Below are 55,909 nucleotides of genomic sequence, written 5' to 3'. Positions count from 1 at the left end.
TGGTATTGCCGTACAGAAGAACCAGCCAAAGCTTATGGCGGAGATCAACGGGGCGCTTGACCAGCTCAAGGCCAACGGTACTTATGCCGCCCTGGTGCAAAAATGGTTCCCTACCGCTGCCAAGTAAGCATGGCGCGATGAGGCATTGGCATCCTGTCTTCGGCTGTTACGCTTTGATGTAACTCTTTGTATCCGAGGCACAATCGACGGAAATACTATGACCCTAGACCTGAACTTTTCACCCGTCTTTGCCGGGGCCGGACTGTTGCTACAAGGCACGATAGTGACCGTTGAAATCACGCTTTGCGCATTGCTGTTGAGTTGTACGCTTGGATTGCTGTTAGGCATCGGCCGTCTCAATCCCGAACGGCGCGTTATCTATGCCCTGTGCAGCGCCTACGTCGCGTTGATCAGGGGCACGCCGCTTCTGGTGCAGCTGTTTATTTGGTATTACGGCCTTCCCCGGCTTGGCCTGGTGCTGCCGTCGTTTTTCTGCGGTGTTATCGGCTTGGGATTGTATTCGAGCGCCTACGTGGCGGAAGTGGTGCGCGGCGCGATCCAGTCCATCGAAAAAGGGCAGAATGAAGCGGCGCGATCGTTGGGTATGTCCGGCGGCCAGGCAATGTACAAGATTATCCTGCCGCAGGCGGTTATCCGGATGATACCGCCGCTCGGCAATGAGTTTATCGCGTTAATCAAGAATTCGGCGCTGGTGTCGCTTATCACCATCCAGGATGTGATGCAGGCGGGCTCGACGATTATCAGTAACTCTTACCGGGATCTGGAAACCTATCTGGTGATTGCCGCCGTGTATTTTTTCCTGACCGGAATCTCAGTGCTGGCGTTGCGTTATTGTGAACAACGGCTCAAATCGAAGGGGGCGCTGCAATGACAGAATCACGCGCTATGGGCAATCCCATTATCAGGATCCGCCGTCTCGGCAAACGCTTTGGCGCCAACCGGGTGCTTAACGGTATCGATTTTGAGGTCTTCCCCGGCCAGGTGGTCGTGATTATCGGGCCCAGCGGGTCGGGCAAAAGCACTTTCCTGCGCTGCTGCAACGGGCTTGAGCAAGCGGAAGAAGGCGACATTGAGATTTGCGGCAGCACCCTGATAAAACAGGGGAAAATGTTGCCTGACGTTGAGCTTAACGAACTGCGCAAAAACGTCGGCATGGTTTTCCAGTCGTTTAATTTATTTCCTCATCTGAGCGTACTGGACAATATTTGCGTCGCTCCCCAGATGCTGCGTAACCTTAAAAAAACCGACGCCCGGGCGCAGGCGGTTAAACTGTTGGGCAAAGTCGGTTTGGCAGCCAAAGCGGATGCCATGCCCAACAGCCTGTCCGGCGGTCAAAAACAGCGGGTCGCCATTGCCCGCGCGCTGGCGATGGAGCCGCTGGTGATGCTGTTCGACGAGCCGACGTCCGCGTTGGATCCCGAACTGGTGGGCGAGGTGCTGCGGGTCATGAAAATGTTAGCCCAGGACGGCATGACCATGATTGTGGTGACGCATGAAATGGCCTTCGCCCAGGAAGTGGCCGATGTGGTGGTGGTCATGGACGGCGGGGTGATAATCGAGGCGGGCCCGCCCGCCGCTATTTTCGGCGCGCCGAGGGAAGCGCGGACCAGGACCTTCCTGCAAAGCGTACTGTCCCGCGCATGACAGCCCCGGCGCCGCTGCGCCATCGGCCGGCGGTCTGCCATGAGCGCTCCCGACCTGATGTGCCGCCGTCTGCTTCCGCGCTGCGCAAGGGCGTATTCAGCACGTCAGCACTATTTTTCCGAACGGGCCGCGATCGAGATGATCCAAGGCATCGGGCAGTTGATCGAATCCGTATTGCCGGTCGATCACCGGCTTCAGGCCGATAGCATCCACGGCGCGCACCAGATCTTCCAGCGCGCGTCGGTGGCCGACGCCAATGCCCTGGATGACCGGCGATTTCAGCAGCAATGGGCCGCCGGGGCCGTTGATGTCAAATCCCTCAAACACGCCGATCGCTGAAATAGTACCGTGGACGGCCACGGCGCGAATCGAATTCGCCAGGTTGGGGCCGCCCACGGTATCGATAATATGGTCGATGCCCCGGTCCTGCGTCAGGCTATAAACCGATTCCACCCAATCGCCGTTCAGGCGGTTGATGCCGTAATCGGCGCCCAGGGCCTTGGCGCGGGCCAGCTTTTCATCGCTGCCGGAGGTGACGTACACCGTTGCGCCGTGCGCTTTGGCAATCTGCAGGGCCAGCAGCGCCACGCCGCCGGTGCCCTGCACCAGCACCGAGTCCCCGGCGCGCAGGCGGCCGCGTTCCACCAGGGCGAACCAGGCGGTCAGACCGGCGCAAGGCAGGGTACTGGCCTGCGCGTCGTCAAGCGTGGCGGGGGAGGCGGATACCCAGTCTTCATGCAAAATCACATATTCCGCCAGTACGCCTTGCAGGGCGCCGCCCAGGGTAATATAGGGCGGCGTGCGGGCATTACCCCCTGGCTTCCCGTCGATCCAGCCGGGCGTAAAATTCGATATCACCCGATCGCCGGCCTTGAACCGGGTGGTGCCCGCGCCGGTGGCATCAATCACGCCGGCCATATCCGACGCCGGGGTAAACGGCAGCGGCAGATCCAGCCCCATGCCGGTTTCGATAGCCAGCTTATCGCGGTAATTGAGGGAAACGGCGTTCACTTTTACCCGGATTTCACGGGGTCCCGGCTGCGGGACGGCGATCTCGGTCAGCTTAAGATTTCCACGCCCAATAGCGTCCATCGTCCAGCGTTGCATGGTGTCGGCCATGATGTCCTCCTGATAATAAAATGTGTTACGTCAGGATAGCGTTGATATCACGTCGCCAGTGGCGATAATATTTCCAATTATTGTTTCCAAAAAGGCGACAACCTATGACGGATCGGCTGAAAGGTATTTCGGTGTTTGTCACCTCGGTCGAAGCGGGCAGTTTTGCCCTGGCGGCCAGCCGGCTGCATCTCTCCCGTTCGGCGGTGGGCAAGACCATAGCCCGGCTTGAGCAGCGCCTCGGCGTACGTTTGTTCCAGCGCACCACCCGCAGCCAAAGCCTGACCGCTGACGGCGCGTTATTTTACGAACGCTGCCAGCGGGCGCTGGAGGAGATCCACACCGCCGAAACCTTGCTGGAAACCGGTAAACAGCAGGTCAGCGGTCGCTTACGGGTATCAATGCCGGTGCTGTTCGGCCGTCTGTGCGCCGCGCCGCTGTTGATCGAGCTGACACGGGAGCATCCCGGGCTGGAGCTGGAGCTTTCGTTCAGCGATCGTATCGTGGATTTGATCGAGGACGGCTACGATTTGGCTATCCGCAACGGGCCTTTACCCGACAGCGCCCGGCTGGTGGCGCGCCGTATCGGCGATCACCGCATGACCTTCTGCGCCTCGCCCGGTTACCTGGCACGGGCCGGCACGCCGCATACCCTTGCGTCACTGGCCCGCCTTGAGACGGTGGCTTATTTGCGCGCGGGAATGTTACAGCATTGGCAGGTTAGTCTGCCCGACGGCACGGTGGAAGAAGTGGTGCCAAAAACGCGTCTGTTAATGGATGATTTACAGGCGATCGCGGATACCGCCGCCGCCGGCTTCGGTATTGCCTGGCTGCCCTGCTGGCTGGTACGGCAACGATTGCAGCAAGGTGAATTGGTCCAGGTACTGGCGGAATACGCGGGCGTTTTTTTTCAGTCCTATGCCGTATGGCCCAAGACCACTCACCTGCCGCTGAAGGTCCGGCTGGCGGTGGACCGTCTGGCGGAGAGATTGGCGACCAGTATGAGTTTGTCGCCTGATCTCTCGGCCGCGGCTGAATAGAAACAGCGTCCAATGCTTGCCGGACAATGGCTTGCCCGCACTGAACGACCGCCAATGGAGGCCAGGATCAACGCGCCGGCCAAAGATGTCTTGCGTGACGCCGGGTTTCCGTCGTGTGGACAAAGCGTTATTTAACGGGCCGGTATCTCGTTGTCAACGTACCTTTTCTGCGGGGTATAAAACGTCATCAGCACGGAGAGAACGGCAAACATCGTAAGGGCGAAGGCGGCTCCCGTTTCGGTATAGAGCATACCAAAGACCACCGACCCCGCGACCTGCCCCGCCGCCAGCATGAAAAACACCGATCCTGCGCCTGAGGCCGGGGCGTCTTGCGCCGCTGAGGTCCCGCAGACCAGTAGTACGCCGGTCAGCGTGACATAGCCGGCGCCGCACAGCGCAACCGCCGGAAAGAACCACCACGAGAACCCGTGGCTGAACGCCAGCAGCAGAAGCGGCGCCGCCATAAACAGCTGTGAAATACGGTAAACCTGATTAAGACCGGCATACGCGGCCATGGGGCCGGTCATTGCGCCGAGTATGCCCGCGCCGCCGCTGACCAGCCAGAGCATACTCGCGGTATTTTCATCCACGCCGGAATGATGGCGCAGCACGTCCGGCCCAAAGCTCCACCAGGCCGCGCTGGCCATTCCGCTGGCGAAGGCGATGATGACCAGCCGCGCTACCGGACGCCGCAGAAGCGTTTCGCGCCGGTTTTTTTCCCCCAGACGGATATTGAGGCGACCGCCGGGCAGGCAACATATCACCGGCGCCAGGCTGGCCAGCGCCACGATGCCGAATACCGTGCAGGCTGCGCGCCATCCGCCCGGCAGATAGAGCAACACCGGCACGGACAGGATAATGCCCGCCCCGGAACCGGCGTTGATGACGGTATTCACCAGCGGCTGTTGTGTGACGGAAATAACCTGGCTGACCGCGGCGGCAAGGGACGGCGAGGCCAGGCCTGAACCCAGGCCGGCAATAAAAAGCCCGGCCGCGAGCATAACAGGAGAAAAAGCGAGGGCAAGCAGCATCAGGCCGGCGGCGGCGCAACAGGCCGCCGCCGCCGCCGGCAAGCGCGGGCCAAAACGTGCGGCCAGTACCGATGCGCATAGGGTGGACAGACAATAAGCCGCAAAGCTGCAGGCGGAAATGACGCCGGCCACCCGGGGGCTGAAGGGAATATCGCTCATGATGGCGGGCAGCATCAGTCCCCATGAGAACCTGGCCATGCCGTAGGTGACGGCGATCAGCGAGAAACCGGTGATTCCGAGCGCCACGGACGCTTTCATCGCCGTTCCCCGCCGGCGATAAGCAGCGCGGCGGCTTCCCCCGCGCGGGTCGCGGCTTCGGGACCGATAATCAGCGCCGACGTGATGGCGCCTTCAAACAGCATCCATATGGCGTCGGAAAAGGCGGCGCCGGCCGCGCAGGGCGAATTCCCGCTACAGGCCGCGATGTAGTCCCGCATCGCATAGCGATAGTCAAGAGCCTGCGCCGCCAGCCTGATATCCTGCTGCGCATATTCGCCCCAGGCCTTCAGGAAGAAACATCCCGATGTACCGTAGTCCCGCATCCACTGCCCGAGCACCGCGAAAAGCCTGCTGACCGCCTCCGGGTGCCGCGCAGGATACAGCGCCGAAAAAAACCGGTTTTTACGATCGTGCATCACCGCCGCCGTCAACGCCTCGCGTGAAGGAAAATAACGATACAGGGTGCGCGTTGATACGCCCGCCTCGCTGCAGATCCGGTCCGTACTGGTGGCGTGGAAACCGTTGGTATAAAACAGCCGCTCCGCGGCCTGGATGATGTCTTGTTTTTTGTGCATAACCGCAAAAGTAAACCGATCGTTTTACTTTTGCAATGATTACCGCAAACATTTACCGCGTTGGGCGATAAGCGGGTGTTTTCGGGATTGACTATAACCCTCCGGGCTGGCCAATCGTCTCCGCTATCGCCTCCACACGCCTGATGGCCGCGTACAGATCCGCCGCCGTAACCTTCCCCGGCATATTTGCCATATCCGGCGCGTGTACCGACGCCCGCACAATGCTGTCCAGCTCTTCAGCGGTCAATTCCGCTATCTCGTTTAACCGCAGCGGCACCGCGCAGGCTTGCGCCAGCGTGATGGCCGCGCGCAGTTCGTCGTCGCAACGGTTTTCCAACGCCAGCAGGCAAAGATTGCCGAACCCCACCAGCAGGCCGTGGCCGAAATCACGGGTTTTATGGCAGACGGTAAAGCCTTCGTAAATGGCGTGGGCGGCGGCGGCATGGGCGCCGTTGCTCATCAGCGACGTCAGGCCCGCGAACATAAAAATGGCGTCCAGCACCTGATCCAGCTCCGTATTGGCCCGGCCGTCACGCACCGCCTGGCAAGCCGCCGGCCCGTAGGCGGCAATCAGGTCGTAACAAATTAAACTATTGGCCTGGGACGAGCGCTGGATCCCTATCAACCGGGTCTGTTGCGCGCTGATGGCGCGGAATTCGTACCATTTCGCCAGCGTATCGCCAAGGCCGGCCGCCAGCCAGCGCATCGGCGCGCGTGCCAGCAAATCACTGTCGATAATCACCGCCGCCGGCGCCTGCGGCAGCGGATAAAGATCCTGGAACCGGCCGTCATCAAAATAGCGTATCGACAGCGGTGTAACCGCCGCGCAGGTGGCGGCGATAGTGGGGACGGCGACCACCGGCACGGCGGCGGCCACGCCCACCGCTTTACAGGTATCCAGCGCCTTGCCGCCGCCGGCGCCGATGATCAAATCGATACCCAGCTCAGTCACCCTTTGCGTTAACCGGTGGATGTGCGTTGCGCTGCATTCGCCGCCGAACCATGCGCTGTCGACCAGCGTCACCGGGCCGGCGGCCAGCTGTGTTTTAACGGCCGCGTCCACCGCCGCCAGCGCCTGGTGGCCACCTATGAGCAGCGCGCGCCGCCCGAGTTTGCCGCACACCTCACCCAGCCGGGACAGGGTGCCGGGACCGCGCAGGATCTGCGCCGGGAAAATAATGGATTGTGCCTGCATATGTCCTATCTCCGATGACATGTTGTTCTCAATAAAGGCTAATAAGTTAACCGGCATGTCATGCATAAGCCGGGTCGTCCGGCTGCTTGCGCCTGCGGCCGGCCCTGTGCGCGTCCGGGGTGATGCGCGTGATCCTGATATTCCCACGCTCTGCCCGGGGGTTCTTGGCGGCGCTCAGATAAAATCATGACTGGGGATCAGCAGTCTGGCCAGCGCGCCGATATCCGTTTCATGCTCCAGATCCATTCCCCTGGCCCACAACGTCTGCGCCTGGGTGGCCGGCAACGCATGAGCCGCCAGGGATAAAAATTTATCCCGCAGCTGCCGGTCGCTGACGGGATTGGCCGGATTGCCGAGCGCGATGTCCACCCGCAGCGTCAGGCGATCGCCCTCGCGGGTATGCAGGGTAATTTCCGGTTCGCCGTCCGCGCTTAGCGCCGGATCCACCCGTAATTCAATGCGGGCCATCATGGCCAGCAGCCGGGGGTCCCGACGCTGCTGTTCCCCATAGGCGTCCAGGCCCGCGTGACCCAATACCAGCCGCGCCGCCACCGCATAGGGCAGGCTCATCTGCGCGGCCGCCAGCGTCTGCAGATGCATATTGCCGCACATATCGTTAAGAAACGGGCAGAGACGGACCTCGATTTTTTCAATTTCCTGATAGCCGGCATTAAGCCTGCCGAGCAACAGACCGGCGGCGTCAATCGCCGCATGGGTGCCGCGACAGGAGGCATAGGGTTTTATCGAGCAGCGCTCCAGCTTCCATATCCGCGCCAGCTCATGTGTTAGCGCCCCGGGAGCGGCGCTGGCGGCAGCGAAGGTGGACAGGAAACCGCCCCAGCGATCGTCAAACAGCGCCCCGGGACCGGTGATACCCCGGCGCGCGCTGAGCGCCGCCAGTACGCCGCCTTCGGCGGCGCGGCCGGCATGCAGTTTTTTACTTTGCGAGCCGTCGTGAATAAATCCCCACAGTCCGCCGCTGAAGCTGCCGGCAATACCCAGCGCGGAGCTGGCCTGCGCGGCGTCCAGTCGCAGCAGGCTGGCCGCCGCCGCCGCCGCGCCGAACACGCCGCAGGTGGCGGTGGAATGCCACCCGGCGCCGTTATGGGCGGCATAACCGCCGCAGGCTTCCAGTACCCGGCGGGCAATGTCATAGCCTATGACGGTCGCCAGAATCAAGGCCTTGCCGCTGACCGGCTGCGGGCACAGCGGCAACACCGCCAGCAGGGCGGGGATCACCACCGCGCCGGAATGGTCGCAGCCGCCGGTATCGTCAAGCTCCAGCGCATGGGCGGCCACGCCGTTGAGCAACGCCGCGTTGCGGGCCGAGGTTGCCAGTGAGGTGCCCCAGACTACCGCCTGCGGCGCGGCGCCTTCCTCCGCCAGCAGCCGGGTCATCTCCTGCGCCACCTGGCTGCCCGCGCCCGCCAGGCCCGCCCCCAGGGTATCAAGAATATGCCGTTTACAGCGCGCCACCAGCGCCGGCGGCAGCCGATCGAAGGAGGTATTAGCGATAAAATCCACCAGCGCCTGCTGGGGATTGGCCGCGACGGGCGCGCCGGTGTTCTGCAGTGGTGCGTCAGTCATGGGGCATCCTCTTCGGTAACTCCCCTGTGGGGAAGGGGCCGGCAGGGTTTTCCCGCCCGCGATGGCGCCGCCAGACTTCGGCCGGATGCGCGGGATCGTTATCCGGCTGGCTGCGCCGCCACCAGTCGGCAACGTCGCCGGCGGTGGCGACCCAGACGTCGGAATGCGCGGCAATATAATCAAGCAGTTCGCCCAGTACGCCGATGCGGCCGGCGGTGCCGATCACCTCGGGATGCAAACGCAGGACATAGCACAGGCCGAAGCGGTAAAATCCGTCGAAATCCATCTTCATATTGCCCAGGGTCTGGCTATAGGACGCGATGCGCGACTGCGCCGGCGGCACCGCCGGGCTGAGGTTAAAGGCAAAATAGGGTTCGTCTTCCAGCTCATAGTGCAGCGGCAGTTCCACCAGCCGGGGCGCGGGTACCGCATCCGCAGGCGAGTGTAAGGGAATAAAAAAAGGCAGATCGTCGCCGCGCCAGCCCGAGGTCCAGCATAGGCCTTCAGCCACCAGGGCATCGGGCAGGCCGTCGGCCCAATTGCCCGCCGGCAGGCGAAAACCCCGCGGCGCGGCGCCGGTTATATTGGCGATGGCGGCATTACCGCGGCGCACGCTTTTTATCTGCTCCGCCAGCGTCAGGGCGTCAAACGATTCAAACCGATAGCCGCGGCCGGCAAGCTCATGGCCGCCCTGCCGGATTTGCCTTATCCGGTCGGGATGTTCTTCCGCCACCACGCCCGGCACGCACCAACTGGCGGGGACGTTTTTTGCCGCCAGCAGCGCCAGTAACCGATCGATGCCGCGCAGGGTGCCGTAGCGCCATACCGACAGCGTTTTTTCCCGGCCGGCCACCGCCGGCACCTGGCTCAGGATGCCGTGGATATCATTAAAATCAACCGTCACCGCCACGGCGCAGCGTTTGCCGCCGGGCCAGCGGCCCGGGGATAAACCCGCGTCATTATTCATTGCCATGCTCCTGTAGCCACCAGCGCGCCACATCGCGGCAGCGGGCGAACCACACGTCGTCGCGCCGGCGCAAATGGTCAAAAAACCGGTCGAGCAGCATAATGCGGCCCGGTTTACCGGAAATCTTCGGATGGAATAATGTGGTCAGGCTCAGGCCTTCGTCCATCGCGCCGTCAAATTCGCGGCACCAGTTATCCAGCGTCAGCGCATAACCGGCGGTGCGATCCAGGCCCGAGGGAAAGTTCGGCTCGCGGGTATAGGCCAGGGAGGCATAATCGTCCATCTCCCAGCGTCCGGGGATTTCCACCAGCGGCCGCGGCTGTCCCGGCACCCGTATCAGATAAGGCCGGTCATCACCGCGCATGCTGCTGGAATAGGTTACGCCCGCGTTGAGCAGCATCGCCGGGGTTTCCTGGTGCCAGTCGCCGGACGGCGTACGAAAGCCCTCGGCGCGAACGCCCAATACCTGCTGGAAAATATCCCGGGATGTGTCCATCACCCAACGCTGCTGTTCAGGACTCAGGGCATAGAACGACTCATGCCGGTAGCCGTGGTAGGCCACCTCGTGACCCTGCTCCACAATGGCCCGGCACTGTGCCGGCCAGTTTTCCACGACCCAGGCCGGCACAAAAAACGTGGCGGGCAGCTGGTGCGCCTTGAGCAGATCGAGGATGCGCCCCAGCGCGCGGAAAGGACCGTAGCCGCCGAAGGTAAAATAATCCGCTTTGCGCCAAATGCTGCCGTTCAGCATGGCATCGCCGGTAGGGCCGTCGACATCGAACGCCAGCGCCATACAGCCCGTTTTACCCCCGGGCCAGCGGGTGGAAGTAGAAGACATGATTACGCGCTTTCTCCGCTAACAGGCCGCGCGGCCGCAAACCGTCCACGCGGTAAAACCACGACCGGTTATTTGCCGCCGTTGATGGTGACCTCGGTTACCGCGCCGTCCTGCATGCCCCATTTCGTCAGTATTTTCATGTAGGTGCCGTCGGCAATCATCGCGGTCAGGGCCGATTTCACGCCGTCGATAAGGGCGCTGTCGTCCTTGGCGATGCCCATGCCGGTGACCTGGTAGGCAAACGCCTTGCCCAGCGGTTTATAGGTATTTTTCTCCAGGTTCATGATATACAGCAGGGTTTCGCTGCCCTGCACCACGCCGTCGATGCGGCCCTGGCGCAGCTGGGTACGGGCATCGGCGGTGCCTTCCGCGCCCACCACCACGATGGCCGGTTTACCGGCGGCCTCGCAGTTGGCCTGGCTCCAGGCGGCAATTTCCGCCGGGAAGGTGGTGCGCCGGCTGGTGCCGACCTTCTTGCCGCACAGATCCAGCATCTGGTTTATTTCACTGTGGGCGACGGTGGTGTAGAACTGCGGCCCGCTGTGGTAATAATCCACGAAGGTCGCTATGGGCTGGCGGGCTTTGGTATCGGTCATGCCGGAGAGGATCATATCGATGCGCTTGGTCGCCACCGCATTGACCATTTGTTCAAAGCCGATTTCCTGCCAGTTGATTTTGCGGTTCAGGCGTTTGCCGATCTCCATGCCCAGATCGTAATCCATGCCGGTCAGCTCGCCGGTGGCGGGATCCTTGAATTCCAGCGGCGGATAGTTAGGCATCATGGCCACTTTGATTTCGTCTTTTTGCGTCAGTTCCGCGGCACCGGCAGTCGTGATGCCGGCCGCCGTATTGAGCAACACGCCGGCGGTTAACAAGGACAACAGCGTTTTTTTCATGATCAGGTTCTCATTATGTAATGATGTTTAAATCAGGACGGCAGAGATAAAATTCTGGGTCCGCGGATTCTGGGGATGGAGCAAAACATCTTCCGGATTACCACTCTCAATGATCCCGCCTTCATCCATAAAGACCACGCGGTTGGCGACTTCCCGGGCAAAACCCAACTCATGGGTGACCACGATCATCGTCATTCCCTCGGCGGCGAGGCCGCGCATCACCGCCAGCACCTCGCCCACCATCTCCGGATCCAGCGCGGAGGTGGGTTCGTCAAACAGCATCAGCTTGGGTTTCATGGCCAGCGCGCGGGCAATCGCCACCCGCTGCTGCTGTCCGCCGGACAGTTCCAGCGGATAGGCGTCGCGCTTGTGGGCCAGCCCCACCCTGTCCAGCAGCGCCATGGCTTCCTCGGTGGCTTCTTTTGCCGGCCGCAGCAGCACCTGCGTCGGCCCCTCGATAATATTTTCCAGGGCGGTTTTATCGGGAAACAGGTTAAAGCGCTGGAATACCATGCCGGTCTTCAGGCGCTGGCGGGCCACCTGACGGTCATTGAGCGGATAGAGCTTTTTACCCACGATGCGGTAGCCCACCAGTTCGTCATCCATCCATATGCCGCCGCTGTCGATGCGCTCCAGCTGGTTGATACAGCGTAAAAACGTGCTTTTCCCCGAGCCGGAAGGGCCGATAACGCACATGACCTCGCCGTGGTCTACAGACAGGTTAATGTTCTTAAGCGCCTGAAATTGATCGAAATACTTGTTCACATTGACGGCGTTGATGATGTTTTTCATCGGTCCTCCCGTTAGCGATCGCGGCGCCGGGTGCCACGGCCGAAATACCGTTCCAGACGCACCTGTCCAAGCGACAGCAGAGTCACCGCCACCAGATACCAAATGCCGGCGACAAACAGCAGTTCCATTACCCGGGCGTTGGCGAAATAGATGGTCTGGGCGTTATACAGCAGCTCGGAATACTGGATCATGCTGGCCAGGCTGGTGGTCTTCACCATGCTGATAAATTCGTTGCCGATGGGGGGGATAATCACCCGCATCGCCTGGGGTAAAATAATGCGCCGCAGGGCATGCAGGCGGGTCATGCCAATGGTTTTAGCGGCTTCATACTGGCCCTGGTCCACCGACAGCAGGCCGGCGCGCACCACTTCCGAGGTATAGGCGCCCTGATTGATGCTCAGGCCGAGCAGCGCGGCCATAAACGGCGTCATGATATCGACGGTGTGAACGCTGAATAGCCCGGGAATGCCCATGACCGGGAAGATCAGCGCCAGGTTGAACCACAGCAGTAATTGCAATATCAACGGGGTACCGCGGAAAATCCAGGTGTAGCCGATAGCGACGGCGCGCAGCACCGGGTTTTGCGACATGCGCATCACCGCGATAACGACGCCGAAGATGACGCCCAGCAGCATCGCCAGGACAGACATCACGATAGTATTGCCCAGGCCGAACAGAATGGCTTTGGCGGTCAGGAACTGGCCGACGAAGCGCCACTCGATGTTGCCGTGGGCGAAGGCATTGATCAGCAACGCCAGCAGCGCCAGAATAATCACCGAGGAGAAAATCCGGCCATAATAGCGCTGCGGCACGTGCTGATATTCGCTGAGATCGATCCTGGCGGACGGGTCGCCGCCAGGATAGCGCTGTTCGTTCATAGCCACTCCCGCCGGTTATTCAACAGAGGTTAACGTCAGACCGGCATAGCTGGTCACCCAGGCGGCCTGGGCCGCCAGTTTCAGGCGTAGCCGGGCGATTTGTTCGGCTACGCGGACCGGCGCGGTTCCGCCCCAGGCGCAACGCGCGTTGATAGCCGCCTCCAGGGTCAGGCACTGGCGCACCTCGCCGGTCAGGCGGGCATCCACCCCGGCCAGCTGATCGTCGCTGAGCTGGTGCAACGCCAGTTGTTGCTGTTCGCACAGCTGTACCAGCCGGCCGGTGATTTCATGGGCTTCTTTAAACGGCACACCCCGGCGGGACAGCCAGTCCGCCACCTCGGTGGCCAGGGTAAAGCCCTCCGGCGCCTGCTGCAGAAGTCGTTCGCGGTCGACGACCAGGGTCTCGATCATGCCGGCCATGGCCGGCAGAACCAATAACAGCTGTTCAACCGTATCCATGGCATTGCGCTTGTCTTCGATCAGATCGCGGTTATAGGACAGCGGCAGGCTTTTCATGGTGGCCAGCATCGCCGTCACGTTGCCGATTAAGCGCCCGCTTTTGCCGCGGGTCAGCTCGGCGATATCGGGGTTTTTTTTCTGCGGCATAATGGAACTGCCGGTGGCGTACGCATCATGCAGCGATACCCAGCGGAACTGGCGCGAGGCCCACAGGCAGACCTCTTCGCACAGCCTGGAGAGATTGACGCCGAGCATGCCGCCGGCAAACAGAAATTCCGCCACATGATCGCGGCTGGCCACCGCGTCGATGGAATTTTCGCAGGGGCCGTCGTAACCCAGATCCCGCGCCGACAGCTCGGGGTGCATGGCAATCGCCGAACCGGCCATGGCGGCGGCGCCCAGGGGGGACAGCGCGCAACGTTTATCCCAGTCCTGCAAGCGCTCGACGTCGCGGGCAAACGATTGGGCATGGGCCAGGAGCTGATGACCGAACACGATGGGCTGGGCCTGCTGCAGGTGGGTAAAGCCGGGGGCGATGCTGTTGATATGCTGCTGCGCCTGCTGCACCAGCGCCGTTTGCAATCCCAGCAGGGCGAGGACGATTTTCCGCGCGTTATCGCGCAGGTAAAGGCGCAAATCGTTGGCGGTCTGGTCATTGCGGGACCGGCCGGCGCGCAGTTTACCGCCCAGTTCCCCCAGCCGCTCGGTCAGCATGCGCTCAATAAAGGTATGCACATCCTCATCATCAATACTGGGCTGGATACGGCCCTGGCGGTGGTCATCGGCCAATTGCCCGATGGCCGCCACCATCAGGTCGGTTTCCCGCGCGTCCAGCAGCCCGGCGCGCTGCAATTCGTAAGCATGGGCGCGGCAGCCTTCCAGGTCGTAGGCGGTGAGGGCAAAATAGGCGTCGGGGCTGCGCGACAGCGCGCTGAGCGCGGCGGCGGGGCCGCTTTTGAAGCGTGCTCCCCATAAACGTTCTACCGGTTGTGGCATGGCATGCTCCTTTCATGGCATGGATGTTGCAATCTTTGCTTTATCCGCGGTCGGTGATGAAGACCGGAAGAAAAGAGGACAAACATCCGCTGGCCATGGCGAAATGAGATAAAAGAGGCTGTTAAATTGATAATGGAGAACGAGGGCGTGGGGGTAAATAGTTATTATGGAAAGTCCACTTTCCAAATTTGGAAACACGTCGCCAGTCAAAAGTGATATTAATCAGCAGAACATTGGCGTTGCCGATTTAAAGCTTTTGCGGGTATTCAAAACGGTAGTTGAGGCCGGAGGATTTACCGCGGCCTGCAATGAATTAAATATCGGACTGGCGGCGATAAGTAAACAAATATCCGATCTTGAAATCCGTTTCGGCATGAAACTGTGCACCCGGGGACGTGAAGGATTTTATCTTACCGAGCATGGTAAAGTGGCTTATCTGGCGTGTCTTGATTTGTTCTCATCGATAAATCAGTTCCGGGATACGTTAAACCATGCCCGCCATGAAATATTCGGTGAATTAAATATCGGCATTATCGATAATACCATCACCGACGCGCAGTCACCGGTGGTGGGGGCGCTAAGCGAGATACACCGCCAGGCGCCCAAGGTCAGCGTGCGTCTCCATGCCACCCAGCTTGAGGAAATCGAGCGCGGCGTTATCGACGGCCGTTTCACCTGTGGCATAATACCCGTCTACCAGGAAAAACCCGATTTTGATTATTTCTTCCTTTATCATGAAATAGCCTATCTTTGCTGTTCAAACCGGCATGAGCTGTTTTCTTTGGCGCCTAACGCATTAACCAATGAGCGTATTGCCAGCGCCAGTTTAATCAGGCATTTCTACACCAATCATGGCCATCAAAATCCCGGGCTTCATTTTTCCTCTTCCAACGCCGTGGCGGTACAGGTCGAAGCGGTTACCATGCTTATCCTTACCGGTAATTATGTCGGATTTTTGCCCGCACATTATATCAGCCGCTATGAGCGCGAAGGAAAAATCAAAGCGCTCAAACCGGAGAGTATCTCGGTGACCACGCCGTTTAATCTGGTGGTAAAAAGAGGCGCGGCGTTAAATTCCGTGGTGAAGTTATTTCGTGATGCGCTTAAAAATGCCGCCATCGCCCCGGCGGATCATACCGGGGCAGAATAATGCACCGGCCCCGCGGCATTGCACCACCCCTGGGCAATCGCTTAAAAGATTTATCACCCACTTGGAAAATATCCCGCAGCGCCAGTCACCTTACCGATTCCGCCCGCCGAACTGACATTGGTTAAATTTATTTACATATGTAAAGCTAATGAGTAGTATTCTCATTATCTTCTTTGCGCGCCCTTCTATGCCAGACTCATCAGGCTGCGCGGGGGCGGGAAAGAATCATAAAAGTAGCGGTCAACTCATTGATTTAACAAAACAACGGTCTTGTGGAGAAAGAGAATGTCGGCAGTGCCAGGGGTAATGAAATGTAGCGCGGGGCAACGGGTAACTCATTCAGGCTGGACATGCTCTTTGTCCCTTATTGCCACGTTGATTTCATCCTTTGTCAATCCGGCATGGGCGGATGAGCCGGCCGGCGAAAAAGCGTCTTCTGATGAAACGATGGTGGTCAATGCCCAGGCAAGCGGCACAACCGATGCCGCCCGGCAGGATTACAGTGTGCCGGTCACCCGCGCCGGAACAAAAATGCTGCTGGTGCCGCGTGATATTCCTCAGTCCGTCAGCATTATCAGCAAACAGCGCATGCAGGATCAAGACCTGCAAACCGTGGGCGAGGTACTGACCAATACCACGGGCATAACCGCCAATAATATCGACTCCGATCGTTCAACGTATTATTCCCGCGGTTTTTTCATCAACAATTTTCTTTATGATGATATTCCCACCACCCTGAGCGACGTTTGGAATTTCGGCGACGCCGGTTCGGATACCGCTATTTATGATCGTATCGAAGTGGTGCGCGGCGCAACGGGGCTCCTGACCGGATCGGGCAATCCCTCCGCCGCTATCAATATGGTGCGCAAACGTGCCGATAGCCGCGAATTCCAAGGCTCTGTTTCCGGCACTTACGGCACGTGGGATAAGCAACGGATGGTAGCCGATCTTTCCGCGCCGCTGACGGAATCAGGCAACGTGCGCGGCCGCGTTATTGCCGGCTACCAGGATAACGATACCTGGCTTGATCGCTATCATAACCGCAAAAAATTCATTTATGGCGTTATTGACGCCGACCTGACGGATTCCACCACGCTATCATTGGGTTATGATTATCAGGAAAGCGATACCAGCAATCCCACCTGGGGCGGGTTGCCGACCTGGTACAGCGACGGCAGCCGCACGCATTTTGACCGCAGTTTTAATCCGGCGCCGGACTGGAGCTACTCCAGCCATGAGTCGAAAAAAGTCTTTGCCGATCTGACCCAGCGCTTTGCCAACGGCTGGCAGCTGCGCGTCAACGGCACCCATGCCGAAACCGATTTCGACTCCAAGCTGATGTATGCCGACGGTTTCCCGGATAAGGACACCGGCGAGGGCGTTTCCGCCTACGGCGGCTGGAATAAAGGCAAACGTAAGCTGGATTCCGTCGATACCTACGCCACGGGACCCTTTGAGCTGCTGGGCCGACAGCATGAGCTGGTGGCCGGCGCCAGCTACAGCAAACAAAATAATCATTTTTTTAACTCCCAGGCCACCATTACCGAGTCCGATATCGGCAATTATAACAACTGGAACGGCCATATCGCCGATGCGGACTGGAGTCCATGGGTTGATTATTCCAACGACACCATCCGGCAAAAATCGGTCTATACCGCGGCCCGTTTTTCGCTGGCCGATCCGCTGCACCTGATCGTCGGCGCGCGCTACACCGACTGGCGCGCCAATGGCTCGACCGCCACCAGCGATAAAGACGACGTCACGCCCTACGCCGGCCTGATTTATGATATCAACGACACCTGGTCCGCTTATACCAGCTATACCGCCATCTTCCAGCCGCAGACCTACCGGGACGCCAGTAAAAACTATCTGGACCCGACGACGGGTAAAAACTATGAAGCCGGCCTGAAAGGCGACTGGTACAACAACCGTCTGACCGCGTCTTTGGCGATTTTCCGTATCGAGCAGGATAATGTGGCGCAAAGCGAAGGCACCTATATTCCCGGTACGACGGAAATGGCCTATCGCGGCGTCGACGGCACCGTCAGCAAAGGCGTCGAGTTCGAACTTAACGGCGCGGTAACCGACAACTGGCAAGTCACTTTTGGCGGCGCGCGTTATGTGGCCGACGATCAGGACGGCAACGCCATCAACGCCGAACTGCCGCGCACCTCGCTGAAATTGTTTACCCGTTATCAACTGCCGATGCTGCCCGATCTGGCGGTGGGCGGTGGCGTAAACTGGCAGAACCATACCTGGCAGGATGCCGCCGGCCCGCAGGGTACGATGCGCGCCGACCAGGGCAGCTACGCGCTGGTCAGCCTGTTCAGCCGCTACCAGGTTACCCGCCAGCTTTCGGTGCAGGCCAATATCAACAACCTGTTCGACAAAGAGTACTATGACTACCTCGGTCCTTACGCGGTATATGGCGCGCCGCGCAATATGTCGGTAACGGTGGGTTACACCTTCTGATCATAGACAGGGCGGGAGATATCCCGCCTTGTCTTCTGGCATCCATACCCGTTAACCCGCGGTTTTAACTGCGGCGTCAAATCGTACCTCCTTTAAAAATCTGATAGCCTAGGTCAATAGAGTAATTGACATCTTCATGGCGGATTTTTTTCAGCACCATTTCCGCCGCGCATTTTCCCATGCCGATACGCGGGGTAATAACGCTTGCCAGGCGGGGGGTAATGGCCCGGCCGATATCCAGCCCATGGAAACCGGCGATGGCGATATCGCCGGGGACGGGGATATTTTGCCGCAGGCATTCCAGCAGCGCGCCCACGGCGATGTCGTCATTGGTGCAAAACAGGCCGTCCAGATCGGGGAAGCGTTTTAGCGCCTGGTTAAAAATATCGGCGCCGAGGGAAAACGAGGAGATTTCATTGGCGGTGAGCATCAGCGGTGTTAAATCGTAAGACTTCATCGCCTGGGCATACCCCTGGTAGCGCTGGCGGTCGCGTAAATCATCCCGCGAACCAAGATAGACAACCCGGCGTTTGCCGCTGGCCAGCATGGTCGACATCATATCGAAAGCCGCTTCCTGGTTATCATAGCCCACCTGGATATCCATAAATTCCTCACGGGTATCCATCACTTCAACAACGGGGATTTTAGCGGCCAGCAGGCTTTTTATACTGCGCAGGGTATGTTCTTTTTCCATCAAAATAATGCCGTCGATGCTGTAGGAAAGCAGATTAACAATCTGCTGCTCTTCCGTTTCCTTGCTGTAATTATAATTGGCGATTAATGTCTGGTAATTATTAACCGAGGTTACGGACTCGATACCGGCCAGCACGTCGGAAAATACCTGATTATTAAACGACGGCACCAGGATGCCGATGGAGTGGCTGATGGAATTCAGCATCATCTCCGGCGCCCTGTTTGGAATATAATTCAACTCTTCGATAATACCGGCTATTTTGGTCCCGGTCGCCTTGGCAACTTTTTCCGGCGTGCGCAGATAACGGCTGACCGTGGTTTTGGTGACGCCGGCAAAGGTGGCGATGTCTTGCATGCTGACCCGGTATTTTTTCATTCCACCCTCACTGACGATCCCGGTCCTGTTGCCATGGCCGGCAGACCGGGGATAGCCTTTCGCGCGACGCTCCAGGCGTTCTGTCGGACTGGGCGCGTCTGGTGCATATCCCCGGCCTCCCTATCAATTATTTTCAGTGCGCCAACTAATGGATAATCATATTGAGCAATAGTACACCGGCTAATCCGATAAACGAGATAAGTGTTTCCATGACCGTCCAGGTTTTTAAGGTTTCAGCCACGCTCAGGTTAAAATAACCCTTAAACAGCCAAAAACCCGGGTCGTTGACATGGGATGCGATCACGCTGCCCGCGCCGGTCGCCAGCACCATAAGCGCCGGGTCGGCATGGGTGACGGCGATAATCGGCAAAACAATGCCCGAGGTGGTGATCGCCGCCACGGTGGCCGACCCCAGCGCGATGCGCAACAACGCCGCGACGCACCAGCACATGACAAGCGGCGACAGCGACGTGCCGCGCATGATATTGGCGATAAAATCACCGACGCCGCTGTCCACCAGTACCTGTTTAAAGGCGCCGCCGCCGGCGATAATAAAGATGATCATGGCGATGGCGGCAATGGAATCGCCCAGGATATCCATCACCTGGCCGATCTGGCGCCCGCTGCGCAGGCCGAGAGTAAAAATACCCAGTACGATGGCGGCAAACAGCGCCACGGCGGGATTACCAATAAATTCCAGCAACAGACGCACGCCGTCGTCTTTCGCCATGGTCATGTCGGCGATCGCAGCCAATGCCATCAGAATGACCGGGATAATGGCCACGGTCACACTGACGGCAAAACCGGGCATTTCCTGTTCGGTAAAAATTTTCGGGTTGAATAATCCCGCCGGCGGTTCTTTTTCAAATTTTTTCAGCAGCTTGGAAAAAAGGGGGCCGGCGATAATGACGGTCGGAATAGCGATGATCAGGCCATAAATCAGCGTGGTGCCCAGGTTGGCGTTAAAAATGATGGCGATAGCGGTAGGGCCGGGATGCGGCGGCAAAAAGCAGTGGGTCACCGACAGGGCGGCAACCATCGGAATGCCCACATACAGCAAAGGCAGCCCCGAGGCGGCCACAATGGTAAATACCAACGGCAACAAGAGGACGAAACCGACTTCATAGAACATTGCCAGGCCGACCACCAGCCCGGTTATCACCAGCGCCCACTGGATGCGTTGTTTGCCAAAAAACTGTATCAGCGTCGTGGCGATGCGCTGGGCGGCGCCGGTATCGGAGATCAGGCGTCCGAGCATGGCGCCGAATCCCAGGATCATCGCCAAACCACCCAAGGTGCCGCCAATACCGTTTTGAATCGAGTGCATGACCGCCAGCGGTTTCATGCCCTCGGCGATACCCACCACCGCCGCCACAAACACCAGGGCGATAAAACCATTGACTTTAAATTTGATCATCAATATCAGGAGTAATATTACCCCCAATGCAATAATTATAATCGGCATATACAATCCCCATGCTAATGACGAAAAGTCGCCCGCGGGCGGCTCCCGTCATTTATTTATTATTCGTTATTTTTTTTACTTTCAGACTGCCGCTAACATACCGCCGTCAACAAAGATCAGGTGACCGTTGACAAAATCAGAGGCTTTCGCCGCCAGGAATACCGCGGCGCCGATAAGTTCCTGCGGGTCTCCCCAGCGGGCGGCCGGGGTGCGTTTGGTCAGCCAGGCGGTGAATTCCTGGTTATCGACCAGGGCTTTGGTCATTTCGGTATTAAAATAGCCGGGGGCGATGCCGTTAACCTGAATATTATAACGGGCCAGTTCCACACACATGCCGCGGGTCAGCATTTTAACCGCGCCCTTTGACGCCGCATAGGGGGTAATGGTGTCACGGCCGAGTTCGCTTTGCATGGAGCAAATATTGATGATTTTACCCCGGTTGCGTTTGATCATGTTACGGGCAACCGCTTGTGAAACCAAAAATACCGCCGTTTGATTTACCGCGATAATATCGTTCCAGTCTTTCTCAGGAAATTCGGTAAACGGATGGCGTCGCTGGATGCCGGCATTGTTAATCAAAATATCAATAGGGCCGATATCGGACTCAATTTGCTCAATAGCGCTATTAACGGCCTGGCTTTTCGTCACATCAAATGCGACAGAATAAGCGGTATACCCTTGGTCCCGTAACTGCTGCGCCGCTTTTTCCGCGCGGGCGGCGGTAATATCATTGATGATGATTTCCGCACCCGATTGCGCCAGTCCGTTGGCCAATAAAAAACCAATGCCTTGGGCGGAGCCGGTAATCAGCGCTTTTTTATTTTTTAATGAAAAAATATCGTTCATTTTGGATCCCTATTTTCAAAAAACCAACTGTACTTTTGACGCTAACGATTTGTCCGCCGCGAAGATCAACGCCTGTTCAAGTTCGGCCTGCGGATATTCACCGGATAACAACGGCAGCGGGTCGATGGTGCCGTTGCCCAGCCAGGCCACGGCGGTATTAAATTCGGTGGTGAAACGAAAACTCCCCACCAGCCTGATTTCCTTGGCTATGACCATCATCATGGGGAACTCCGGCGTCACGCCGCCCATGCCGACCTGGACTAAGGTACCCCTGGCCCGGGTTAATTCCAGGCAGCGCGTAATGGACTGGGGATGGCCCGAGGCTTCGAACGCGATATCGAAGTAGCCTTTTTGATCGGCATACGCGGAGAAATCACCGGCCGCCGCATGCAGGGTTTTGGTGGCGCCCATTTGGGCGGCGATATCCAGGCAACGCTGGCTCAGGTCGGCGCAGATGATTTCCCGCGCGCCCGAGGCCTTGGCGGCCGCCACCAGCAAGCTGCCGATAGGCCCGACGCCGGAGACAAAAACGGTTTTACCCTTAACGTCCCCGGCCTGATTCACGGCGTGAATGGCCACCGCCAGCGGTTCGGCAAAAGCCATGACGCGTTCATCGAGGGCATTGTCAAAGGGGATGCATTGTTCCGTATCCACGACTTTAAATTGCGTGAATCCGCCATCCACATGCGGGAAATACATGGCGCTGCCGAAAAAGCGCATATTAATACATTGATTTTCCTCACCGGACAGACAATATTTACACTGTTTACAGGGCTTGCTGGGGTTAATGGCCACGCTCTGGTTAACGGATAACCCCGGGGCATCGCTTTTTACCACATGGCCGATAACTTCGTGCCCCAGAATCATGGGCTGGCGCACTTTGAAATTTCCGACCGCACCCTCCTGGTAATAATGCAGATCGGATCCGCAAATCCCGCCGCGGGATATTTTAACCAAGGTCCCCTGGCCGGAATATTCTACGTTTTGCGCCACCACGGCAACGGCTTTTTTCCCGGTAACCACGCAAGACTGGGTATCAACGTTCATTTTTATTTCCTCAACGGTAATGTCGTTGAGGTGCAGTTAAACGGCTATGGATGTGCAAAACTGTGATGGATGTCACTTAAAAATGATGTAACGAAAATGATGTAACGCATAACGTGATTGACTTAATAAAAAGCAACCTCCGTTCAAAATGAACAAGAAATAATGTGAATAACCCGGTATGGTAAATTGGCCGCTAAATAGATGCTAATTATGTTATTAGGTATTTGCTATCCCTCATTATTACGGATCGCGAGAGTACGCCTCTGATAAACAGGCGATAGTTACCGCCGCCGCCTGTCCAGGCATTGTCGGTTGCCGGTGCTGGCTTTATGTATGCTTGGCCATTGGGTTCTATTTTTTATTTTTATGGATTTTATAGCGCGTTATATTCCGCAGGGAATCATTTATCAATTAAGCGCGTCCCAAATCATTGAGGCGCCCGCCACCATCATCATGGCGTCAATCAGGCGGTTAAAGGTTTTTTCAGCCATTTTCACCAAGAATATTTTACCGATGTACATGCCGGCAACCAGCGTACCGCCTACCATCAGGCCACTGATAACGACGGACCGCGGTAGGGCGCCGATGGCCCCGAACGCCGATGCCTTGGCAAGGTAGATAGCAAAGGAGGCGGCCGCTTCCGTCGACAGCAGCGCGCCTTTTGTCAGCCCATACCCGGCAAAAAGGGGGATGGTCAGCGGGCCCGTGGAGAAAACCACCCCGGTGAGGTAACCGACCAGTGCGCCCGCCAGCGCCAGTTGCATGGCGTTGAGCGTTATTGCCCGGGCATTGGCCCAGTGGCGCGCCGGGATCAGCAGGAAGAAAAACAGGCCGATGCAGAAGTTGGAGAGGGACGCAGGCATCAGCCACAGCGTATTGGCGCCCAGGACGGCGGCGGGGATACCCGGCAGGGAATACCACAGAAAGGCCCTGATATTGATGTCCCTGCGCCACATAAGCACACGCGAAACATTACCCATAATGGCGGCGATGGCCATGATGGGAACCGCGGCCTTGGGACCAAAGGTATACGCCAGCGCCGGCAACAGCATGATGGAAGCGCCTGTGCCCACCATGCCGCTGATGATGCCGGCCGCTATTCCAATAATGACAATGATCAGATACATCACGCCGGCACGTCCTTTTTCAGGGGGTAGTAACCATGATGATAGCGATCAGAAATGGAATGGCGCGTGATAAAATATCACGCAATAGTGATAAAAAAGGACTGGTTATGCATTCACTCCCACCCCTGGCGGCATTACGGGCATTTTTGGTTGCATGCCATGCCGGCAGCTATACCGCCGCCGCCAAAGAATTATGTATTACCCATGGGGCGGTCAGCCGCCATATGCAGGTGGTTGAAAAATGGTTCGGCGTTAATTTATTCAGCCGGGAAGGCCAGCGACGCGTGCCGACGCCTTACGCCCTGACGCTGGCCCGGGAGCTGGGGAGCGCGTTTGATAACCTGTCCGACATCGCCCTGCGCTACGGCAACGGTGGACGTAATAATGTCTTTAATGTCAGCGTGCCGACCACACTGTGCCTGAAATGGCTGCTGCCCCGCCTCGATGATTTTTATACGCGCTTTCCCCAGGCAAATTTGCAGATTTCCACGGCCAATACCGAGCAATTGCACATTATCGGGCACTATGACCTGTTGATCCGGCGTGATATTAGCGTAGCGGAGTATTCCGCGATCGCGTTTTTGCAAGATCAGCATTGCCTGATGGCCTCCCCCGCGCTGCTTAAGCGTTATCCGCTCCGCCTGCCTGAGGACGTCCTCGCCTGTCCCCGCATTGAAACCCTGACAAGGCCTGGGCAGTGGAATCTGTGGCTGGCGGCGGCCGGCCTGCGAAAAACACCCGCGAGCTTATTTCGCCGTTACGACCATTTCCACGTTTCCCTGCAGGCGATGCTGGAAGGGATCGGGGTGGGATTGGGGCCGGTCAACACGCTGTCGGCGGAGATAATGCATGGCCGTCTTGTCCCGCTGTTTCCGCAATTTACCGTTGCCCCCTGTCAATACCAGGCCTTAACGCCGGTGAGCGTGCAAAAAACCGTATTGCACCAAGCGTTTGAGCAGTGGCTGGTGGTGCAGGGGAAAGCGCTAAATGCCGATGGCGATAACGACGCAAACACAACAGTCTGAGCGAATGCCGTGCCGGATGCGGGGGTCAGGAATGCCGGCAGCAATGGAATAGTCGGGGCGCTGGCAACGTTTACTTCACCGGCGGCGTGCGGTGCGGCGGTGGTATTATTCTCCGTTGCCGGACAGAGCATCAAGAACAAACGTGGCCCGATCCGCTACGTTGGTTTTTGGTATTGCCAAAATGTCATAATCCAATGCCGGGTAGGCGGTGACCAGCAGGCCGTATTCAGCCAAAGCCGCGTCAAAAGAATGCCGCCGTTCTGGATCTTCGGCATAAATTTCGGCCCAGGGCGGCGTTAAAAAAACCTTGTGATGATAGCGCAAAGAAATGCCATAGCGCTTTAAATAAGGCTTACCCGTGATGTGCTCAAGGTTGGCCGCCGCGTCCACCACCCCGCGATCGAAAAATATCCATTCGTTTGCGGTGCCGGCCCTGGTCCAATCGGTTATGGCCAGTTGGATAACGTGGCGTAAGAACGCCGCCATATCAATCCAGGGTAATGCCTGGCCGCCTCGTTTCAACTCTTCGCTCACGACGCGCCGGCCGGGTTCTTCGACAACGGTATAGCCGCGTCGCTTCAGCTCGGCGAGTAACGTGGATTTCCCACCACCGGAACAGCCGGAAATAATGATAAGTCGATTCATGTTTTCCTGTGCCTGCTGGATATGCATGCCACGATAGAATTATGCCAGGTTTGAACGTTGAGCCACCATGGGTGAAGGCCATCCTGGCCTGTTAACGTCTTTGATGATCCCCGCTATTGATGACCGGTATGGGCTTAGAAAGAGACGCGCGCGGGGGAAGGCTTGCCCACCCGCGGTCAGAAAGCATGGCATCGCCTTAACGGCCGGGATCCCCTTGCTTAAATTATCGGCACCCAGTCAATAGATGAGGGTATTGGAGCAAAAATGGATCCGGCAAGGTGTAAAAATCGCCGGGCCCGAAAGCCCGGCCAGCAACATTAGCCTACCAATGCAACCCGCCCATAGCTCACAGAACCAAAGCTTGAATGAGACTGTATAGTGGCAGAACGAATCTTAATGGTTCCCTAACTGTTCCTAATCTTGCCAAATCAGCGTAGTGAGGCCATGGGACAACGTCTCGCCCGGCATAGCGCGTTTGTCGCCGGCGCGCCTGCAAAAGCGGATTGAGGATCATTCGCCCCAATACAACGTGCACTTCACTTCCCTCAATGCGATCTCCTCACCCACCCTTATCCAGCCGCAATTCCGGGGCGGCCGCCAGGCATCCGAATCCCGCGCAGATATTTCGGCCGCCTTTGCGGGTGGCGGAAAACGTGAATATTTTTAATGACATAAAGCTACCCAGGCTAAAATATTTATTAATTATTTTTCAGTTTCTTAATCAAATTGTCGTGAACATTATCACAAATCTTACAGGGCATTATTGCCGGGGTAAAAATCTTCGGTAAAAATGCTAACTCGAATTAGCAAGAATATCTTTACCTGAAAAAACGTGCCGGCGGCAAAGCCTGTGCTCATTTTATACAGGCAAGCATGTTAACGCATTGTTTTGAAAATGCTTAATGATGTAACGGGACGGGTGAGGTTTCGTCTTCACCCGGCGGCGATGGCGGCGGACCCGTATTGACGGCCCATGGGGCGGGTTGTGAGGCAGAGCCGCCGGTGGGCGGATAACGCACAATGCCGCGCTTGCGAGCTTAAGCATTGTTTCCCCTGTATTTTTTTGCCGCCAAAGCTAACTCGAAGCAGCCTGTTAAATGTCATTGGATACACGTCATGGCATTTGGCGCCCGGGCGCTGACGCAATATAGACGGGTCTTTATCGCCGGCGATGCGGTGAAACCTAGCAACGCGTGACCCTGTTGCCGGCCGCTGCGTCTGGCGCGGCCAACAGGAAGCGCCGGCATCAACGAAGGATGAGTAGGACAGACAGAACGGCGAAATACTCGTGTACCTCAATAAGCAAGGTAAATGGGAGTATATATGCACCAGAATATGAATATCGACAAGCTGATCCTGATGGCCAAGAAACGGCTGGATTTGCAGGAGGCTCCCGGATCCACCAAAGCAGGATGGCTGATGATCACCGCCCTGCTTATCGAGTCATGGGATATCTATTCGATGGCGTTTATTATCTACGCTCTCAAAGATATCTATCATCCGAGCAGTTGGCTGCTGGGATTCACCGCCGCCGGCACCCAGTTCGGCGCCATTATCGGCGCCATGTTGGGCGGCTGGCTAACGGACAAGGTGGGCAGGCGTAAAATCTTCCTCGGCTCAATGCTGATGTTTGCGCTGTTCGCCATACTGCAGGGGCTGGCGCCGAATATCTACTGGCTGGCGATTATCCGCTGCTTCGCCGGCATTCCGGTGGGCGCCGATGTCGCCAACGGCTTCACCTACATCATGGAGGTGATGCCGAAAGGCAAACGGGAGGTGATGGCCAACCGATGGCAGTTTATGTTCGCCCTCGGCATCCTCGCGGCGATTTCCCTGGTCACTCTGTTGGTCGCCCTTGGCGTGCATAGCGATCATGTTTGGCGCATCGTCCTGGCGGTACCCGCCATCCCCGCCTTTATACTGCTGATGCTGCGCCGTGAACTGCCCGAAACCCCCGCCTGGTTTGTGGAACGGGGCCGGTTTGTCGACGCCCGCAAGGCAGCGCGCCAGTACTATGGCGATCGCGATGGACAACTGCTGGACGATCTGCTGCCTGAACACGATGTCACTATCCAACAGCCGAGCATGGGCGAAGCGCTAAAAGATTTGTTCAGTCGCAAATTTTCGCGCCGCACCACGCTGTTCGGCTGGATTTCCTGCGCGGTCCAGTCGTTTGAAAACTACGCTTTTTCCTTTTACCTGCCCCTGATCCTGGTGACCATCGGCATTTCCGGCCAGATCCAGAACAACCTGGCGCTGCTGGCGGTGAACTGCGTGGCGGCGCTTTCGGCCTTTGTCGGACCGCTGTTGCTCAAACGGCTGGGACATCGCGGCTTAAGCCAGCTCGGCTTCCTGCTGGTGACTTTCGGCATATTGTTAGCCGCCTACGGTGTATTCAAACTGAATTATCTGATGATCACCGGCGGCGCCGCCCTGATGCTGTGGGGCCATTACTGGGATTCGGAAAGCGGCATGACCGTGGTATCGCTGGTGGCCAAACCGAAATACCGCGGCGTGGCATCCGGCATCGGCTATACCATCGTAAAAATCACCGCGTTCCTGACCACCCTGGTCTTCCCGCCGCTGTTTGACACCCTGGGCGTGCCGCTGGCCTCATCGCTTATCGCCATCGCGCCGTTCCTGGCTTTTCTGGCCGCGACATTCCTGCTGCCCGAAGTCTTCGGCCATGTCGCCGGCGACAATGAATATGAAAATGATGTGCAAGACACTTCCCACGGGATGTCGGGATTCACGCATCCGGAATTGTTGAACGGACTAAAGAAAGAGGACTGATCATGACTATCACCAAAATGCCGGTAATTGAAAATATCGAACTGATGACGGCGCGCGTACCGCTGCCGGAAGGACCCTGGGGCGACCAGATCCACCACGTCACCGATATTGAGGTGGCAATCGTCGATGTGCATGGCTCCAACGGACTGGTGGGCACCGGCTTCAGCCACACTTCCGGCTGGTGCGGCGCCACCATTTCGGCCTTGATCAAGGAAATCATCCCGGATGTTATCGGACAGCGCTTGTCGCCGCGCGCGCTCTGGGATCGCAGTTACAAATATATTCACGATGTCGGCGGCGCCGGCGTCACCACCCATGCGCTTTCCGCCCTGGATATCGCCTACTGGGATTTGCTGGGCAAAACGCTGAATGTGCCTCTCATCGACTTGCTCGGACGGGTGCGCGATCGCGTGCCGTTGTATGGCAGCGGCATCAACCTGCACATGTCGGTGGAGGAGGTGATCGAACAGGTGCGCCGCTGGAAATCGAAGGGGTACCTCGCGGCCAAGGTCAAGGTGGGTAAACCCGACCTGGAAGAGGATGTCGAGCGCTTAATCAAAATCCAGGAAGCCGTGCCGGGATTCCCTCTGGCGGTGGATGCCAATCAGGGATGGAATTTCCCCCAGGCCCTGCGGGCATTCAAGCTGTTTGAACCGTTGAACCTGCTGTGGATTGAGGAGCCGCTGCCGTCGGACAATATCGCCGGCCATAAACAGCTGCGCGAGAGGACCAGCACGCCGATTGCCCTGGGCGAGAATGTCTATAATCTCAGCCAGTTCAGCCAATATATCGACAACGGTTCCGTGGATTTTGTCCAGGCCGACCTGGGGCGCGTCGGCGGTATCACCGGATACCTGGATGTCGCGACGGTCGCCCGCGCGCATAACCTGCCGATGACGCCGCATTTCGTCCTGGAACTGAGCGCCAGCCTGCTGGCCGCGGTGCCCAATGTGTCCTATGCGGAAGTCACCGACGGCGGACGCTGGAAAGATCTGCGCATCGTATTATCCGCCGGCGAGGAGGTGGACGGGTACTACGTTCCCAGCGAGCGGGCCGGTCACGGCATCATTTTGGACAGAGACTATTTGCATGCCCACAAAATATAACGTCATCACTCGATAGCAGGAGATGCATATGGAAGATACCTTATTTTCCGTCAAAGATAAGATTATCGTCGTGACCGGCGGCCTGGGGCAACTGGGCGCCCAATATGTCAAGGAGCTGCATAAACGGCAGGCCAGGGTGGCGGTTTTCGCGCAGAACATCGCTGAAGAACGGCTGCTGAAGGTGTTCGGCGAGCAGCGGGAATCCCCGCGCCTGGCGTTTTATCAGGTTGATATCACCGACAGCGGCAGTATCAATCGTGCGCTGGATGATATCGAGCGGCAATGGGGCGTACCAGACGGGCTGGTGAATAATGCCGGCATCGATACCCAGCCCAGCGCGCCGCCGGAGGTCTCCGGCCCCTTTGAGCAGTTCCCCGTGGACGTCTTCCGTAAAGTGGTGGAAGTCAATCTGGTGGGCACATTCCTGGCGACCCAGCAGGTAGGCGCCAGGATGAAGGCGGCGGGAAAAAAGGGATCCATCATCAATGTCGGATCGATCTACGGCGTGGTATCGCCGGTGCAGGATATCTACAGCTACAAAAAAGAGGATACCGGCGTGCCCTTCATCAAGCCGGTCGCCTATTCCGCGGCCAAATCGGGACTGTACAATTTTACCCGTTATTGCGCCACCTACTGGGGCCGGGACGGTATCCGGGTCAATACGCTGACCATCTCCGGCGTGGCGCGGCCGGATCAGGATCCGCGGTTCCAGAAAAATTATATCGCCCGCATGCCCATCGGCCGCATGGCCAATGAAGATGAATATAACGGCACTATCGTGTTTCTCCTTTCCGACGCGTCAGTGTATATGACCGGCGCCAATGTGGTGGTGGACGGAGGATGGACGGCATGGTAAAGCGCGGCGGGTGGGATAAATACCGGGGGGTCATTTCAGCGCTGGTCACACCGATGCATGAGGATGAATCCGTCAATTACGATGCGCTGGCAAAGGTGGTGGAACATCAGCTCGAGCGCGGCGTGGAAGGATTTTACTGCTGCGGATCTTCCGGGGAGGGCCCGCTCCTGGGCATGGAGGAACGGGCACAGCTGCTGCGCGTTCTGGCGGCGCAGGTGAAAGGCCGGGTGCCGGTGATCTCCCATGTCGGTACGGTGAGGACCGCTGACGCGGTCTCTCTGGCCCGGCAGGCGGAGCAGGATGGCGCCGACGCGGTATCGCTGGTGCCCCCTTATTATTACAAATTCTCCAAAAAAGAGATCATCGCGTATTACCGGCGGGTGCTTGCGGCCATATCGCTGCCGGTGATTGTCTATAATATCCCGCAATTCACTTCGGTTGAACTTGACGAGGAAACCGCCGACGCGTTATTAACCGATGAACAGGTGCTGGGGGTGAAGCATACCTCGCACAACCTCTATTCCCTGGAGCGCATGGCGGCAAAATATCCCGGCAAGGTTTTTTTCAACGGCTTTGATGAGATCTACCTGTCGGCGCTATCGGCCGGCGCGACCGCCACCATCGGCACCACGGTCAATCTGCAGCCCGAGCGATTTTTGGCCATTCGCGACTTATTCCGGCGGGGCGAGCTCAACCGGGCGCGGGAAATCCAGCTGCAGATTAACAATGCCGTCGAATTTATGGTGGCGCGGGGGATCTTTCAGTCGGCGAAGTATATGACGGGCCTTGGCCTGGAGGACCTCGGGCCGGTGCGGGAGCCGTTCGTTCCCTTGACGGACCGGCAAAAACACGAGCTGGGCGTGCTCAATGACACTATCCGGGAGGGTATCGCGCATGGCCAATGAACCTGCCGGCCTTGCCGCGCGTTATATCCTGCAGGATAAGGTGGCTATCGGTAAAGTCGCCGAAATCATCGCCTCGGCTTCGCTGGATCCCGCCACCACTGGGCTGGCGGTGGCCGTGGTGGGCGTTCACGGCGAATTGGCGGCCTTTGGCGCCCATCACTCCTGTCCGCCTTTGCCGCGGCTGTTGGCGCAACGTAAAGCCTATACTGCGCTGATGCTCAGGCGCAGTACCCGTCTGGTGTCGGAGGAGGTGAAAAACGGTTCCCTGGATATGCGCATGCTCAATGACGCCGCCTTATTGCCAATGCCCGGCGGCGTGCCGATCGTGATAAACGGCGCCCTGGTGGGCGCAATCGGCATAAGCGGCTTGCCGGCGGAAAAAGATATCGCGCTGGCGGACCACTGGGCGCGGCAGTTCGGTTGATACGGCGCGGATGTCAAGACGGCACGCAAGGCTATGTACCTGACCCAGCAAGACATCGCGCTCAAAACCGGGATAATAAAGCAGCACGTTTCCACCAGCGTTACGGTTTCGCCGTTTCACCTGCACGGGAGCAGCAGTTGCCGTTATTGCGCAAAGATGCGCGTTAGTTGCTGCTGGTTGAGTATTCCAGCGGCAGATAAATCGCATAGCGGCTTGCATGGCTCCCGGCATGAGACCAGCAAGACTTGTTTAATGGGAATGGATTACAGCACATACTGCCGTTGAATGTGTGGTGGACGATGAGCGACACTTGCTGATATACTGGCTATAATTACAGTATTGGAGGCGGTTATGGCTATTGAAACAAAATATGTGGTCGTCAGAAAGGGTGAAGAGAAAATGACATTTGCCAGTAAGAAAGAAGCGGAGGCCTACGACAAGATGCTCGATATGGCTGAAGCATTCAGCGACTGGTTGTTGACCAGCGGGATGCCGTTGGATGAACCGCAGGCTGAAAAGCTGGGTCTTTATTTGGCCGAGCATAAAGATGACGTCCAGCATATACTGCGCACCAGCAAATTGCCGGAAGCCATCGGCGCTCAGGCTCCCGCAGATGAATCGGAAAGCATGGAAACCGATGATAATGCTGATGCCGGCACAAAAAAAATCAGAGCGGTAAAAGCAGCCTGATCCCCTGCGGGAAGTACCCCAATACAGAACAGCGCCGTGAGTGATAACGCCTTGCGGTGTAGCGGGATTTTTTCATCGGCCTCACCTCCGTCAACGGCATGGATTTATCATGCCGGATTTCCAGTTCTGGGTGGAGCAGAATATTGGGGTAGGGCCATGCCCGGTGCCGCTCCGGTTAAAGATGCATTTTATAACGTTGCTTTACTGGTTAAGCTGCTGCAGGGATAATTTTGGCTGATTAATTAATAATCTGCCTGATCCCTAACAGTATGATCAACCCGCCGCAAAGCCTATCAATGACTTTTTTGGCCTGCTGATAGGCGGAAGAAATGCGTGGTTGAGAAAGGGTGATGGCAACCGCTCCGTACCAGAGTGATGCAATGATGCCGACAACGCTGAGCATGGCGATAAAGGTGCCCGCAGAAACATGCGCCGGAGCGGCAGTAGAGAATATGGCGGCGTAAAAAGCCATGGATTTCGGATTACCGATATTAGTCATCACGCCCTGAATAAAGGATTGGCGGAAATGACCTGGCAATAGGGCATTTTCGTTCGCAACGGGTTGGCTTCCCGCATTGAGGATAAGGCGTAAGCCAAACCACAGCAGATATCCTGCCCCTAATATTTTCACAATCAGCGCAACCCAAGGGAATGCGGCAAATAGCAAACCGATTCCGCCGATAGCGCAACTTGCCCATAATAGGTTGACCACCACAATGCCAGCAACCAGCGCAAGGGCGGCCGAGCGCGTGGAAGCGACCGCTTTATGCACCACGGCGACAAAGTTTGGCCCGGGTATCACCACGCCAGCGAGATAAATCAGCAACACGGTAAGAACTGCATGTGTATCGATCATGTATTTTCCTTATAACTCGCTGACGTTAAATCAGTTTAAACTCACCAATAAATCATTGGCTTCCCATTATGCCGGGAGCAGGCCAGCAGTTCGATAACTTTGTATTAATCCATCAAACAAGCTGAGATCGGGCCGACTCCTGGCTATTTTCACCGCTTCGGGTAGCTCATTGTCTTCAGCGGCCATCCATATAGCTGCCCAGACACATGCGATTATCACTCTACAGCGAACGGCGAAAGATGTCCGGATATTGGCGCAGGCCGTTTAATGGGGCCTGCGGTTCGCCTCACATAGCCTGCAGGTCAGCCGCAAAGCCTCATTAAGCAGGGAATAAAGCGAAGTTGACCAGCTGTTTTTGTCCTGGTGCTCACGCAGCACGCTTAAAGTATCTGTACGTTCCACGGTATACAGAAAAAATGAAAACGATTAACTACTGACCTTTCGGACGATCACACACCGAATCGGTCAGTGTAGCCCTCACGTGAGGAAGGCTCTGCGGATAATTTTGCTGAATAAACTCAATCATTTTTTCCCGCACATGGCAGCGTAAATCCCAGGCGATGGGGGAATTCTGTGCAGTCATCAATAATCTGATGGTCATGGTTTTGTCAGTAGTTTCGGTTACCTGGAGCACCTGAGTCTGTTGATCCCAGAGTTTTGTTTCACTGAGGACTTTTTCAAAATGCTTACGGAGAGGATCTAATGGCATGGAATAATCGAGGTAAAGAAAAACAGAGCCTAATATCTGTGCGTTATTACGCGTCCAGTTCTGGAAAGGATTTTCTGTAAAGTATGTGATGGGCAGGACCAGTCGACGAAGGTCCCAGATACGCACAACGACATAAGTCAGGTTTATCTCCTCAACCCAGCCCCATTCATTTTCGACGACTACAGCATCATCAATTTTTATAGGTTGCGTAAAAGCTATCTGAATTCCGGCAAACAAGTTGACAAGCGACTTCTGAAGGGCAAACCCAATGATTATTCCGGCAACCCCCGCGCCGGCTAAGATTGTCGTGCCGAATTTTCGGAAACCGGGAAAACTGAGAAGTATCAGAGTAAGGCAGAATGACACGAGCAATACAATAGCGACTTTTTTTACATACATTATTTGAGTGCGAATTTTACGGGCACGAAGATTATTCGAAAGATTAATGTCATAGCGGATAAAAAGCATATCTTGCGCAACATTAACTAATCGAATTAAAATGGAGCAAAATGATAATATAATAAAGATATTAAGGGTGGATGTAATAAAATCAAGGGAGTTTGGCTGAATGTTAATATAATTAACCCCTACATTTATCAACAGTAAGGGAATGAAAAGAAACATTGATCCACGAAGATGTTTTTCAAGTGATTTGAAGAGCTTTCGGTCACGATTCTGCCAGTAGCGGATGAACCTGAGAAGTATAAATCGGGCCAGGAACCCCAGTGCGAGTGAGAGAATGACGAGCAATACCGCAGGCACCCAAATTGGAGCACCAGATAACTCATCGAATATCATTAGCATTCTTTTCCCTTATATCAAGTCAACAACCTCTGGTTGTCAGATCAGTAATAAAAATTCAGTAACCGTTGTCTTAACGGTTATCTGCGGAGTAAATGGTGAACGCACATGAGTTGATGAGAAATGTAGTTAACTGATTTTTTTAACATAAAAAAACCTCGAAAGGAAACCGATAATACAAGCGTAGCATAAATGCAACTCACTGAAATTAATGATGGCGTTTAATTTACTCAATCCGCTAGCAGGATGTCCGCGCTCAAACCGCTCTCGTGTCATCTGCCTGTACCCGCCCCTAGTGATGTGTTCATGCTAATAGCACAGGTTACAGATATCCATGCCGCACCTGAGTACGATCTTTTGCGCGTTGGTCGCCCAAAGCGCCAGGGTCAGCTTCTGGCACAAGGCTGCTGTAACAGCCCTGACGACCTCATACTTCAATCGACTCAGAGATCTCCAACGCATCATCGACTTCAATGCCCAGATAACGCACTGTGCTTTCCAGTTTCTTATGACCCAACAGAAGTTGGATCACCCGGAGATTCTTGGTTTTCTTGTATATCAGGTAAGGTTTTGTTCTTCTCATGGAATGTGTGCTGTACAGCGAAACTTCGAGACCAAGCTTTTCTACCCATCCATGAAAAATACGGTTGTATTGCCGAGTTGATATATGTTGGCAAGAACCGACGCGGGATTGGAACAAATAGTCTTTACTATGCAGCTTGCCAAGTTTTATCAACTCGGCGACAGATTCTCTCGTCCCCTTAGTTAACTCGAACTGTACAGGGCTACCGGTCTTCTGTTGCAACACCGTCGCTCTGCTTGAAACAGAATTACCATATGAAACATCTGACACTTTTAGTTTAACCAGATCACAGCCACGCAGTTTGCTGTCCAAAGCCATGTTGAACAGAGCCAGATCGCGTGTTCTACCCTCCAGTTCAAGCCTGATTCTAATCCCCCAGATATGAGATATCTGAAGTGGTCTTTTCTGGCCGATGATACGGTCTTTGTTCCACGGTGATGTGTTCATACTCAAATCTCATGCAATGTGGGAGATTTGAGTATGGTTGTCCCTCAAGAGCGAGGAGCGGAAGTTTGCGATTGCTTTCAAACCAGGTATTGTCATTTCTGACATAGCCGTATGTTCATCAACGAGCAGCAGGTCACAGACCCGGTATAATCCAGGAATTCACTGTGCAGGATGTTCTTTACCCTCAAGTTGGATTACTGTTGATGTATCCGTAACTTTTAATAATTTCCTACCATGACTCAACTACGCTATCGCCTTATACCGCTAGTTTTTTTATCAGGATACGTTTCACACAGTTATGCCGAAGTTCCGCTGCCAGACAGTGTACTGAAGGATAATACCGAAACTTTTGAAATAGCTTGCCCTGACAATCCCCAGCAGACAACTATTGATATGAATGATTGTATAGGCACAAAACGTGATGCAGTTAAGTCTGTCGAAGCGAAGTATTTAAACACAGCACGTCAACGTATTTCGGCAACACAAGATAACCAGACCCTTAATGCCTTTGAGGCAGAAAATAAGGCGTGGGACATTCTGATTGATACGGCATCACATGCTACTGGTGTAGAGTGGCAGGGAGGCACAATTCGAGGGGTTAAAGCTACTGACCGTGAGATAGCCCTGATTGAATTAAGGATTCATAATCAGTGGCAGAACTGGCTGCGCTATGAAGACTCGACACCGCCAGTACTACCGGAACCACTTTTCCATAACGTCGAATGAAATACTAGAAAACAGTGCAACAAGCATGCTTTCCATGAGTACAGAATCGGTCTCGGGAGATCGATTGAAAATGCGGGTTGAGTGTATTTAGCATAAAGCCTCATGCCTCATGATACATCAATGTGATGTGGGGCTTTCCGGCGCTTTTACACTCTTCCCTGCCCCCCGTTTATTAACATAGACTGATTTAGCAACGTCTGCTTTTGGCACAGAGCGGACATTTCAGCTTTTCCCTACCCTTGACATCTGAACTTAGCCTTGACACCAGAACACAGTAATTAGCCCAGCGCGCTCATACGGGTCAAACACACCTCATGGCTTCATAACGATGCGCCCAAGCGGTTTCGCTGTCTCGGCGAATTCGTGGGCCGCAGCAGCGCTGGCCAGGGGGAAGATGCGGTCAATGACAATCCTGATGCGCCCTGCTGCTAAAGCCTGCAACATGTCGTCCACACTTGCCCGAACTCCGGGCCTTTCAAAAAGGGGTCCCATGAATACCCCCATGAGTGTCTGGTTAGACTGCATTGGCGGCCACAAGTCGACAGTCAGGCCTCCACCGCCCGCATTACCGACGAAGATGAGACGTCCTTCCGGAGCGAGTGCAGAAAGCGAAGCAGGCAACGTCGTCCCCACCGGATCGATGACGAGGTCAACACCGCTGCCATGGGTGTACTGTCTGACACTGTCCACGACGTTATTCTCTGCACGATCCACGACATGATCGGCACCAAGTTCCAGCAACCGGCTTCTTCGCTGCGTTCCGCTTGCCACGGCGATGACCGTTGCGCCTGCTTGTGAGGCAAGCTGAACGACCGCGAGCCCCACGCCACCAGCTGCTGCCTGAATAAGGACGGTTTCTCCGTGCCGGAGCATGCCTCGAGTGAAAAGGCAATGGTGCGCGGTTCCAAAAGAAATCGGTAAAACCGCCGCTTCTGCCATATCCACCCCATCGGGTATAAGCCAGGTTCGTTCCGCGGGCACAGACCAACGTTCCGCATGTGATCCCTGCATGTGAAAAGCCGCGACTCTGTCCCCAACCGTACGGCTACGGACGTTCGATCCTACTGCAACAACTGTGCCCGCGGCCGCGTAGCCGACGATCCATGAAGGAAGAGGCGGCGGAGTTAAACGGCGGTTGATCAGATCTCCACCTTCTATCGAGATAGCCTCGACAGAAATCAGAACGTCGTCAGGTCCTGCGACCGGATCGGGGATATCGACATATTTCAGGACGCCGGGAGCGCCTTCCACGTCATAAACCGCTGCTTTCATAAATTTTCCTCTGTCTCATCAGTAAATCCTGACCAGCCTGGCAAACCATCCCGATGCGGCATATAGCAATTCAGAAATCTCTCTGCTGCCTCTACAGGCAGCGCGGTCTGCCCTGTTGAATTTTCGACTGGCGGAAAGACCCGTAACGCTTAGGGCAGCCTGGCAATCACCTTAATCTCAAACTGGAATCCGTAAAGCCACGTCACGCCGATCCCGGTCAACGTAGGGTAAGGCGCCTCCCCCCAATATTCTGGCAGGATACTCCAGATAGCGTCGAGGTTTGACTCGGGATCGACGACAAAGAGGGTAACGTCAACCACATCACCGAACGTGCAGCCCGCAGCCGCGAGAACAGCATTAAGGTTATCGAATGCCAGCCTGATCTGCTCTTTAAGATCCTGTTCAGGCAAACCATCCTCCCGGCTACCCACCTGCCCCGAAACGAACAAGAAACCGTTGGATTTGATGGCCGGTGAATAGCGATTGCGCTCATAGAGCGCCTGCCGACCGAAGGGAAAAACTGCTTCGCGTGTTGTCATGTTTGTACCTTTGCAGTGGGCGAAATCTGCCCGGTGAACATAAAGACACTTTACAGGTACTGGATCGGGCGGATAAACAGGCGACTTTGTCCATCATTGTTTGTAAAATCCAAACAATCGGTGAGAAAGAGAGGATAAGGAATGGATCGTTTCGATGCGATGCGCGCCTTTGCTCGCGTGGTGGAGGCAGGTAGCTTCACAAAGGCTGCCCAGACGCTTCATATGAGCAAAACCACGGTGACGCAACTTATTCAGCAGTTGGAAGCGCGCCTGCGCGTCAAGTTACTCCATCGCACCACCCGCAAGCTCGGTGTCACTCCCGACGGCGCGGTCTACTACGAGCACGTCATCCGCCTGCTGGCGGACATGGAGGATGCTGAAAACAGCCTCTCCAGTGCGGCGATTACGCCCGGAGGACGATTACGGGTGGATGTGCCCAGTCCGCTGGCCCGCCTTGTGCTGGTGCCAGCGCTACCGGCTTTCCACGCACGCTACCCTGATATCCAGTTCGACATGGGCGTGAGCGACCGGGTGGTGGATCTGATCGGCGACAATGTGGATTGCGTCTTGCGCGGTGGCGAAATCACCGACCAGTCCCTGATCGCACGCCATGTCGGCGATTTGCAAATCGGCGTCTACGCCGCCCCCAGCTATGTGGAACGCCTTGGCGCTCCTGCGCACCCGCGCGATCTGGAAAACACCGACCATCGCATAGTGGGATTCTTGTCTTCACGCACCGGTAAGATTGATCCTCTGGTGCTGCACTGTGAGAGTGAACATATTGAAATCAAAAGCAGCTATGTGCTTGCAGTGGATGATGGCAATGCTTACCTCGAAGCTGGGCTAGCCGGGTTAGGCGTGATTGCGCTGCCAGTCTATATGGCGGCAGCACATCAGGCTTGTGGCTCCTTGACTCCGCTATTTGAACACTGGCGTATTAATCCAATGCCTCTGTACCTGGCGTTTCCGCCGAACCGCCATGTCAACGCCAAACTGCGAGTTTTTATTGATTGGATCGTTGAATTGATGCAGCACCATGTCCCCAATTCTAACAATAAGTAACTACGTCCCAGCCCCCTGATTCGCTCATCAGCGTCGATTGGTGGTCATTCTGGTGGTCTTGACTGAAAGGGAATTCAGATGTCGACGTCCGCTCCTGGCACATAGCCGACCATCCGTTCAGATGAGATTGTCCAGTACCCGGGGCGCAGATCAAAAGCGAAATAGGCGTCAGTGGCAATAAAAATGCCCTGAGAACAGGGCATTGCGGCATTCAAAAAATGTCAGCAGAAATTATTCGATGTTCTGTATCTGCTCCCGCATCTGTTCAATCAGTACCTTCAGTTCAATCGCCGACGTCGTCACGCTGGCATTAATCGACTTCGAGCCCAGCGTATTCGACTCGCGGTTAAATTCCTGCATCATAAAGTCCAGGCGGCGGCCGACGGCTTCTTGCTTGGTCAGGATATTATAGGTTTCCTTGACATGGGCATCCAGGCGGTCCAGCTCCTCGGAGACGTCCACCCGCTGGGCCAGCAGCACCAGCTCCTGCTCCAGGCGGTTGTTTTCCAGCTGTACCTGCGCGTCTTCCATTTTGGCCAGCAGGCGCTCGCGCTGCCATACCAGGATATCGGGCATCTGCTGGCGCACTTTGGCCACTTCGGCGCTGACGCCGGCCAGGCGCTGCTCAATCATGATTTTGATCGCCGCGCCTTCGGATTCGCGGGCGAGGATAAAGTCATCGAGGGCGGCATCCAGGGCGGCCAGCAGCTCCGCGCCGATGGCGTCCAGATCCTGCTCTTCGGCCGCCATCACGCCGGGCCAGCGCAGGATTTCCATCGGGTCGATTTCGCCTTCGTCGCTTTGCATCTTGACCCATTGGGCCGCTTCCACCAGCTGCTTGGCCAGCGGCTGGTTTAAAATCAGCGCGCTTTGCGTATTGGGATTGACCTCGAAACGCAGGTTGCATTCAATCTTGCCGCGGGTGAGGCGGGTGCGGGTGCGTTCCCTGATGGCAGGCTCAAGGCCGCGAAACTGCTCCGGTAAACGAATATAGGTTTCCAGATAGCGTTGATTAACGGAGCGCAGCTCCCAGGCGGCGTTGCCCCAATCACCTTTAACTTCGCGCCGTGCGAATGCGGTCATACTGCGGATCATATGCGTACCCGTCTCGATAAAAAAGTTGGGGGGATTATACCGTCGCATGGCCGGGCATGATAGGCATATGGTCCCGAAGACCGTATAATGCGCAGCCAATACACGAAATACCAGCCCGGAGAGAGCCATGCGTCCAGCAGGCAGAAACATTCAGCAAGTCCGTCCCGTCACCATTACCCGCCATTTTACCAAGCACGCCGAAGGTTCGGTGCTGATTGAATTCGGCGAGACCCGGGTGCTGTGCACCGCCACGGTGGAGGAGGGCGTGCCGCGTTTTCTGAAAGGCCAGGGCCAGGGCTGGATCACCGCCGAGTACGGCATGCTGCCGCGCGCCACCCATACCCGTAACGCCCGCGAGGCGTCCCGCGGCAAGCAGGGCGGCCGCACCCTGGAAATCCAGCGCCTGATTGCGCGCTCGCTGCGCGCCGCGGTGGACTTGAAGAAGCTTGGCGAATATACCATTACCCTCGACTGCGATGTGTTGCAGGCCGACGGCGGCACCCGCACCGCGTCCATTACCGGCGCCTGCGTGGCGCTGGCCGACGCCCTGGCGGTAATGCAGAAAAAGGGCCAGCTCAAGACCAGCCCGTTTAAGGGATTTGTCGCGGCTATCTCCGTCGGCATCGTGGCGGGAGAAGCGCGCTGCGATCTGGAATATGTGGAAGACTCGGTCGCCGAAACCGACATGAATGTGGTGATGATGGAAGACGGCCGGATGATTGAAGTGCAGGGCACCGCCGAAGGCGAACCCTTCAGCCAGGAAGAGCTCATCACCCTGCTGGAGCTGGCCCGCGGCGGCATAGAAACGTTAATCCAGGCGCAAAAGGCCGCCCTGGCCGGGTAAAGGCCGGTAATATCGGGCGGCGTTAGTCGCCCCGTTGTGAGGAGTGGTAGCCGTGAAAGCGTATCAGCGTGAGTTTATCGAGTTTGCTTTAAATAAACAGGTCTTGAAATTCGGCGAATTTACGCTGAAGTCGGGCCGGATAAGTCCTTATTTTTTTAACGCCGGACTGTTTAATACCGGTCGCGACCTGGCGCTGCTCGGGCGTTTTTACGCCGCCGCGCTGATGGATTCCGGCATCGATTTTGATTTGGTGTTCGGCCCGGCCTATAAAGGCATCCCCATCGCCACCACCACGGTCGTGGCGCTGGCGGAACACTTTGAGCGCGACGTGCCCTACTGCTTCAACCGCAAGGAAGCCAAGAACCACGGCGAGGGCGGCAGCCTGGTCGGCAGCCCGCTGCAGGGCAAGATTATGCTGGTGGACGACGTTATCACCGCCGGCACCGCCATCCGCGAATCCATGGCGATTATCGAGGCCCATAAGGCGCAGCTGGCCGGCGTGCTGATTTCCCTCGACCGGCAGGAAAAAGGCCGGGCCGAGATCTCGGCGATACAGGAAGTGGAACGCGATTACCATTGCCGGGTGATCGCTATCGTCACGCTGCGCGATCTTATCGATTACCTGGAAGAGAAAAGCGAATTGGCCGATCACCTGGCGGCGGTGCGCGCCTATCAGCGTCAATATGGTGTCTAAGTTAACCCGGCGGGCAAAACAGTGTAACAATCGGCTGCCGCCGGACCATGCCGCGCGCTAAGGGCTCAGCGCCGAAAAGCGCGGCTGGACCCGCTCAGCGCAGCTGGGCCACCAGCAGCGGCCAGCGCACGTCGAACTCGTGCATCGGCGAATAGCGGAACTCAGTACGCACGAAACGCGACAGCATGCCCTCGCAGTACGCCAGCAGCTGGCTGGCCAGCAGGGCCTCATCCAGTTCGAACGCCTGTCCTTCCCGTAATTTCCGCTCGCGCAGCACCTGGCGCAGCTGCACTTCGATACGTTCATACAGCTGGTTAATCCGGCCCTGCAACCGGTCCTGCTCAAACATCAGCGCATGACCGGTCATGATGCGGGTCAGCCCCGGGTTGCGTTCGGCAAAACCCAGGATCAGCTGCAGAATCAGGCGCAGACGATTAAGGGTGTCCTTTTCATCTTGCAGGATCAGGTTGATACGGGAAATCAGGCTATCTTCGATAAACTCGATCAGGCTGTCGAACATCCGCGTTTTGCTGGGAAAGTGGCGATACAGCGCCGCTTCCGAAACGCCGACGGTGGCCGCCAGCTTGGCGGTGGTGATACGTTGGCTGCCGTCGCCGGATTCAAGCATTTGCGCCAATGCCTGAAGAATCTCCTCGCGGCGATTACGTTTCGTATTCTTTTTTTCTACCATGCCGAATAGGTCCCTGAGTAACAACATCAATAATGAATTAACATCAGGCATCGGCCGTAACAGCATGATGTGTTACGGCGTTAAAAGAGTGAATTGTCGATGCCGGGGAAGATCCGCCCGTTAACGCCTACTGGCGGCCGGAATGGCCGAAACCGCCTTCCCCGCGGGAGCTGGCGGTAAACTCGTCGACGACGTTGAATTCCACCTGGACGATGGGTACAAACACCATTTGCGCCAGGCGTTCTCCCGGTTCGATGGTGAACACATGCTGGCCGCGATTCCAGACGGACACCATCAGCGGTCCCTGGTAATCCGAATCGATGAGCCCCACCAGATTGCCCAGCACGATGCCGTGCTTATGGCCCAGCCCTGAACGGGGCAGCACCACTGCCGCCAGGCCGGTATCGGCGATATGTACCGCCAGGCCGGTGGGGATAAGGGTGGTTTCACCGGGCGCCAGCACCACGGCGTCGTCGATACAGGCGCGTAAATCCAGCCCGGCGGAGCCCGTCGTGGCATAGGCGGGCAAGGGGAAACGATCGCCTATGCGGCTATCGAGGATCTTAAGGTCGATTTTTTTCATCATAACGGCTGACAATCTCGTCAATTAAACGTTGACCAAGCAGGGACTTATCGCTTAGCGGTAACCGGGTATCCCCGTCTTGCCAAAACAGATGCAGCGCGTTGGTCTCGCTGTTAAAACCCTGTCCCGGCTGGGAAACATCATTGGCGCAAATCAAATCCATATTTTTCGCCGCGCGTTTGCGCCGGGCGTATTCTTCCATATTCTGGGTTTCAGCGGCAAATCCGACCACATAGGGACGATGTTGCGTTAGCGCGCCGACGCTTGCCACGATATCCGGGTTCTTGATCATCCTGATGGTGATTTCCTCACCCCGGGTTTTGATTTTTTCCTCCGCCGGCTCGGCCGCGCGGTAATCCGCCACGGCGGCGCAGCCGATAAAGATGTGCTGATCGCCGATGTCTTTCATCACCGCATCCTGCATTTCCTGCGCGGTGGTGACATTGACGCGCCAGACGCCGGCCGGCGTGGGTAAATTCACCGGGCCGGTCACCAGCGTGACGTGGGCGCCTTTCCGGGCCGCCGCCATGGCAATGGCGTAACCCATCTTGCCGGAGCTATGGTTGCTGATATAGCGCACCGGATCGAGGGCTTCGCGGGTGGGGCCGGCGGTCACCATGATATTGAGATGTTCCAAAGAGCGATCGACGGTGAAATGCCGGCGCGCCAGATCGACCAGATCCAGGGGATCGAGCATCCTGCCCGGGCCGATGTCGCCGCAGGCCTGGCTGCCGATATCCGGACCCCAGAGCAATACGCCGCGGGACTCCAGGGTGCGCAGGTTGGCCTGGGTAGCCGGCGCCCGGTACATTTGCTGGTTCATGGCCGGCGCTATGGCGATCCTGGCGGCGGTGGCCAGGCAAACGGTGGTGAGCAAATCGTTGGCCATGCCCGCGGCGATACGGGCCATCAGATCGGCGCTGGCGGGGGCAATCAGGACCAGATCCGCCCATTTGCCCAGCTCGATATGGCCCATGGCCGCTTCGGCGGCGGGGTCGAGCAGATCGTCGGAAACAGTATGGCCCGATACCGCCTGCATTGTCAGCGGAGTAATAAACGCCTTGGCCGCGGGCGTCATGACCACCCGCACATCCGCTCCCCTTTCGCGCAGACGGCGCACGAGTTCAGGGCTTTTATAGGCTGCGATGCCACCGCTCACACCCAGCACAATATGCTTGCCGGCAAGTTCCGTCATTTCGGTTGTCCGCTTGTAAGCTTAAGTAAAAAACATTTTATCATAACCCTTCCGAGAACAGGCATCTCTCTCGTCAAGAAGCACCCAGTGTTAAATTGCAGCGCCGGCCGCAACTTCTCTTTTACCGCGTCGAACCGGGCCGCGCATGGTGGCATGATAGGCGGGCGGATGAACGGAGGCGGGCGGATGGAAGAGCAGCATAAGGTGAAAGGATGGCGCGATAAACTGGCGCCGCGCGAGAAATTACTGTTGTTCGGCCCGGCAATGCTCAGCGATGCGGAGCTGCTGGCGCTGTTCCTGCGTACCGGCGTGCCGGGCATGCACGTTATGCAATATGCCGAAAGCCTGCTGGCGCGGTTCGGCTCCGTCCATAAACTCATCACGGCGGACCGGCAGACCCTTTGCGCCGTCAAGGGACTGGGCAATTCTAAATACGCCCAGTTGCAGGCCATCGGCGAGATGGCGCATCGTTTTTATTGCTCCCATCTGATACGCGAAAACGCCATGACCAGCCCGGAGATCACCCGCGGCTACCTGCAATTATTACTGGCGCGCCGGGAGCGCGAAGTCTTCGTGGTCATGTTCCTGGATAACCAGCACCGCCTGATTAGCCATCAGGAGATGTTCCAGGGCACGGTGAACAGCGTTGAGGTGCATCCGCGTGAAATCCTGCGCGAGGCGCTTAAAGTCAATGCGGCGGCGATAATTTTAGCGCACAATCATCCGTCGGGAAAAGCCGAACCCAGCCGCGCCGATCGGGATGTAACCGATCTGGTGGTCAAAGCGTGCTTGTTCCTGGATATCCGGGTACTCGATCATTTGGTCATTGGGGCGGGAGAATACGTCTCTTTTGCCGAAAAAGGGTGGTTGTGAGACGCTTTCCTGCGATCCTCCGGGATCTTTAGTTGCGCGGGACTTGAGCACTTGCGCTTCAAAGCGTATACTACGCCACCTTTGAGAATCCTGGGTGTAGCGTTGAGAGCCTATCTCAGCAGATTTAAATCTGTTGAAAGTCTCTCCTCAGTGAATGTGCTGAGATGGGCTCTAAAGCCTGACGAGGCGGCTAACACCTTTTTACGAAGCTCGAGCTGATTAGATTTTTGGAGAATAGACATGTCCCGAGTCTGCCAAGTTACCGGCAAGCGCCCGGTGAGCGGCAACAACCGCTCCCACGCAATGAATGCGACCAAACGCCGTTTTCTGCCTAACCTGCACTCTCACCGTTTTTGGGTTGAGAGCGAAAAACGCTTTGTTACGCTGCGTGTATCTGCTAAAGGTATGCGTGTGATTGATAAGAAGGGCATCGAAACGGTCTTGACCGATTTGCGTGCCCGCGGTGAAAAGTATTAAGGAACTGAATCATGGCTAAAGGTGTTCGCGAGAAGATCAAGCTGGTTTCTTCTGCTGGTACTGGTCACTACTATACCACTACGAAGAATAAACGTACCAAACCGGAAAAGTTGGAATTGAAAAAATTCGATCCGGTTGTACGCCAGCACGTACTTTACAAAGAAGCTAAAATCAAATAATTTTAGCGGATTGCAAAAAACCCGGCCCCGGCCGGGTTTTTTTATGACGTGTTTTGCAGGCGTTTTGTTGAAAAGGGCAATTGTGCTTCGCGCTCTTTATCATCATGTTATTTTACCTGAGCAACATGTGCCTGCGCGGCATTAAAAAACAACAGGTGGTATATGCCAGAACTCCCCGAGGTGGAAACCAGCCGGCGCGGCATAGAGCCTTGGGTCGCCGGTCAGCATATTGTCCGGGCGGTGGTGCGCAACGCGCGCCTGCGCTGGCCGGTGTCCGACGAAATCATCGCCCTGCGCGACCGTCTGGTCATCAGCGTGCAGCGGCGGGCCAAATATCTGCTGCTGGAGCTTGGCGACGGCTGGATCATTATCCACCTGGGTATGTCCGGCAGCCTGCGTGTCTTGCCGCAGCCGGCGGCGCCGGAAAAACATGACCATGTGGATCTGCTGATGAGCAACGGCTGCACCATCCGCTATACCGATCCCAGGCGTTTCGGCGCCTGGCTGTGGAGCGCCGATCTGGCCACCAGCCGCGTGCTCGCGCATCTGGGGCCGGAGCCGCTGAGCGATGAATTTAATGGCCGCTGGCTGTTCGGCAAATCACGCAATAAGCGCACGCCGGTCAAACCCTGGCTGATGGATAATAAACTGGTGGTGGGCGTGGGCAATATCTATGCCAGCGAGTCGCTGTTTGTGGCGGGCATCTTGCCCGGGCGCCCCGCCGGTTCGCTGACCGAGGCCGAGTCCGGGCTGCTGGCGGAAACCATCAAGGCGGTATTGCTGCGCTCCATAGCGCAGGGCGGCACCACGCTGCGCGATTTTATGCAAACGGACGGCAAGCCCGGCTATTTTGTGCAGGAACTGCAGGTCTATGGGCGCGGGGGAGAAAGCTGCCGGGTATGCGGGACACCGATCCAGACGGCGAAGCACGGCCAGCGCAGCACCTTCTTTTGCCCCCACTGCCAGCATTGAGTCAGGGCTGCAGGCGCGCGTTAACTTCCCGGGCGATAGGGTCAGGCAGGAAATGATCGACGTTGCCGCCGTGCAGGGCGACCTCTTTGACCAGCGTCGATGAGATATAAGACCACGCCTGGGCCGGCATCAGGAACACGCTTTCCAGTTCCGGCATCAGGTGCTGGTTCATCTTGGCCAGCTGCATTTCATATTCGAAATCCGATACCGCCCGCAGTCCGCGCACCAGGATATTGGCCTGCTGCTGGCGGGCAAAGTTGGCCATCAAATCGCTAAAACCAATAACCTCGACGTTGGGCAAATGGCCGGTAACCTGCCGGGCCAGGTCGACGCGTTCCTCAAGGGAAAACAGCGGCTTTTTGCTCGGACTGTAGGCAATGGCCAGGATCACGTGGTCGAACATCTTCGCGGCGCGGGTCACCAAATCGAGATGGCCGTTGGTGAGCGGATCAAAGGTGCCCGGATAAATGGCTTTGGTTGTCATCAGGCTTCTCTCTTGATAGTGCGGCCAAGCGCCCACAGGGCGGCATACTTATTAAATGTATACTGCGCGTTCACTATTGCCAGCAACAAACCCTGCTTGCCGTCCAGAAAACCGGCGCGGAGCAGCCAGGTCTTGATAAACGCGCCGAGCGTATGTCCGATGATGGCGAAAAAACCACATTTTTTATTTTGCCGGTGGCGCTCAAGCGCCCAGGCCTCGGCATATTGCAGCTGTTTGCGCTGGAAAGCCATCAGATCGCGGCAGGTAAGATGTTGCAGGCAACCTTCAAGTTTGACGACCCGCGCGCTGCCGATATCCAGGGATTCATGCACCGGATTATCGTTGTAGCGAAAGTGTTCGCGGGCATACAGCCGCACCACCCGATCCGGATACCAGCCGCTGTGGCGCATAAAGCGGCCGAGAAACAGGTTGGAGCGCGCGCAGCTGTAAACGGTATCAGGTTGGGGGGGCAGGCGGATTATCTGTTCAATGGCGCGCTTGAGGCCGGGTGTTACCCGTTCATCGGCGTCGAGCATCAGGATAAAATCGCCGGTGGCGTACCCCTGCGCGCGCTGGCGCTGTTTGCCGAAGCCCGGCCACCCTTCGGCTTCAAAAACCCGGGCGCCGGCCTGCAGGGCGATGTGGCGCGTCGAGTCGGTGCTGGATGAGTCCAGCACCACGATTTCGTCCGCCCATTGCACCGATGCCAGGCAGTCCGGCAGCAGCCCGGCTTCGTTACGGGTAATGAGCACCACCGACAGACGCGTTTGCGACGGCATTTATTGACTCCGCTGTGGCAGGTATGGCTCCAGCAAGTGTAGCAGCCGCTGCAGGGCGCCCTGGTTTTGGTGCAACACTTCCACCGCGTGACGGCCGTAATACAGGCGATAATCTTCGTCGGTCAGCAGGGTAGTGATTTCCTTGACCAGCGTCGGGACGTCGGTCACGGTAATCAATCCCCCGGCTTCGGCAAGCTTGCCGCAGATGTCCTTGAAATTGATGGTATGGGGGCCCATCAGCACCGGGATGGCATGGGCCGCGGCCTCCAGCGGATTATGGCCGCCGCGCTCGACCAGGCTGCCGCCGACAAAGGCCAGATCGGCAATACCGTACAGCAGCATCAGCTCGCCCATGGTGTCGCCGATCACCACCTGCGTATCATGAGCGGGAATATCGCCGGAGCTGCGTAATATCGAGGTTAAACCGGCCTTTTGCGTCATTTCCCGCGCCACCGGGAAGCGTTCCGGATGGCGCGGCACCAGGATCAGCAGCAGATCGGGAAAGGCGGCCAGCAGCTGGCGATGGGCCTGCAGGAGAAGGGTTTCCTCACCTTCGTGGGTGCTGGTGGCAATCCATACCGGGCGGCGCGACGCCCACTGGCGCCGCAGCGTCAGCGCCCGCGCCGCCAGTTCCGGGGTGACTGATATATCGAATTTCAGGCTGCCGGTGACGGCCAGCTGGTTTCGTTTCAGCCCCAGTTGCAGAAAGCGGTCGCCGTCTTCCTGGGTTTGCGCGGCGATAAGCGTAATCCGCTCCATGATCCGGGCGATAAACGTGCTGAATTTTTTGTAACCGGCGGCGGAGCGGGCGGATAAACGCGCGTTGGCGACCACCAGGGGGATTTTACGTTTGTGCAGGGCTTTGATCAGGTTAGGCCAAAGTTCGGTTTCCATCACGATAACCAGCTTGGGATTCACCTGGTTCAGGAAACGGTTCATGGCCCCCGGCAGATCGTAGGGCAAATAAACATGGTGCACATCCTTGCCGAAGGCGGACTGGACCCGCTCCGAGCCGGTGGGCGTCATGGTGGTGACGGTAATGGGCAAAAATGGGTAACGGTGGCGCAGTGCGCGTACCAAAGGTATCGCCGCCAGGGTCTCGCCGACCGATACCGAATGCAGCATAATGCCGCCGGGTTTTACCTTGCCCTGGCAATATCCGTAGCGTTCAGCCCAGCGGCGGCGATATGCCGGCGCCTTACGGCTGCGCCATAATAACCGAATCCATATCAGCGGCTGGATAAGATAGATGAGTATGTTATAGATCATTATAGTTAGCTATAGTAAGGCACCGCGGCTGGTGTGCAGAGTTAATGTTTAACCAAATTATTAAAAGCGCATTTTAAGCGCGTCCATGCTAACAGATAAGTCGCTTTCCCACATTATATCAAGTGTTTTTATACGGATAACAATTGGGTGTATAGCCCGGTCAATTGCTGGGAAAGACGCGCGGGAGTACAGTCTTTCACCCGTTCACGGGCGGCCAGACCCATTCCGGGCTGGCGCTGGCGCGAAGGTATGGCGTTGGCGCACTCCGTCAGCGTTTTGATATCCAGCGCATCGCAGACAAATCCTTCTCTCCCGGCCTCGATAAACTCCGCGCCGCCGCAGCGCTCGCTGGTAATCACCGGCAGGCCGCAGGCCATGGCTTCCAGTATTACGTTTGGGAACGGATCGTAGAGGGTGGGTAAAATCAAACCGTCGGCCCCATGATAAAAGGGGAGTACGTCCGTTTGTACCCCGACAAAACGAATGCGCTGCAGGCAGCCTAATCCCTGGGCGAAAGCGCGATATTTATCCTGCTGCTTATCCTGGCCCACCACGATCAGGTAGCGATCGGTGGCGGCGATGGCGGCGATGGCCGCTTTCAACCCTTTGCGTTCAAATCCGGAACCGACATAGATCAGGGCGCAGGCCTGCTCCGGGATAACCATGCGCTCCCTGACGCGCCTGCGCTGTTCCGGCGCGGCGGGATAAAAGCGGGTCGAATCGATGGCGTTGTAAATCAGGGAAAATTTCTCTTCCGGCACTTGATAGCAACGGATAATGTCGTTTTTCACCATCAGGGAATTGCAAATGATCTTTTTTAACTCGGGCGCGTGAAACATCGCCTCTTCCGCCGCCAGCACATAACGGTGATAGCCGCTTAACGAGGTCAGCCACCGCTGGTGCGCCGGGATAATACGCGCCCGCTGCTCAAGCCAGACCCGGTGTACGCCGTCGCCGGCGCGGAAAACATCGCAGCCGGCGATACGCTCATGGCTTTGCACTAAATCGAAATGCTCATGTTGCCAGCAACGCCGGGCGGCCCGGGCAAAACCGCGCTCACGGGACACCCGGCCCCATTTGGCCGGGTTGCAGATATGCACATGCCAGTCGGGCCGGGGTTCGCCCGACCATTGCCGTGTCAGGATATTCAGTTCCAGCCCGGAATTATCCAGGGCATCCAGCGCCCGGGTAATAAAACGCTCCGCGCCGCCGTCGGGGCGGTACTTTTGCCGGACTATCGCCAGCCTGGTTTTTTTCATCATGCCCTGCTTACGGTGCTGTTGATAAATAATACCGCGCGGCGTCCAATACCGTCTCAACGGGAATGGCGTCGAGATAACGCTCCCGTGTCCGGGTATCTATGGCGTCGGGCCGCGGGATCTCGGCAAAATCGCCGGCCCAGATCACGGTGCTGTTATCGCTCCACGGCCGCCAGTGCTGCAGTTTGGTCGGGCCGAACAAGGCCACGCAGGGGGTATTGAGCGCCGCGGCCATATGCATCGGCGCCGAATCGACGCCGATAAACAGCCTGGCATGATCGATAAGCGCCGCCAGCTGGGTCAGCGTCAGCTCCCCCGCCAGGGAGACGACCTGGGGATTATGGCAAAGGGACTGGATATGCGCGATCATGTCGCGCTCTTTTTTATCCGGCCCGGCGGTGAGGATAATGGCTAATCCCTGGGATTGCAGGGCGTCGATTAACTGCGCCATCTTGGCGTCGTCCCAGCATTTGTAGGTCCAGCGCGACGTGGGCTGGATAACGATATATTCGCCGGTGACGGCGCGTTCGGCCAGCAGGCGCCGCCGGCTGGCCTCGTCGTCGGGCGAGTAGTGCATCGAGGCGCGGCGGTCGGTAATCGCGATATTCAGCGGCGCCAGGATACTGAGGTTTTGCTCAACGGTATGCAGCGCGCCATGGTTGTCGGTGGCGACCAGGCAGGTATGCGCCCTGCGCCAGATAAACGACTGCCGTTTTTGATAATTGAAGCCGATGCGCACCGGCGCCCCGCTTAATAACGTGATGGCGGCGCTGCGCCACTGATCGGCCAGGTTGATCACCAGGTCGAAATGGCGGGCGCGAATGCTTTTCAGCAGCGCCAGCTCCTGTTTAAGCTGATAGCGGATGCCTTGTTTTTTCCAGGAACGATCGATGGCATGGATAACCGCTATCGCCGGATGGTAGCGGAGTATGGCTTCGGTTTCTTTGTAGAGCAGCACATCGATTTCGCAATCAGGATAGTGCCCGCGCAGGGTATTGATAACCGGCGTGGTCAACAGCATATCGCCGTGATGGCGTAGTTTGATTAACAGAATTCTTTTTACCGGGGCGGATGGAACGGCATGGCGAATGGACATGTTGGCGCAGACCTATTGATATTCTGATAACTCAGACCATGGAATTACGCTAAAATTCAGCGCTCGCGCCACGCATAGATCCTGCGCAGCCACAGCAATAGCTGGTACCACTGCTTAATGCCGCGGGCATTGCGGATCATACGCTTATGGGTTCCGCTGGCAAAGATATCATTAATCATGATTTGCCTGGCCGCCGGGTCAGGTTCGCGGCGCAGGGAATGACAAACGGATAATGCTTCATGCGTCACCTGGAAGGCGAATTCGGGATACATTGTTATCTTGCCGCGATAGCGTTGGTTTATTTCTTCCAGGCGTTGCGCAATGCGGATGTAATGGCGCTGGTACTCAACGTTTTTCATGCCGGTTCTTTTTTGATTGCTGATGGACTGATCATGGATGTAATAGCGGTACAGCACCTCTTGGGTATAGCGCACCCGGCGGGCGTTAAACATCAGCTCCGTGGTCCAGGGAATATCCTGATGATGCAATCCCGGCTCAAAGCTGAGGTTGAGCTGTCTTATCAACGCCAGGCGATAGATGCCAAGCCATACCACATGCAGATAGCGTCTGGTCGCCAGGGCCTTGCGCAGCCAGGTCGGTCCGTCCAGCACCCCGGTGGATGTCAGGCGCTCCGGCGGTATTAACGTTTTAATGCGCTTCGAGCCAAGGAAAAAACGCTCGCCGTTACATTGGGCGACGTCAAGGTCATCCCCCTCGGCCATGTCCATGAGCGTCTGGTACAGCGCGGGATACAGCAGATCGTCGGCATCGGGGAAGGTGACATAAGCGCCGCGGGCAATGGCCAGGCCGGCATTGCGCGCGCGCGATACGCCGCCGTTGGGCTGGTTGATAACGGTAATATGCCCGTAGTCTTGCGCATATTTTTGGGCCAGGGTTTGCGAACCGTCGGTGGAACCGTCGTTGACGATAATGATCTCAATGTCATGCAGCGTCTGGGCGAGCAGCGAATCCATAAAAGCGGCAAACTTTTCGCCCGCGTTATACAGGGGGATAATGACGCTCAGCTTAACGGGGGCTACGGACGGCATGTTAGCAGTCATACAATAAACTTTCCGGCCAAAGTGACGCTATACCCCCGGGCCGTATCGGCCGATAGGCTTGCATGGTTAAACGGCATTGGTGGTCTTATCAGCGCTGTCTACCCGGCTTTTTACCGTTTCGGGGGCCGGGGCGACCTGGCGCAACAGCAGCAGATAACCCAAAACCATCATGATAAAGTAGGGCGATTCGCGATTATAAAATTGACAGTCGACCTGGCTAAAGATAACCACCGGCAGCGACAGCAGTAAAAATGCCCCCGCGCCCGAAAACAGGACAAACGGGTAAACCAGCAGCGCCACAAACACCGCCAGCATCAAAAGCGCGCCAAAGATACCCTGTAATGAGAGCGTATCCAGCAGATCGTTATGCATGTGATATTGTACGTTATTCAATGCTTCCTGGTTTCCCGCTTCGTGCTGCTGAATATAGCGCGTTGCCAGCGCATTGCGGCTGTCCACCGATTGCCCGAACGGGTGCTCGCCAAAACTGTGCCAGGCGGATTTCCATAAGCTAAGGCGCGCTCCCAGCGAGGTGCTGTTTTGACCTTGCATATAGAGCTCCGCCTCTTGCTGGATACCGTCCAGGCGGTCCAACGCCGGATGATAATAGGATTTGCCGTAGAGCAGGGCGCAGACGCCTAAAATCACAATGGCGGTGGCAAAAATGCGTTTATGGTTTTTTTTGCCGTAAAACAATTCATGCCCCAGGCAAAAGATCACGAATATCCCATAAAACACCAAGGCCGAACGGGTCTCGGTGGCCAACAATGTCACCAGGGTCAGGCCGATGGCCAGCAGGCAGAGCGGACGGTAGAGATGCGGCGCAAATCGGCGCAGGCAGTAGACGGCGATCATTGAAAACAGCACCAGCATATAGGCGCCCGAGGTGGCTGCATCGGCGTTGATTTTTATCCGCACGCCGGTCTTCAGGTATTGCAGCGTATCGGTAATAGCGATGAGCGCCAGCAGCGCAAACATCAGGTAGCCGGCGAGGTTGGCGGCGCGGAAGCTGAAATGCCAGGTTGTCCTGTTGCGTTCGATGCAGTAAAGCACAAAAGCCCCCAGAACCATACGCTTACCGCTAATTTGATAATGGTAGGCAACCAAGGGGAAATCGGGACTGCTGGTTAACGACAGCCACACTAATTTGCTCAGGCCCAACAGGAAAAACAAGGTCGGAAAAACGTAAAAATGAATTTTTTTATCGACTTTGAAAACCAGGATGAGGAAATGTATGACGCTGATATAGGTCAGGATGTAAAACGCATTGCGGCTCACCGGTCCTGAAAACAAAAAAAAAGCGATGGAAATACTGATGAGAAAAAAGTAGGTCAGCGAAAGAACGTGATCAACATTGCGCCAGCGATAAGCATTATTCAAAGCAATCATTTAGCGGTTCCAGCATGGAAATATTTATTTTTTATGTATCTTATCAGCCACATCAGGCTATCAGAATAACGCTTTTGAAACCAAAGCACATAAGCGTAGCGCTTCATTTCCTTATGTTTGACCGGGATATCCAAGGGTTCGGATTGCCAGGGCGTACGCAGATAATACGTACTGTAGAGATCGGCCAACGGCCCCGAGCCCCATAAATGCCAGGGTTTACATTTGCCTGTGTAGTGGATCAGCACGGTATCGGCGGGGAGTTTGGGCCGATGATTGACCTTATTGGCAATAATATCATAGATGTAGTTATATTTTTTAGGCAATAGCAGGACTTCTTTTTCCAACACCAGGTTAAGCGCATCCTGGTCGGGAAAACGGAAATAATCGCCCTTTTCGTTCAGTACCTTCAGCAAGCGCGCGGTGGTGTTACGCTCCAGCCATAGCGGGACATTGATATACAGAAACCCCGAATTAAAATAATTTCCCGAGGCCAGGCTCAGCTCCGGGCAAAGCGTAGCGCGCGCGCGTTTATTATCGTTGACCGCGCAGAGGGTGTAATTATCAAAAGAGAGATCAATCAAGGGATTGATGCTACCAATGCACAACGTATCCGCGTCCAGATAGATCACCCGCGACACCCTGTCCTTAAGTATTAACGGAATAAAAATACGGTAGTAAATCGTTTTGGCATACCGGCCGATACAGGGCATGTCATCAAAACAGCCGCTATGGTATTTGTATAATGTCATGGCAAGCGCGCGCCCCGCCACCAGGGTAAGCAGCTTCTTTTTGACGTCATCGGCCAAGCCGTTGCTGAAAATATGGATATGAAAATAGCTATCCGGATTATTTTCCAGCAAAGAAAACAACGTTACACCCATACCGCGCGCATACTGGTTATCAACGCCAAACGCAATATGACAGACAGGTTGGGAGGCGGCCGGCAACGTATCAATGAGCATCTCTTGATGCTCAATCATGTTTGTCACGACTTTGCTATCCATTGATCACTTCCTTATGACTAAGTCTAGCAACAAAGGCGAAAATATCGTCGCGATTAGCCGGCGTTAGCGCAAATAATCTGAGCGGCGATTGTTCAAAGCGGTAAGGCGCGGAAAATACAAACGATGATGGCGCAATATCCGCCGGCGCGATGATAAGCACCTGGCCCAAAGGCCGCTGTTCGGCCATACAGCATGGGCCCGCCAGGCAGATTACCGGTACCCGCTGCGCGTCGGCGATATACACGTTGCCCGAATCCGATGCTATGTAGCAATCCATGCGCGCTATGGCGCAGGGAATTTCCTCAAGCCGCAACTGTCCGACCAGGCTAACCACATTGCCGGCGTCGCCGTTAACCTGGTAAAACTCGTCCAGGTAGCGCTGTTCATCCTGTGGCCCGAAAACATAAAAAACACAGGGCAGGGGCGCAAGGGTGGCCAGGATTTGCCCCCAGACGGCGGCGGGAATGGTTTTGGCTTTATTGCCGGCGGAGATGCTGATGCCGATTTTTATTTTCCCCGGCGCGTCAGGTATCGGCAATGCCCGCGGCGGTTGCCAGAGCGGAAACGTGGCATGTTTGGGCTGGCTGCGCCAGGTCAGAGAGCGGTCGGCAAGCTTCAGGTAGTTCTCAAGCGTCAGCGTGTCGCGGCGGTGTTCAACGCAGCCTGAGGCCGTCAGATAAAAAATGCCGTGGTACCATTTGCGCGTGTAGACGGTAAGAAACTGTTTATTGGGCGCATTGCAGACGGCGGCGTAAAACAGGTTGGTGCTATTGGGTTGCAGCAGGTAGACATTGCTATAGCGGTTAAGCAGCTTCAGCGCCAAACGCATTTTTTTTAACAAGCCGGATTTGTATTCTTCAATAAAAAAGTAGTCCGCCAGCGTGCTGTCGCGGGAGGCGAGCGGCGCCACCGTCCGGCTAAGCAGCGCGTCCGATCGGCCAAGCTGCTGCAGCAGCGGCGTGATATTGACAAAATCGCCAATCTTGGCGGTTTGGATAATTAAATTTCTACCAGTGTGCTTTTGGAATGGCTTTAGCGCTAACTTTATTGGTAGCAATAAAATAAACAGAAACACATAGCTCATTAGTTAATTCGT

Annotated in this window: 57 protein-coding genes (2 of these 57 cut by a window edge); 21 read left to right on the top strand and 36 right to left on the bottom strand. The window is 56.5% G+C overall.

From position 1 onward, the window contains the following. The 3 genes from ACL2XF_RS20235 to ACL2XF_RS20225 form a co-directional block, all read left to right on the top strand. Positions 1-127, top strand: partial view of a transporter substrate-binding domain-containing protein gene (locus tag ACL2XF_RS20235; RefSeq protein ID WP_413727428.1) — the 3' portion only. 626 nt of this gene lie to the left of the window's left edge; only the last 127 of its 753 coding nucleotides appear in the window; the start codon falls outside the window, past its left edge; it ends in the stop codon at positions 125-127. A 90-nt stretch (positions 128-217) separates the two neighbouring features. Further along, complete coding sequence (locus ACL2XF_RS20230) at positions 218-892, top strand: amino acid ABC transporter permease (RefSeq protein ID WP_410012786.1); 675 nt, start codon at positions 218-220, stop codon at positions 890-892. A 26-nt stretch (positions 893-918) separates the two neighbouring features. Beyond that, complete coding sequence (locus ACL2XF_RS20225; protein WP_413723522.1) at positions 919-1,665, top strand: amino acid ABC transporter ATP-binding protein; 747 nt, start codon at positions 919-921, stop codon at positions 1,663-1,665. A gap of 96 nt (positions 1,666-1,761) precedes the next feature. On the opposite strand, the gene ACL2XF_RS20220 is transcribed toward ACL2XF_RS20225, so the two are convergent. Continuing rightward, positions 1,762-2,784, bottom strand: coding sequence for a zinc-dependent alcohol dehydrogenase family protein (locus ACL2XF_RS20220; protein ID WP_413727427.1), 1,023 nt, complete (start codon positions 2,782-2,784; stop codon positions 1,762-1,764). Positions 2,785-2,888: 104 nt separating this feature from the next. On the opposite strand from ACL2XF_RS20220, the gene ACL2XF_RS20215 reads away from it, so the two are divergent. Then, entirely contained in the window at positions 2,889-3,821 is a 933-nt protein-coding gene (locus tag ACL2XF_RS20215) for a LysR substrate-binding domain-containing protein (RefSeq protein WP_413727426.1), read from the top strand. 131 nt (positions 3,822-3,952) lie between these two features. On the opposite strand, the gene ACL2XF_RS20210 is transcribed toward ACL2XF_RS20215, so the two are convergent. From ACL2XF_RS20210 to argH, 10 genes are all read right to left on the bottom strand, one after another. After that, complete coding sequence (locus ACL2XF_RS20210; RefSeq protein ID WP_413727425.1) at positions 3,953-5,110, bottom strand: MFS transporter; 1,158 nt, start codon at positions 5,108-5,110, stop codon at positions 3,953-3,955. Beyond that, positions 5,107-5,646, bottom strand: a complete 540-nt coding sequence (locus ACL2XF_RS20205; protein ID WP_410012779.1) for a TetR/AcrR family transcriptional regulator — start codon at positions 5,644-5,646, stop codon at positions 5,107-5,109. Before ACL2XF_RS20205 ends, ACL2XF_RS20210 begins: the two co-directional genes overlap by 4 nt. A 91-nt stretch (positions 5,647-5,737) precedes the next feature. Continuing rightward, positions 5,738-6,841 (bottom strand): iron-containing alcohol dehydrogenase family protein, encoded by a 1,104-nt coding sequence (locus ACL2XF_RS20200; RefSeq protein WP_413728839.1) that lies wholly within the window; start codon positions 6,839-6,841, stop codon positions 5,738-5,740. A gap of 174 nt (positions 6,842-7,015) precedes the next feature. Continuing rightward, positions 7,016-8,428, bottom strand: coding sequence for an MmgE/PrpD family protein (locus ACL2XF_RS20195; protein WP_413727424.1), 1,413 nt, complete (start codon positions 8,426-8,428; stop codon positions 7,016-7,018). Further along, on the bottom strand, positions 8,421-9,395 hold the full coding sequence (locus tag ACL2XF_RS20190; protein WP_413727423.1) for a polysaccharide deacetylase family protein: 975 nt from the start codon (positions 9,393-9,395) through the stop codon (positions 8,421-8,423). Before ACL2XF_RS20190 ends, ACL2XF_RS20195 begins: the two co-directional genes overlap by 8 nt. After that, positions 9,388-10,233 (bottom strand): polysaccharide deacetylase family protein, encoded by an 846-nt coding sequence (locus tag ACL2XF_RS20185; RefSeq protein ID WP_410012776.1) that lies wholly within the window; start codon positions 10,231-10,233, stop codon positions 9,388-9,390. The genes ACL2XF_RS20190 and ACL2XF_RS20185 overlap by 8 nt, the downstream gene beginning before the upstream one ends. A gap of 68 nt (positions 10,234-10,301) precedes the next feature. Next, positions 10,302-11,129 (bottom strand): ABC transporter substrate-binding protein, encoded by an 828-nt coding sequence (locus tag ACL2XF_RS20180; RefSeq protein ID WP_413727422.1) that lies wholly within the window; start codon positions 11,127-11,129, stop codon positions 10,302-10,304. Positions 11,130-11,156: 27 nt separating this feature from the next. After that, positions 11,157-11,921, bottom strand: a complete 765-nt coding sequence (locus tag ACL2XF_RS20175) for an amino acid ABC transporter ATP-binding protein (RefSeq protein WP_413727421.1) — start codon at positions 11,919-11,921, stop codon at positions 11,157-11,159. An 11-nt stretch (positions 11,922-11,932) separates the two neighbouring features. Continuing rightward, positions 11,933-12,799 (bottom strand): amino acid ABC transporter permease, encoded by an 867-nt coding sequence (locus tag ACL2XF_RS20170; RefSeq protein ID WP_410012773.1) that lies wholly within the window; start codon positions 12,797-12,799, stop codon positions 11,933-11,935. Between the two features lie 15 nt (positions 12,800-12,814). Then, the gene (gene argH, locus ACL2XF_RS20165; protein ID WP_410012772.1) at positions 12,815-14,254 is read right to left on the bottom strand and encodes an argininosuccinate lyase; all 1,440 of its coding nucleotides are present in this window, start codon (positions 14,252-14,254) and stop codon (positions 12,815-12,817) included. A gap of 166 nt (positions 14,255-14,420) precedes the next feature. On the opposite strand from argH, the gene ACL2XF_RS20160 reads away from it, so the two are divergent. Both ACL2XF_RS20160 and fhuE read left to right on the top strand, forming a co-directional pair. After that, a complete protein-coding gene (locus tag ACL2XF_RS20160; RefSeq protein WP_413727420.1) occupies positions 14,421-15,404 on the top strand; it encodes a LysR family transcriptional regulator in 984 nt (327 codons plus the stop codon). Positions 15,405-15,710: 306 nt separating this feature from the next. Next, positions 15,711-17,876 carry a ferric-rhodotorulic acid/ferric-coprogen receptor FhuE gene (gene fhuE, locus ACL2XF_RS20155; RefSeq protein ID WP_413728838.1) on the top strand — a complete coding sequence of 722 codons (2,166 nt, stop codon included), beginning with the start codon at positions 15,711-15,713 and terminating at the stop codon, positions 17,874-17,876. Between the two features lie 76 nt (positions 17,877-17,952). On the opposite strand, the gene idnR is transcribed toward fhuE, so the two are convergent. The 5 genes from idnR to ACL2XF_RS20130 form a co-directional block, all read right to left on the bottom strand. After that, complete coding sequence (gene idnR / locus ACL2XF_RS20150) at positions 17,953-18,945, bottom strand: DNA-binding transcriptional regulator IdnR (RefSeq protein ID WP_410012769.1); 993 nt, start codon at positions 18,943-18,945, stop codon at positions 17,953-17,955. 145 nt (positions 18,946-19,090) lie between these two features. Further along, the gene (locus ACL2XF_RS20145) at positions 19,091-20,410 is read right to left on the bottom strand and encodes a gluconate:H+ symporter (RefSeq protein ID WP_410012768.1); all 1,320 of its coding nucleotides are present in this window, start codon (positions 20,408-20,410) and stop codon (positions 19,091-19,093) included. A gap of 81 nt (positions 20,411-20,491) precedes the next feature. Next, a complete protein-coding gene (gene idnO, locus ACL2XF_RS20140; protein WP_410012767.1) occupies positions 20,492-21,256 on the bottom strand; it encodes a gluconate 5-dehydrogenase in 765 nt (254 codons plus the stop codon). 15 nt (positions 21,257-21,271) lie between these two features. Continuing rightward, entirely contained in the window at positions 21,272-22,303 is a 1,032-nt protein-coding gene (gene idnD, locus ACL2XF_RS20135) for an L-idonate 5-dehydrogenase (RefSeq protein ID WP_413727419.1), read from the bottom strand. 407 nt (positions 22,304-22,710) lie between these two features. Then, the gene (locus ACL2XF_RS20130; RefSeq protein WP_413728837.1) at positions 22,711-23,430 is read right to left on the bottom strand and encodes a sulfite exporter TauE/SafE family protein; all 720 of its coding nucleotides are present in this window, start codon (positions 23,428-23,430) and stop codon (positions 22,711-22,713) included. A 107-nt stretch (positions 23,431-23,537) separates the two neighbouring features. Here ACL2XF_RS20130 and ACL2XF_RS20125 point away from each other — a divergent pair, with 107 nt between their 5' ends. Continuing rightward, entirely contained in the window at positions 23,538-24,455 is a 918-nt protein-coding gene (locus tag ACL2XF_RS20125) for a LysR substrate-binding domain-containing protein (RefSeq protein ID WP_413727418.1), read from the top strand. 105 nt (positions 24,456-24,560) lie between these two features. Here ACL2XF_RS20125 and ACL2XF_RS20120 read toward each other — a convergent pair whose 3' ends face one another. Beyond that, entirely contained in the window at positions 24,561-25,127 is a 567-nt protein-coding gene (locus ACL2XF_RS20120; protein ID WP_413727417.1) for an AAA family ATPase, read from the bottom strand. 1,296 nt (positions 25,128-26,423) lie between these two features. On the opposite strand from ACL2XF_RS20120, the gene ACL2XF_RS20115 reads away from it, so the two are divergent. The 6 genes from ACL2XF_RS20115 (at position 26,424) to ACL2XF_RS20090 (ending at position 31,874) form a co-directional block, all read left to right on the top strand. Continuing rightward, positions 26,424-27,893 carry an MFS transporter gene (locus ACL2XF_RS20115; RefSeq protein ID WP_410012763.1) on the top strand — a complete coding sequence of 490 codons (1,470 nt, stop codon included), beginning with the start codon at positions 26,424-26,426 and terminating at the stop codon, positions 27,891-27,893. Between the two features lie 2 nt (positions 27,894-27,895). Then, the gene (locus ACL2XF_RS20110; RefSeq protein WP_413727416.1) at positions 27,896-28,999 is read left to right on the top strand and encodes a mandelate racemase/muconate lactonizing enzyme family protein; all 1,104 of its coding nucleotides are present in this window, start codon (positions 27,896-27,898) and stop codon (positions 28,997-28,999) included. 28 nt (positions 29,000-29,027) lie between these two features. Continuing rightward, positions 29,028-29,855, top strand: coding sequence for an SDR family oxidoreductase (locus ACL2XF_RS20105; RefSeq protein ID WP_410012761.1), 828 nt, complete (start codon positions 29,028-29,030; stop codon positions 29,853-29,855). After that, a complete protein-coding gene (locus ACL2XF_RS20100) occupies positions 29,849-30,760 on the top strand; it encodes a dihydrodipicolinate synthase family protein (RefSeq protein WP_410012760.1) in 912 nt (303 codons plus the stop codon). The genes ACL2XF_RS20105 and ACL2XF_RS20100 overlap by 7 nt, the downstream gene beginning before the upstream one ends. Beyond that, positions 30,750-31,184, top strand: a complete 435-nt coding sequence (locus ACL2XF_RS20095; RefSeq protein WP_410012759.1) for a GlcG/HbpS family heme-binding protein — start codon at positions 30,750-30,752, stop codon at positions 31,182-31,184. Before ACL2XF_RS20100 ends, ACL2XF_RS20095 begins: the two co-directional genes overlap by 11 nt. A gap of 351 nt (positions 31,185-31,535) precedes the next feature. Then, positions 31,536-31,874: a YebG family protein gene (locus ACL2XF_RS20090; protein WP_413721791.1), complete on the top strand. Its 339-nt coding sequence runs from the start codon at positions 31,536-31,538 to the stop codon at positions 31,872-31,874. Between the two features lie 238 nt (positions 31,875-32,112). Here the strand turns inward: ACL2XF_RS20090 and ACL2XF_RS20085 are convergent, their stop codons facing one another. From ACL2XF_RS20085 to ACL2XF_RS20075, 3 genes are all read right to left on the bottom strand, one after another. Then, a complete protein-coding gene (locus ACL2XF_RS20085; RefSeq protein WP_413727415.1) occupies positions 32,113-32,730 on the bottom strand; it encodes a LysE family translocator in 618 nt (205 codons plus the stop codon). Between the two features lie 430 nt (positions 32,731-33,160). Beyond that, complete coding sequence (locus tag ACL2XF_RS20080) at positions 33,161-34,243, bottom strand: mechanosensitive ion channel family protein (RefSeq protein ID WP_413727414.1); 1,083 nt, start codon at positions 34,241-34,243, stop codon at positions 33,161-33,163. Positions 34,244-34,667: 424 nt separating this feature from the next. Continuing rightward, positions 34,668-35,270, bottom strand: coding sequence for a site-specific integrase (locus tag ACL2XF_RS20075; RefSeq protein WP_413727413.1), 603 nt, complete (start codon positions 35,268-35,270; stop codon positions 34,668-34,670). A 234-nt stretch (positions 35,271-35,504) separates the two neighbouring features. Here ACL2XF_RS20075 and ACL2XF_RS20070 point away from each other — a divergent pair, with 234 nt between their 5' ends. Next, positions 35,505-35,996 (top strand): lysozyme inhibitor LprI family protein, encoded by a 492-nt coding sequence (locus ACL2XF_RS20070; RefSeq protein ID WP_413727412.1) that lies wholly within the window; start codon positions 35,505-35,507, stop codon positions 35,994-35,996. 312 nt (positions 35,997-36,308) lie between these two features. Here ACL2XF_RS20070 and ACL2XF_RS20065 read toward each other — a convergent pair whose 3' ends face one another. Together ACL2XF_RS20065 and ACL2XF_RS20060 are read right to left on the bottom strand one after the other, a co-directional pair. Beyond that, positions 36,309-37,268 carry a quinone oxidoreductase family protein gene (locus tag ACL2XF_RS20065; protein ID WP_413727411.1) on the bottom strand — a complete coding sequence of 320 codons (960 nt, stop codon included), beginning with the start codon at positions 37,266-37,268 and terminating at the stop codon, positions 36,309-36,311. 149 nt (positions 37,269-37,417) lie between these two features. After that, the gene (locus tag ACL2XF_RS20060) at positions 37,418-37,807 is read right to left on the bottom strand and encodes a RidA family protein (protein ID WP_413721223.1); all 390 of its coding nucleotides are present in this window, start codon (positions 37,805-37,807) and stop codon (positions 37,418-37,420) included. 141 nt (positions 37,808-37,948) lie between these two features. Here ACL2XF_RS20060 and ACL2XF_RS20055 point away from each other — a divergent pair, with 141 nt between their 5' ends. Beyond that, a complete protein-coding gene (locus ACL2XF_RS20055; RefSeq protein WP_413721224.1) occupies positions 37,949-38,869 on the top strand; it encodes a LysR substrate-binding domain-containing protein in 921 nt (306 codons plus the stop codon). Between the two features lie 231 nt (positions 38,870-39,100). Here ACL2XF_RS20055 and ACL2XF_RS20050 read toward each other — a convergent pair whose 3' ends face one another. Further along, complete coding sequence (locus tag ACL2XF_RS20050) at positions 39,101-39,964, bottom strand: YicC/YloC family endoribonuclease (RefSeq protein ID WP_413721797.1); 864 nt, start codon at positions 39,962-39,964, stop codon at positions 39,101-39,103. A gap of 127 nt (positions 39,965-40,091) precedes the next feature. On the opposite strand from ACL2XF_RS20050, the gene rph reads away from it, so the two are divergent. Together rph and pyrE are read left to right on the top strand one after the other, a co-directional pair. Further along, positions 40,092-40,808 carry a ribonuclease PH gene (rph, locus tag ACL2XF_RS20045; protein WP_413727410.1) on the top strand — a complete coding sequence of 239 codons (717 nt, stop codon included), beginning with the start codon at positions 40,092-40,094 and terminating at the stop codon, positions 40,806-40,808. Positions 40,809-40,860: 52 nt separating this feature from the next. Continuing rightward, positions 40,861-41,502, top strand: a complete 642-nt coding sequence (gene pyrE, locus ACL2XF_RS20040) for an orotate phosphoribosyltransferase (protein ID WP_410012749.1) — start codon at positions 40,861-40,863, stop codon at positions 41,500-41,502. 94 nt (positions 41,503-41,596) lie between these two features. Here pyrE and slmA read toward each other — a convergent pair whose 3' ends face one another. The 3 genes from slmA to coaBC form a co-directional block, all read right to left on the bottom strand. After that, the gene (gene slmA, locus ACL2XF_RS20035) at positions 41,597-42,193 is read right to left on the bottom strand and encodes a nucleoid occlusion factor SlmA (protein ID WP_410012748.1); all 597 of its coding nucleotides are present in this window, start codon (positions 42,191-42,193) and stop codon (positions 41,597-41,599) included. A 127-nt stretch (positions 42,194-42,320) separates the two neighbouring features. Next, the gene (gene dut / locus ACL2XF_RS20030; RefSeq protein WP_410012747.1) at positions 42,321-42,779 is read right to left on the bottom strand and encodes a dUTP diphosphatase; all 459 of its coding nucleotides are present in this window, start codon (positions 42,777-42,779) and stop codon (positions 42,321-42,323) included. Then, a complete protein-coding gene (coaBC, locus tag ACL2XF_RS20025) occupies positions 42,757-43,971 on the bottom strand; it encodes a bifunctional phosphopantothenoylcysteine decarboxylase/phosphopantothenate--cysteine ligase CoaBC (protein ID WP_413727409.1) in 1,215 nt (404 codons plus the stop codon). The genes dut and coaBC overlap by 23 nt, the downstream gene beginning before the upstream one ends. 186 nt (positions 43,972-44,157) lie before the next feature. Here coaBC and radC point away from each other — a divergent pair, with 186 nt between their 5' ends. The 4 genes from radC to mutM all read left to right on the top strand — a co-directional run bounded on the left by radC (position 44,158) and on the right by mutM (position 46,472). Then, positions 44,158-44,844 carry a RadC family protein gene (gene radC / locus ACL2XF_RS20020; protein WP_413727408.1) on the top strand — a complete coding sequence of 229 codons (687 nt, stop codon included), beginning with the start codon at positions 44,158-44,160 and terminating at the stop codon, positions 44,842-44,844. Positions 44,845-45,084: 240 nt separating this feature from the next. After that, the gene (gene rpmB, locus ACL2XF_RS20015) at positions 45,085-45,321 is read left to right on the top strand and encodes a 50S ribosomal protein L28 (RefSeq protein ID WP_132924257.1); all 237 of its coding nucleotides are present in this window, start codon (positions 45,085-45,087) and stop codon (positions 45,319-45,321) included. Between the two features lie 11 nt (positions 45,322-45,332). Further along, entirely contained in the window at positions 45,333-45,500 is a 168-nt protein-coding gene (gene rpmG / locus ACL2XF_RS20010; protein WP_012882902.1) for a 50S ribosomal protein L33, read from the top strand. A 162-nt stretch (positions 45,501-45,662) separates the two neighbouring features. Beyond that, complete coding sequence (mutM, locus tag ACL2XF_RS20005; RefSeq protein WP_410012744.1) at positions 45,663-46,472, top strand: bifunctional DNA-formamidopyrimidine glycosylase/DNA-(apurinic or apyrimidinic site) lyase; 810 nt, start codon at positions 45,663-45,665, stop codon at positions 46,470-46,472. 1 nt (position 46,473) lies between these two features. Here the strand turns inward: mutM and coaD are convergent, their stop codons facing one another. The 10 genes from coaD to rfaC all read right to left on the bottom strand — a co-directional run. After that, positions 46,474-46,956 carry a pantetheine-phosphate adenylyltransferase gene (gene coaD / locus ACL2XF_RS20000; RefSeq protein ID WP_410012743.1) on the bottom strand — a complete coding sequence of 161 codons (483 nt, stop codon included), beginning with the start codon at positions 46,954-46,956 and terminating at the stop codon, positions 46,474-46,476. Beyond that, positions 46,956-47,735, bottom strand: coding sequence for a glycosyltransferase family 2 protein (locus ACL2XF_RS19995; RefSeq protein WP_410012742.1), 780 nt, complete (start codon positions 47,733-47,735; stop codon positions 46,956-46,958). Before ACL2XF_RS19995 ends, coaD begins: the two co-directional genes overlap by 1 nt. Beyond that, positions 47,736-49,004: a lipid IV(A) 3-deoxy-D-manno-octulosonic acid transferase gene (gene waaA / locus ACL2XF_RS19990; RefSeq protein ID WP_413721801.1), complete on the bottom strand. Its 1,269-nt coding sequence runs from the start codon at positions 49,002-49,004 to the stop codon at positions 47,736-47,738. A 128-nt stretch (positions 49,005-49,132) separates the two neighbouring features. Then, positions 49,133-50,263: a glycosyltransferase family 4 protein gene (locus ACL2XF_RS19985; protein ID WP_413728836.1), complete on the bottom strand. Its 1,131-nt coding sequence runs from the start codon at positions 50,261-50,263 to the stop codon at positions 49,133-49,135. Between the two features lie 10 nt (positions 50,264-50,273). Then, a complete protein-coding gene (gene rfaQ / locus ACL2XF_RS19980; protein WP_410012740.1) occupies positions 50,274-51,359 on the bottom strand; it encodes a putative lipopolysaccharide heptosyltransferase III in 1,086 nt (361 codons plus the stop codon). Positions 51,360-51,415: 56 nt separating this feature from the next. Beyond that, complete coding sequence (locus tag ACL2XF_RS19975) at positions 51,416-52,420, bottom strand: glycosyltransferase (RefSeq protein ID WP_410012739.1); 1,005 nt, start codon at positions 52,418-52,420, stop codon at positions 51,416-51,418. A 66-nt stretch (positions 52,421-52,486) separates the two neighbouring features. Next, positions 52,487-53,809 (bottom strand): O-antigen ligase family protein, encoded by a 1,323-nt coding sequence (locus ACL2XF_RS19970; protein WP_413721802.1) that lies wholly within the window; start codon positions 53,807-53,809, stop codon positions 52,487-52,489. Further along, positions 53,806-54,813, bottom strand: a complete 1,008-nt coding sequence (locus tag ACL2XF_RS19965; RefSeq protein ID WP_413727407.1) for a glycosyltransferase family 8 protein — start codon at positions 54,811-54,813, stop codon at positions 53,806-53,808. Before ACL2XF_RS19965 ends, ACL2XF_RS19970 begins: the two co-directional genes overlap by 4 nt. Further along, entirely contained in the window at positions 54,806-55,897 is a 1,092-nt protein-coding gene (locus tag ACL2XF_RS19960) for a glycosyltransferase family 9 protein (RefSeq protein ID WP_410012736.1), read from the bottom strand. The genes ACL2XF_RS19965 and ACL2XF_RS19960 overlap by 8 nt, the downstream gene beginning before the upstream one ends. Then, on the bottom strand, positions 55,897-55,909 hold the final stretch of the coding sequence (gene rfaC, locus ACL2XF_RS19955; protein WP_410012735.1) for a lipopolysaccharide heptosyltransferase RfaC. The gene runs 983 nt beyond the window's last position; 13 of the gene's 996 nt are visible here — the last part of the coding sequence; the start codon falls outside the window, past its right edge; its stop codon occupies positions 55,897-55,899. The genes ACL2XF_RS19960 and rfaC overlap by 1 nt, the downstream gene beginning before the upstream one ends.

Source organism: Sodalis sp. RH19 (assembly GCF_047324215.1).
In the GTDB taxonomy this organism is placed as follows: domain Bacteria; phylum Pseudomonadota; class Gammaproteobacteria; order Enterobacterales; family Enterobacteriaceae; genus Acerihabitans.
The sequence above is the reverse complement of the archived record's forward strand: the minus strand, read 5'-3'. Positions and strand labels throughout refer to the sequence as shown.

Excerpts from the sequence above, each read along its gene's own strand:
- ACL2XF_RS20090 (WP_413721791.1), top strand. The coding sequence starts at position 31,536 with ATGGCTATTGAAACAAAATATGTGGTCGTCAGAAAGGGTGAAGAGAAA.
- ACL2XF_RS20105 (WP_410012761.1), top strand. The coding sequence starts at position 29,028 with ATGGAAGATACCTTATTTTCCGTCAAAGATAAGATTATCGTCGTGACC.
- ACL2XF_RS20180 (WP_413727422.1), bottom strand. The coding sequence starts at position 11,129 with ATGAAAAAAACGCTGTTGTCCTTGTTAACCGCCGGCGTGTTGCTCAAT.
- ACL2XF_RS20200 (WP_413728839.1), bottom strand. The coding sequence starts at position 6,841 with ATGCAGGCACAATCCATTATTTTCCCGGCGCAGATCCTGCGCGGTCCC.
- rph (WP_413727410.1), top strand. The coding sequence starts at position 40,092 with ATGCGTCCAGCAGGCAGAAACATTCAGCAAGTCCGTCCCGTCACCATT.
- ACL2XF_RS20065 (WP_413727411.1), bottom strand. The coding sequence starts at position 37,268 with ATGAAAGCAGCGGTTTATGACGTGGAAGGCGCTCCCGGCGTCCTGAAA.
- ACL2XF_RS20095 (WP_410012759.1), top strand. The coding sequence starts at position 30,750 with ATGGCCAATGAACCTGCCGGCCTTGCCGCGCGTTATATCCTGCAGGAT.
- ACL2XF_RS20170 (WP_410012773.1), bottom strand. The coding sequence starts at position 12,799 with ATGAACGAACAGCGCTATCCTGGCGGCGACCCGTCCGCCAGGATCGAT.
- coaBC (WP_413727409.1), bottom strand. The coding sequence starts at position 43,971 with ATGACGGAACTTGCCGGCAAGCATATTGTGCTGGGTGTGAGCGGTGGC.
- ACL2XF_RS20205 (WP_410012779.1), bottom strand. The coding sequence starts at position 5,646 with ATGCACAAAAAACAAGACATCATCCAGGCCGCGGAGCGGCTGTTTTAT.
- ACL2XF_RS20075 (WP_413727413.1), bottom strand. The coding sequence starts at position 35,270 with ATGAACACATCACCGTGGAACAAAGACCGTATCATCGGCCAGAAAAGA.
- ACL2XF_RS20215 (WP_413727426.1), top strand. The coding sequence starts at position 2,889 with ATGACGGATCGGCTGAAAGGTATTTCGGTGTTTGTCACCTCGGTCGAA.
- ACL2XF_RS20085 (WP_413727415.1), bottom strand. The coding sequence starts at position 32,730 with ATGATCGATACACATGCAGTTCTTACCGTGTTGCTGATTTATCTCGCT.
- fhuE (WP_413728838.1), top strand. The coding sequence starts at position 15,711 with ATGAAATGTAGCGCGGGGCAACGGGTAACTCATTCAGGCTGGACATGC.
- rfaQ (WP_410012740.1), bottom strand. The coding sequence starts at position 51,359 with ATGTCCATTCGCCATGCCGTTCCATCCGCCCCGGTAAAAAGAATTCTG.
- ACL2XF_RS20050 (WP_413721797.1), bottom strand. The coding sequence starts at position 39,964 with ATGATCCGCAGTATGACCGCATTCGCACGGCGCGAAGTTAAAGGTGAT.
- ACL2XF_RS20160 (WP_413727420.1), top strand. The coding sequence starts at position 14,421 with ATGGAAAGTCCACTTTCCAAATTTGGAAACACGTCGCCAGTCAAAAGT.
- ACL2XF_RS20120 (WP_413727417.1), bottom strand. The coding sequence starts at position 25,127 with ATGCATATCCAGCAGGCACAGGAAAACATGAATCGACTTATCATTATT.
- waaA (WP_413721801.1), bottom strand. The coding sequence starts at position 49,004 with ATGATCTATAACATACTCATCTATCTTATCCAGCCGCTGATATGGATT.
- ACL2XF_RS20210 (WP_413727425.1), bottom strand. The coding sequence starts at position 5,110 with ATGAAAGCGTCCGTGGCGCTCGGAATCACCGGTTTCTCGCTGATCGCC.
- ACL2XF_RS19985 (WP_413728836.1), bottom strand. The coding sequence starts at position 50,263 with ATGAAAAAAACCAGGCTGGCGATAGTCCGGCAAAAGTACCGCCCCGAC.
- argH (WP_410012772.1), bottom strand. The coding sequence starts at position 14,254 with ATGCCACAACCGGTAGAACGTTTATGGGGAGCACGCTTCAAAAGCGGC.
- idnD (WP_413727419.1), bottom strand. The coding sequence starts at position 22,303 with ATGAACGTTGATACCCAGTCTTGCGTGGTTACCGGGAAAAAAGCCGTT.
- ACL2XF_RS20195 (WP_413727424.1), bottom strand. The coding sequence starts at position 8,428 with ATGACTGACGCACCACTGCAGAACACCGGCGCGCCCGTCGCGGCCAAT.
- mutM (WP_410012744.1), top strand. The coding sequence starts at position 45,663 with ATGCCAGAACTCCCCGAGGTGGAAACCAGCCGGCGCGGCATAGAGCCT.
- ACL2XF_RS20130 (WP_413728837.1), bottom strand. The coding sequence starts at position 23,430 with ATGTATCTGATCATTGTCATTATTGGAATAGCGGCCGGCATCATCAGC.
- ACL2XF_RS19975 (WP_410012739.1), bottom strand. The coding sequence starts at position 52,420 with ATGACTGCTAACATGCCGTCCGTAGCCCCCGTTAAGCTGAGCGTCATT.
- ACL2XF_RS20070 (WP_413727412.1), top strand. The coding sequence starts at position 35,505 with ATGACTCAACTACGCTATCGCCTTATACCGCTAGTTTTTTTATCAGGA.
- ACL2XF_RS20055 (WP_413721224.1), top strand. The coding sequence starts at position 37,949 with ATGGATCGTTTCGATGCGATGCGCGCCTTTGCTCGCGTGGTGGAGGCA.
- radC (WP_413727408.1), top strand. The coding sequence starts at position 44,158 with ATGGAAGAGCAGCATAAGGTGAAAGGATGGCGCGATAAACTGGCGCCG.
- ACL2XF_RS19970 (WP_413721802.1), bottom strand. The coding sequence starts at position 53,809 with ATGATTGCTTTGAATAATGCTTATCGCTGGCGCAATGTTGATCACGTT.
- ACL2XF_RS20080 (WP_413727414.1), bottom strand. The coding sequence starts at position 34,243 with ATGCTAATGATATTCGATGAGTTATCTGGTGCTCCAATTTGGGTGCCT.
- dut (WP_410012747.1), bottom strand. The coding sequence starts at position 42,779 with ATGATGAAAAAAATCGACCTTAAGATCCTCGATAGCCGCATAGGCGAT.
- ACL2XF_RS20230 (WP_410012786.1), top strand. The coding sequence starts at position 218 with ATGACCCTAGACCTGAACTTTTCACCCGTCTTTGCCGGGGCCGGACTG.
- ACL2XF_RS20175 (WP_413727421.1), bottom strand. The coding sequence starts at position 11,921 with ATGAAAAACATCATCAACGCCGTCAATGTGAACAAGTATTTCGATCAA.
- ACL2XF_RS20125 (WP_413727418.1), top strand. The coding sequence starts at position 23,538 with ATGCATTCACTCCCACCCCTGGCGGCATTACGGGCATTTTTGGTTGCA.
- ACL2XF_RS19995 (WP_410012742.1), bottom strand. The coding sequence starts at position 47,735 with ATGCCGTCGCAAACGCGTCTGTCGGTGGTGCTCATTACCCGTAACGAA.
- ACL2XF_RS20220 (WP_413727427.1), bottom strand. The coding sequence starts at position 2,784 with ATGGCCGACACCATGCAACGCTGGACGATGGACGCTATTGGGCGTGGA.
- rpmG (WP_012882902.1), top strand. The coding sequence starts at position 45,333 with ATGGCTAAAGGTGTTCGCGAGAAGATCAAGCTGGTTTCTTCTGCTGGT.
- ACL2XF_RS20060 (WP_413721223.1), bottom strand. The coding sequence starts at position 37,807 with ATGACAACACGCGAAGCAGTTTTTCCCTTCGGTCGGCAGGCGCTCTAT.
- ACL2XF_RS20185 (WP_410012776.1), bottom strand. The coding sequence starts at position 10,233 with ATGTCTTCTACTTCCACCCGCTGGCCCGGGGGTAAAACGGGCTGTATG.
- ACL2XF_RS20115 (WP_410012763.1), top strand. The coding sequence starts at position 26,424 with ATGCACCAGAATATGAATATCGACAAGCTGATCCTGATGGCCAAGAAA.
- idnR (WP_410012769.1), bottom strand. The coding sequence starts at position 18,945 with ATGAAAAAATACCGGGTCAGCATGCAAGACATCGCCACCTTTGCCGGC.
- ACL2XF_RS20100 (WP_410012760.1), top strand. The coding sequence starts at position 29,849 with ATGGTAAAGCGCGGCGGGTGGGATAAATACCGGGGGGTCATTTCAGCG.
- ACL2XF_RS19965 (WP_413727407.1), bottom strand. The coding sequence starts at position 54,813 with ATGGATAGCAAAGTCGTGACAAACATGATTGAGCATCAAGAGATGCTC.
- ACL2XF_RS20190 (WP_413727423.1), bottom strand. The coding sequence starts at position 9,395 with ATGAATAATGACGCGGGTTTATCCCCGGGCCGCTGGCCCGGCGGCAAA.
- rpmB (WP_132924257.1), top strand. The coding sequence starts at position 45,085 with ATGTCCCGAGTCTGCCAAGTTACCGGCAAGCGCCCGGTGAGCGGCAAC.
- ACL2XF_RS20110 (WP_413727416.1), top strand. The coding sequence starts at position 27,896 with ATGACTATCACCAAAATGCCGGTAATTGAAAATATCGAACTGATGACG.
- ACL2XF_RS19960 (WP_410012736.1), bottom strand. The coding sequence starts at position 55,897 with ATGAGCTATGTGTTTCTGTTTATTTTATTGCTACCAATAAAGTTAGCG.
- ACL2XF_RS20145 (WP_410012768.1), bottom strand. The coding sequence starts at position 20,410 with ATGCCGATTATAATTATTGCATTGGGGGTAATATTACTCCTGATATTG.
- slmA (WP_410012748.1), bottom strand. The coding sequence starts at position 42,193 with ATGGTAGAAAAAAAGAATACGAAACGTAATCGCCGCGAGGAGATTCTT.
- coaD (WP_410012743.1), bottom strand. The coding sequence starts at position 46,956 with ATGACAACCAAAGCCATTTATCCGGGCACCTTTGATCCGCTCACCAAC.
- idnO (WP_410012767.1), bottom strand. The coding sequence starts at position 21,256 with ATGAACGATATTTTTTCATTAAAAAATAAAAAAGCGCTGATTACCGGC.